At 66.3% G+C, this 55771-nt stretch carries 56 protein-coding genes (1 of these 56 cut by a window edge); 27 read left to right on the plus strand and 29 right to left on the minus strand.

What is annotated here, in order from left to right; genetic code table 11:
* The first annotated feature begins 332 nt into the window (after positions 1-332).
* A complete protein-coding gene (locus ASE69_RS12675; RefSeq protein ID WP_082441708.1) occupies positions 333-1832 on the plus strand; it encodes a lipopolysaccharide biosynthesis protein in 1500 nt (499 codons plus the stop codon).
* Here ASE69_RS12675 and ASE69_RS12680 read toward each other — a convergent pair whose 3' ends face one another.
* Positions 1833-2258 carry a CBS domain-containing protein gene (locus tag ASE69_RS12680; protein ID WP_056487191.1) on the minus strand — a complete coding sequence of 142 codons (426 nt, stop codon included), beginning with the start codon at positions 2256-2258 and terminating at the stop codon, positions 1833-1835.
* Between the two features lie 71 nt (positions 2259-2329).
* Between ASE69_RS12680 and ASE69_RS12685 the strand changes: the two genes are divergently transcribed.
* Complete coding sequence (locus ASE69_RS12685; protein WP_235518713.1) at positions 2330-2620, plus strand: hypothetical protein; 291 nt, start codon at positions 2330-2332, stop codon at positions 2618-2620.
* 106 nt (positions 2621-2726) lie between these two features.
* On the opposite strand, the gene ASE69_RS12690 is transcribed toward ASE69_RS12685, so the two are convergent.
* The 4 genes from ASE69_RS12690 to hisS form a co-directional block, all read right to left on the minus strand.
* Positions 2727-3977, minus strand: coding sequence for a DUF4167 domain-containing protein (locus ASE69_RS12690; RefSeq protein ID WP_056487195.1), 1251 nt, complete (start codon positions 3975-3977; stop codon positions 2727-2729).
* 256 nt (positions 3978-4233) lie between these two features.
* Positions 4234-5097 (minus strand): peptide chain release factor N(5)-glutamine methyltransferase, encoded by an 864-nt coding sequence (gene prmC, locus ASE69_RS12695; RefSeq protein ID WP_056487198.1) that lies wholly within the window; start codon positions 5095-5097, stop codon positions 4234-4236.
* Positions 5098-5178: 81 nt separating this feature from the next.
* Complete coding sequence (prfA, locus tag ASE69_RS12700) at positions 5179-6252, minus strand: peptide chain release factor 1 (protein WP_056053173.1); 1074 nt, start codon at positions 6250-6252, stop codon at positions 5179-5181.
* Positions 6253-6397: 145 nt separating this feature from the next.
* Positions 6398-7633, minus strand: a complete 1236-nt coding sequence (gene hisS, locus ASE69_RS12705) for a histidine--tRNA ligase (protein WP_056487201.1) — start codon at positions 7631-7633, stop codon at positions 6398-6400.
* Positions 7634-7682: 49 nt separating this feature from the next.
* Between hisS and ASE69_RS12710 the strand changes: the two genes are divergently transcribed.
* The 4 genes from ASE69_RS12710 (at position 7683) to ASE69_RS12725 (ending at position 11651) form a co-directional block, all read left to right on the plus strand.
* A complete protein-coding gene (locus ASE69_RS12710; protein ID WP_056487205.1) occupies positions 7683-8333 on the plus strand; it encodes a DUF1345 domain-containing protein in 651 nt (216 codons plus the stop codon).
* 82 nt (positions 8334-8415) lie between these two features.
* Complete coding sequence (locus ASE69_RS12715; RefSeq protein ID WP_056487208.1) at positions 8416-10329, plus strand: M61 family metallopeptidase; 1914 nt, start codon at positions 8416-8418, stop codon at positions 10327-10329.
* A 76-nt stretch (positions 10330-10405) separates the two neighbouring features.
* Positions 10406-10984 carry an inorganic diphosphatase gene (ppa, locus tag ASE69_RS12720; RefSeq protein WP_056487210.1) on the plus strand — a complete coding sequence of 193 codons (579 nt, stop codon included), beginning with the start codon at positions 10406-10408 and terminating at the stop codon, positions 10982-10984.
* A 4-nt stretch (positions 10985-10988) separates the two neighbouring features.
* On the plus strand, positions 10989-11651 hold the full coding sequence (locus tag ASE69_RS12725) for a TIGR02466 family protein (RefSeq protein WP_056487213.1): 663 nt from the start codon (positions 10989-10991) through the stop codon (positions 11649-11651).
* A 152-nt stretch (positions 11652-11803) separates the two neighbouring features.
* On the opposite strand, the gene ASE69_RS12730 is transcribed toward ASE69_RS12725, so the two are convergent.
* The 3 genes from ASE69_RS12730 to ispG all read right to left on the minus strand — a co-directional run bounded on the left by ASE69_RS12730 (position 11804) and on the right by ispG (position 14623).
* Positions 11804-12280: a GNAT family N-acetyltransferase gene (locus ASE69_RS12730; protein ID WP_056487216.1), complete on the minus strand. Its 477-nt coding sequence runs from the start codon at positions 12278-12280 to the stop codon at positions 11804-11806.
* Positions 12277-13176: a DMT family transporter gene (locus tag ASE69_RS12735; protein WP_056487219.1), complete on the minus strand. Its 900-nt coding sequence runs from the start codon at positions 13174-13176 to the stop codon at positions 12277-12279. The genes ASE69_RS12730 and ASE69_RS12735 overlap by 4 nt, the downstream gene beginning before the upstream one ends.
* A 307-nt stretch (positions 13177-13483) precedes the next feature.
* The gene (ispG, locus tag ASE69_RS12740) at positions 13484-14623 is read right to left on the minus strand and encodes a flavodoxin-dependent (E)-4-hydroxy-3-methylbut-2-enyl-diphosphate synthase (RefSeq protein WP_056487222.1); all 1140 of its coding nucleotides are present in this window, start codon (positions 14621-14623) and stop codon (positions 13484-13486) included.
* Between the two features lie 115 nt (positions 14624-14738).
* Here ispG and ASE69_RS12745 point away from each other — a divergent pair, with 115 nt between their 5' ends.
* The 4 genes from ASE69_RS12745 (at position 14739) to ASE69_RS12760 (ending at position 18394) form a co-directional block, all read left to right on the plus strand.
* The gene (locus ASE69_RS12745) at positions 14739-15260 is read left to right on the plus strand and encodes a DUF1993 family protein (RefSeq protein WP_056487224.1); all 522 of its coding nucleotides are present in this window, start codon (positions 14739-14741) and stop codon (positions 15258-15260) included.
* A 229-nt stretch (positions 15261-15489) separates the two neighbouring features.
* The gene (locus ASE69_RS12750; protein WP_056487226.1) at positions 15490-16629 is read left to right on the plus strand and encodes an acyltransferase family protein; all 1140 of its coding nucleotides are present in this window, start codon (positions 15490-15492) and stop codon (positions 16627-16629) included.
* Positions 16626-17546, plus strand: coding sequence for an isoaspartyl peptidase/L-asparaginase family protein (locus tag ASE69_RS12755; protein ID WP_056487228.1), 921 nt, complete (start codon positions 16626-16628; stop codon positions 17544-17546). The genes ASE69_RS12750 and ASE69_RS12755 overlap by 4 nt, the downstream gene beginning before the upstream one ends.
* Positions 17543-18394 (plus strand): S1/P1 nuclease, encoded by an 852-nt coding sequence (locus tag ASE69_RS12760; protein ID WP_056487230.1) that lies wholly within the window; start codon positions 17543-17545, stop codon positions 18392-18394. Before ASE69_RS12755 ends, ASE69_RS12760 begins: the two co-directional genes overlap by 4 nt.
* A gap of 170 nt (positions 18395-18564) precedes the next feature.
* Here ASE69_RS12760 and pal read toward each other — a convergent pair whose 3' ends face one another.
* The 6 genes from pal to ASE69_RS12790 all read right to left on the minus strand — a co-directional run bounded on the left by pal (position 18565) and on the right by ASE69_RS12790 (position 23515).
* Positions 18565-19092 carry a peptidoglycan-associated lipoprotein Pal gene (gene pal, locus ASE69_RS12765; protein WP_056487232.1) on the minus strand — a complete coding sequence of 176 codons (528 nt, stop codon included), beginning with the start codon at positions 19090-19092 and terminating at the stop codon, positions 18565-18567.
* A 52-nt stretch (positions 19093-19144) separates the two neighbouring features.
* On the minus strand, positions 19145-20620 hold the full coding sequence (tolB, locus tag ASE69_RS12770) for a Tol-Pal system beta propeller repeat protein TolB (protein WP_082453111.1): 1476 nt from the start codon (positions 20618-20620) through the stop codon (positions 19145-19147).
* 116 nt (positions 20621-20736) lie between these two features.
* On the minus strand, positions 20737-21792 hold the full coding sequence (locus ASE69_RS12775; RefSeq protein WP_056487234.1) for a hypothetical protein: 1056 nt from the start codon (positions 21790-21792) through the stop codon (positions 20737-20739).
* A 10-nt stretch (positions 21793-21802) separates the two neighbouring features.
* Positions 21803-22240 (minus strand): protein TolR, encoded by a 438-nt coding sequence (gene tolR, locus ASE69_RS12780; RefSeq protein WP_056053220.1) that lies wholly within the window; start codon positions 22238-22240, stop codon positions 21803-21805.
* Between the two features lie 127 nt (positions 22241-22367).
* Positions 22368-23060 (minus strand): protein TolQ, encoded by a 693-nt coding sequence (gene tolQ / locus ASE69_RS12785; protein WP_056053223.1) that lies wholly within the window; start codon positions 23058-23060, stop codon positions 22368-22370.
* Entirely contained in the window at positions 23057-23515 is a 459-nt protein-coding gene (locus ASE69_RS12790) for a YbgC/FadM family acyl-CoA thioesterase (RefSeq protein ID WP_056487236.1), read from the minus strand. Before ASE69_RS12790 ends, tolQ begins: the two co-directional genes overlap by 4 nt.
* Positions 23516-23632: 117 nt before the next feature.
* On the opposite strand from ASE69_RS12790, the gene ASE69_RS12795 reads away from it, so the two are divergent.
* Positions 23633-24037, plus strand: a complete 405-nt coding sequence (locus ASE69_RS12795) for a VOC family protein (RefSeq protein ID WP_056487238.1) — start codon at positions 23633-23635, stop codon at positions 24035-24037.
* A 5-nt stretch (positions 24038-24042) separates the two neighbouring features.
* Here ASE69_RS12795 and ASE69_RS12800 read toward each other — a convergent pair whose 3' ends face one another.
* The 3 genes from ASE69_RS12800 to ASE69_RS12810 form a co-directional block, all read right to left on the minus strand.
* Positions 24043-24801: a hypothetical protein gene (locus tag ASE69_RS12800; RefSeq protein ID WP_056487240.1), complete on the minus strand. Its 759-nt coding sequence runs from the start codon at positions 24799-24801 to the stop codon at positions 24043-24045.
* 451 nt (positions 24802-25252) lie between these two features.
* Positions 25253-26272, minus strand: coding sequence for an NAD(P)H-dependent flavin oxidoreductase (locus ASE69_RS12805; protein ID WP_056487242.1), 1020 nt, complete (start codon positions 26270-26272; stop codon positions 25253-25255).
* A gap of 55 nt (positions 26273-26327) precedes the next feature.
* Positions 26328-27581 carry an aspartate kinase gene (locus ASE69_RS12810; protein WP_056054666.1) on the minus strand — a complete coding sequence of 418 codons (1254 nt, stop codon included), beginning with the start codon at positions 27579-27581 and terminating at the stop codon, positions 26328-26330.
* Positions 27582-27633: 52 nt separating this feature from the next.
* On the opposite strand from ASE69_RS12810, the gene ubiG reads away from it, so the two are divergent.
* Together ubiG and ASE69_RS12820 are read left to right on the plus strand one after the other, a co-directional pair.
* A complete protein-coding gene (ubiG, locus tag ASE69_RS12815) occupies positions 27634-28374 on the plus strand; it encodes a bifunctional 2-polyprenyl-6-hydroxyphenol methylase/3-demethylubiquinol 3-O-methyltransferase UbiG (protein WP_082453112.1) in 741 nt (246 codons plus the stop codon).
* A gap of 224 nt (positions 28375-28598) precedes the next feature.
* On the plus strand, positions 28599-30032 hold the full coding sequence (locus ASE69_RS12820) for a hypothetical protein (RefSeq protein WP_056488248.1): 1434 nt from the start codon (positions 28599-28601) through the stop codon (positions 30030-30032).
* On the opposite strand, the gene ASE69_RS12825 is transcribed toward ASE69_RS12820, so the two are convergent.
* The 3 genes from ASE69_RS12825 to ASE69_RS12835 are packed head-to-tail and all read right to left on the minus strand — an operon-like array spanning position 29974 to position 32599.
* Entirely contained in the window at positions 29974-31158 is a 1185-nt protein-coding gene (locus ASE69_RS12825; RefSeq protein ID WP_056487244.1) for a glycosyltransferase, read from the minus strand. The genes ASE69_RS12820 and ASE69_RS12825 overlap by 59 nt on opposite strands.
* Positions 31155-31670 carry a DUF2141 domain-containing protein gene (locus ASE69_RS12830; protein WP_056487247.1) on the minus strand — a complete coding sequence of 172 codons (516 nt, stop codon included), beginning with the start codon at positions 31668-31670 and terminating at the stop codon, positions 31155-31157. Before ASE69_RS12830 ends, ASE69_RS12825 begins: the two co-directional genes overlap by 4 nt.
* Positions 31667-32599, minus strand: coding sequence for a hypothetical protein (locus tag ASE69_RS12835; RefSeq protein ID WP_056487250.1), 933 nt, complete (start codon positions 32597-32599; stop codon positions 31667-31669). The genes ASE69_RS12830 and ASE69_RS12835 overlap by 4 nt, the downstream gene beginning before the upstream one ends.
* A gap of 158 nt (positions 32600-32757) precedes the next feature.
* Here ASE69_RS12835 and ASE69_RS12840 point away from each other — a divergent pair, with 158 nt between their 5' ends.
* The gene (locus tag ASE69_RS12840; RefSeq protein ID WP_056487253.1) at positions 32758-33822 is read left to right on the plus strand and encodes a glycosyltransferase; all 1065 of its coding nucleotides are present in this window, start codon (positions 32758-32760) and stop codon (positions 33820-33822) included.
* A gap of 172 nt (positions 33823-33994) precedes the next feature.
* Here ASE69_RS12840 and ASE69_RS12845 read toward each other — a convergent pair whose 3' ends face one another.
* The 5 genes from ASE69_RS12845 to pyrE all read right to left on the minus strand — a co-directional run bounded on the left by ASE69_RS12845 (position 33995) and on the right by pyrE (position 37977).
* Positions 33995-35071 carry an AI-2E family transporter gene (locus ASE69_RS12845; protein WP_056487256.1) on the minus strand — a complete coding sequence of 359 codons (1077 nt, stop codon included), beginning with the start codon at positions 35069-35071 and terminating at the stop codon, positions 33995-33997.
* Position 35072: 1 nt separating this feature from the next.
* Positions 35073-36068 carry a signal peptidase I gene (gene lepB, locus ASE69_RS12850; RefSeq protein WP_082453113.1) on the minus strand — a complete coding sequence of 332 codons (996 nt, stop codon included), beginning with the start codon at positions 36066-36068 and terminating at the stop codon, positions 35073-35075.
* Complete coding sequence (gene acpS / locus ASE69_RS12855) at positions 36065-36499, minus strand: holo-ACP synthase (RefSeq protein ID WP_056066237.1); 435 nt, start codon at positions 36497-36499, stop codon at positions 36065-36067. The genes lepB and acpS overlap by 4 nt, the downstream gene beginning before the upstream one ends.
* Before the next feature lie 168 nt (positions 36500-36667).
* Positions 36668-37396: a pyridoxine 5'-phosphate synthase gene (locus tag ASE69_RS12860; RefSeq protein WP_056487259.1), complete on the minus strand. Its 729-nt coding sequence runs from the start codon at positions 37394-37396 to the stop codon at positions 36668-36670.
* Entirely contained in the window at positions 37393-37977 is a 585-nt protein-coding gene (gene pyrE, locus ASE69_RS12865) for an orotate phosphoribosyltransferase (protein WP_056487261.1), read from the minus strand. The genes ASE69_RS12860 and pyrE overlap by 4 nt, the downstream gene beginning before the upstream one ends.
* 251 nt (positions 37978-38228) lie before the next feature.
* Between pyrE and coxB the strand changes: the two genes are divergently transcribed.
* The 11 genes from coxB to ASE69_RS12915 all read left to right on the plus strand — a co-directional run bounded on the left by coxB (position 38229) and on the right by ASE69_RS12915 (position 49199).
* Positions 38229-39383 (plus strand): cytochrome c oxidase subunit II, encoded by a 1155-nt coding sequence (gene coxB / locus ASE69_RS12870; RefSeq protein WP_235518716.1) that lies wholly within the window; start codon positions 38229-38231, stop codon positions 39381-39383.
* A gap of 1 nt (position 39384) precedes the next feature.
* Positions 39385-41049, plus strand: coding sequence for a cytochrome c oxidase subunit I (ctaD, locus tag ASE69_RS12875; RefSeq protein WP_056487266.1), 1665 nt, complete (start codon positions 39385-39387; stop codon positions 41047-41049).
* A 405-nt stretch (positions 41050-41454) separates the two neighbouring features.
* Complete coding sequence (locus ASE69_RS12880) at positions 41455-42927, plus strand: hypothetical protein (protein ID WP_056487268.1); 1473 nt, start codon at positions 41455-41457, stop codon at positions 42925-42927.
* A 54-nt stretch (positions 42928-42981) separates the two neighbouring features.
* Entirely contained in the window at positions 42982-43881 is a 900-nt protein-coding gene (locus ASE69_RS12885; RefSeq protein ID WP_056487269.1) for a heme o synthase, read from the plus strand.
* Positions 43878-44027, plus strand: coding sequence for a hypothetical protein (locus ASE69_RS22605; RefSeq protein WP_167397693.1), 150 nt, complete (start codon positions 43878-43880; stop codon positions 44025-44027). Before ASE69_RS12885 ends, ASE69_RS22605 begins: the two co-directional genes overlap by 4 nt.
* Positions 44027-44578 (plus strand): cytochrome c oxidase assembly protein, encoded by a 552-nt coding sequence (locus tag ASE69_RS12890; protein ID WP_056487272.1) that lies wholly within the window; start codon positions 44027-44029, stop codon positions 44576-44578. The genes ASE69_RS22605 and ASE69_RS12890 overlap by 1 nt, the downstream gene beginning before the upstream one ends.
* Before the next feature lie 30 nt (positions 44579-44608).
* Positions 44609-45535, plus strand: a complete 927-nt coding sequence (locus tag ASE69_RS12895) for a cytochrome c oxidase subunit 3 (protein WP_056487275.1) — start codon at positions 44609-44611, stop codon at positions 45533-45535.
* A 274-nt stretch (positions 45536-45809) separates the two neighbouring features.
* Positions 45810-46193, plus strand: a complete 384-nt coding sequence (locus tag ASE69_RS12900; protein WP_056487280.1) for a DUF983 domain-containing protein — start codon at positions 45810-45812, stop codon at positions 46191-46193.
* Positions 46190-46801 (plus strand): SURF1 family cytochrome oxidase biogenesis protein, encoded by a 612-nt coding sequence (locus tag ASE69_RS12905; RefSeq protein WP_414883066.1) that lies wholly within the window; start codon positions 46190-46192, stop codon positions 46799-46801. Before ASE69_RS12900 ends, ASE69_RS12905 begins: the two co-directional genes overlap by 4 nt.
* 131 nt (positions 46802-46932) lie before the next feature.
* On the plus strand, positions 46933-48333 hold the full coding sequence (gene thrC / locus ASE69_RS12910) for a threonine synthase (RefSeq protein ID WP_056487283.1): 1401 nt from the start codon (positions 46933-46935) through the stop codon (positions 48331-48333).
* The gene (locus ASE69_RS12915; RefSeq protein ID WP_056487286.1) at positions 48330-49199 is read left to right on the plus strand and encodes a class I SAM-dependent methyltransferase; all 870 of its coding nucleotides are present in this window, start codon (positions 48330-48332) and stop codon (positions 49197-49199) included. The genes thrC and ASE69_RS12915 overlap by 4 nt, the downstream gene beginning before the upstream one ends.
* 123 nt (positions 49200-49322) lie before the next feature.
* On the opposite strand, the gene ASE69_RS12920 is transcribed toward ASE69_RS12915, so the two are convergent.
* Complete coding sequence (locus ASE69_RS12920) at positions 49323-50297, minus strand: agmatine deiminase family protein (protein ID WP_056487288.1); 975 nt, start codon at positions 50295-50297, stop codon at positions 49323-49325.
* Position 50298: 1 nt separating this feature from the next.
* Positions 50299-51930, minus strand: a complete 1632-nt coding sequence (locus ASE69_RS12925) for a M28 family peptidase (protein ID WP_056487291.1) — start codon at positions 51928-51930, stop codon at positions 50299-50301.
* Positions 51931-52055: 125 nt separating this feature from the next.
* Between ASE69_RS12925 and ASE69_RS12930 the strand changes: the two genes are divergently transcribed.
* Entirely contained in the window at positions 52056-54053 is a 1998-nt protein-coding gene (locus tag ASE69_RS12930) for an alpha/beta hydrolase family protein (RefSeq protein ID WP_235518718.1), read from the plus strand.
* 62 nt (positions 54054-54115) lie between these two features.
* On the opposite strand, the gene rpsD is transcribed toward ASE69_RS12930, so the two are convergent.
* A complete protein-coding gene (rpsD, locus tag ASE69_RS12935) occupies positions 54116-54730 on the minus strand; it encodes a 30S ribosomal protein S4 (RefSeq protein WP_056487297.1) in 615 nt (204 codons plus the stop codon).
* A gap of 181 nt (positions 54731-54911) precedes the next feature.
* Here rpsD and ASE69_RS12940 point away from each other — a divergent pair, with 181 nt between their 5' ends.
* Complete coding sequence (locus ASE69_RS12940) at positions 54912-55211, plus strand: chorismate mutase (RefSeq protein WP_056487300.1); 300 nt, start codon at positions 54912-54914, stop codon at positions 55209-55211.
* A 164-nt stretch (positions 55212-55375) separates the two neighbouring features.
* Here the strand turns inward: ASE69_RS12940 and ASE69_RS12945 are convergent, their stop codons facing one another.
* Positions 55376-55771 carry the end of a TrmH family RNA methyltransferase gene (locus tag ASE69_RS12945; protein ID WP_082453114.1) on the minus strand. 729 nt of this gene lie beyond the right edge of the window, so only the last 396 of its 1125 coding nucleotides appear in the window; its start codon lies beyond the right edge, outside the window — the gene reads right to left on this strand; its stop codon occupies positions 55376-55378.

Raw genomic sequence — 55771 nt, forward strand, 5'->3', positions numbered from 1 at the left:
GACACTCGCATAACCTCCCTTTCGAGAAGCTTGGAGCATCTGGTTTTCTTGCGACCGCACCAACCAGACCGTGTGGCCGTTCGCTGCGGTGACACCCCTCTAGGCGGGGTTCCGATTCGCGTCAAACACAATCTTTCACATTTGTGGCAATTTTCTCGGATTGGCGCGTTTAGGACGCCCCACACCCCTTCCAAGCCGCTGATCACGACACGTTCAACGACCGCGTCCAGCGCCTTTGCCGCTGCACGTCACGTCCGACGCCTTGGCTCGATCGTCTCTACGTCATCGCCTTAAGCGATTGTGAAGGCCATTACCGCTACATGCCCGATACGATGGACACCGTGAGCCCCGCACCTGTCGCCGCCACTCCCGTTCCCGGCGAACCAAGTTCGCTTGCCGGACAGGTGCGCAGCGCGTTGATCTGGCGATCGGGGAGCCAGATCGTCGCGCAACTCGTGCAATGGAGCGCCACGTTCCTCGTCATTCGTATCCTGGCGCCATCGGATTACGGCCTGTTCGCGATGTGCCAGGTCATCCTGACCTTCATGGGGATGCTCAACGGCTATGGCCTTGCCAGCGGATTGATCCAGCAGAAGACGATTACAGAGCGCGAAGTTCGCCAGCTGTTCGGCATGCTGATCCTGCTCAACGTCACGTTGGCCATCATACAGGTATCGTTAGCGCCGCTCGCGTCGGCCTATTACCGGCAACCGATCGTCGGCGAGATGCTCCGGGTACAGGCGTTGCTATACCTTACGACGCCCTTCATCGCGTTGCCGTACGCGCTGCTTTCCAGGTCGATGGACTTTCGCCATCAGGCGAAGGCCAACATCACCGCGTCGATCGCCTCCGCCAGCGTTGCCTTGGGTGGCGCGCTGTACGGTCTTGGGGTCTGGACGCTCGTGATCGCGCCGATCGTGCTGTTCAGCGTGCGCGGGGCGATGATGACGTGGAGCGCGCGGTCGCTCGTATGGCCGAGTTTCGACTTTCGTGGCGCGGGCACGATCGCGCGCTATGGCGGGGTGATGGCGGCGGGGCAGTTGTTCTGGTTCCTGCAAAGCGAGACCGACGTTTTCATCGCCGGGCGCAGCTTCTCCGCGCACACGTTGGGGATCTACACGACCAGCCTGTTCCTGACACAGATCTTCGTCTCGAAGTTCGTGCCGCCGCTCAACGAGGTCGCCTTCTCCGCCTATGCGCGGATGCAGGCTGATCCCGATGCGATCGGACGCGCGTTCGTGAAAGGCGTTCGGATGGTGATGATCGTCGCGATGCCGTTCTACATGGGGCTGGCCGCGACCGCCGAGCCTTTGGTGCTGACCGTGCTGGGCGACAAGTGGCGCGAAACGGCGCCGATCGTCCACCTGCTCGCGCTGGCGATGCCGTTCATGACGTTGCAGGTGCTGTTCACGCCCGCGTCCGATGCGCGCGGCCGTCCGGGGATCGGCGTCCAGAACGGCGCGGTCGGTGCGCTGATCCTGACCACGGCCTTTCTGGTCGGCGTCCAGTGGGGCCCGACCGGCATGGGTGTCGCATGGATCACGGCCTATCCGCTCTATCTGGCGATCAGCGCCTGGCGGACGCTGCCGGTGATCGGCGTTCGGGCGCGGGACGTGGCGCGCGCGGTCGCATCGCCGGCACTGGCGGCGATCGCGATGGCGCTGATCGTCGGGCTGGTGGATCGAGCGTTGCCACCGCTCGACGCGCATTGGCGGCTGGTTGTGCTCGTGGCGATAGGCGCCGCGGTCTATGCTGCGTGGATGCTGATCTTTGCGCGGGCGACCGTGCGCGAACTGATCGCGGTCGCGCGGAAGCAGCCGGTCGCCGCTTAGTTACGCGGACTGGATATATTCGCGCATCGCCGCGGCATCGGCCTCGATCCGGTCGATGCGGTATTTGACGAGATCGCCGATCGACACGAACCCGACCAGCGTGTCGCCATCGATCACCGGCAGGTGGCGGATGCGCCGCTGCGTAATCAGCGACAGCGCACCGATCGCCGACTCGTTGGGTCCGATCGACTTTACCGCGGTGGTCATCACGTCGCCGATCCGCCGTTCGAGCGCCGCTGCGCCATCCGACTGCAGGCAGTGGATGACGTCGCGTTCGGAGAATATCCCGACGACCTTGCCGCCATCGAGCACCGGCGCCGCGCCGATCCGCTTCTCCGCGAGCAGCGCCACCGCCTGGGCCACGGTAGAGTCCGGGGCCAACGACTGTATGTCGCCCTTGTCCTTCAGGATCGCCGCGATCGTCATCTTCGCCTCTCCTCAATTGCGTCTGTTGCGCCTGGGTTGAGGAAACCATGTTTGCGCGGCAATGTGAAGCGATGACCGATCGACTGCCTGAACCACCGGCCGGGTTGGACGACCCGCATTACGCTGCATTCGCATGGGCGCGGTTCCGGGCGATCATGGCGTGGATGGTGCTGGCGGCGGCGATATGCGTCGCGGCGATCATTGCGGCGATGGCGCATGTGCAAGGGCCGCTGCATTTGGTGACGATGCTCGCGGTGATGGGCGGGGTTGGCGGATCGGTGATGATGGCCGGACTGTTGATGGGTCTCGCATTCCTCAGTTCGGGAAGCGGGCATGACGAGGACGTGACGCGGCTCGATTGAGCGCGCGGCGCTGATATGGTCGGGCATGAAAAAGGCCGGCGTCGCGTGAAGCGGCACCGGCCTTTTCAGGTCTTGGCGTGATCCCGGAATGCCCGGGATGACGGCTTCAGCCTGCGACCTCGTCCGGTACCGCACGAACGCGGCGACGGCGGGGTTTTTCTTCGGGCGCAGCATCGGCGGCGGGCGAGTCCTTCGCAGGTGCTGGCGCCGGCGTTATTGCCGAGATCCCGAGCGATGGCGGCAGGCGGTCCGCGTCGAATGCGGTCGGTGCCGCATCTTCGGTCGCGCCCTGGTCCTGTGCGACAGGTGCGTCGAGGCTGCGATCGCGGCGCGGGCGACCGCGACGGCGGGGCTGTTCCTCGGTCGCAGCGACCGGCATCGCCGTCTCGACGGTTTCGGTTGGCTGAGCCACCTGCTCGGGGGCTTCGGTTACCGAACGGACCGCATCGGCTTCCGAATCCTGGTTGGCGTTGGCGACCGGTGCGCTCACGCGGGGCGTGCGGCGGATCGTCTCGCGCTGCGGCGCATCGCGGTAATCGCTGCGGGGTTCGCGGACCTGCTCGTCACGGGGCTGGGTCTCGCGCGACTGAGTCTCGCGTGCCTGGGCCTCACGGGCCTGATCCTGCTCTTCGCCGTTGCGGTCGTCGCGGGGCTGAGCATCACGCGACTGGGCGTTGCGCTGGTTGCGCGGATTGTCGCCACGGACGCGATCTTCGCGCTGACCCTCGTTGCGCGGCTGAGACTCGTTACGCTGACCCTCATTACGCTGGCCCTCGTAGCGGTTGTTCTCGTACCGCAGGCGCTCTTCGCGCTGCGGACGATCTTCACGCTGAGGGCGGTCCTCGCGGTTCTGGGTGTCGCGAGGCTGGTTCTCACGATTCTGACGGGGCGCGTTCTGGTACTGGCCATTCTGCTGGCCGCCATTCTGCTCGCCACGAGCCTGCTCAGGCGTACCCTGCTGCTCGCCGGAGCGGATCGGTTCACCCTCGTCGCCGTAATCGTCGTCGCCGTCGAGATCGAACGGCTGCTGGCGGCGCGGCTGCTGCTGCGCCTGCGGCTGGCTCTCTTCGAAGCGGGCGCGGGTTTCGCTCAGGACGCGGAAATAATGATCCGCGAACTGGAGGTAATATTCGATGTTGACGCGGTCGCCCTGCTGCTGCGCGTCGCGCGCGAGGTTCTTGTACTTCTCGTACAGCTGGCTCGCGTTGCCGCGCGCGCGGCTGTCGATGCGGTTGCCGGTATCGCGACCACCCTGGCCGCCACCGCCACCCTGGCGTTGACCGCCACCACTACCGCCGCCGCCATTATTATTGTTGCCACGACCGCGACGGCGGCCGGCTTGCCGGTTGTTGATCAAGCTTGTGTCCTCAGTCGTCGAACCAAAATCTGGTCGTGCTCCGAAATGCGGTGCAAACCCCCGTCGCGCACCGACGATCTAAACGAGATCGGTGCGTCGAACTTGCCAGGGCCACCGGACTGCAGCGACCTCAAAGCGAAGGATGCGGGTCATCGCTCTAAACCGACCAATCGTCGAGAGTGCGTGCCCCTGCCCGCGTGATAGCGTCCGCAAGGGACCTACTACAAGCGAAATGTGAGGTTTAGCGCCATATTGTTCAAGTCGCGGGGGCGTGGGTTGCCACTAACGCGCGCGCGTTGCCGCCATAGTCGTGATGGAGCGCGACGTGCAGACCTTGCGCTTCGAGCAGCGCCGTGACGGGGGGAGCCTGCGTCGAGCCGATCTCGATCACCGCCGCGCCGCCGGGGGCGATCAGTGCAGGGAGCTGTTCGGCGAGGATCCGGTAGTCGTCTAGCCCGTCCGCGCCGGCGAACAGCGCGGCGTGGGGTTCGTGGTCGTGGACTTCGGGCGAGAGGCGTTCGTCGGTAGCGATGTAGGGCGGGTTGGCGAGGATCAGGTCGAACTGGCCGACGATCGCGCTGGCCCAGCTGCCGTGGATGAAGTGCGCGCGGTCGGCCATGCCCAGGGTTGCGGCGTTGGCGCGGGCGTAGGCGAGCGCTTGGGGAGAATAGTCTACGCCAAGGCCTACTGCAGGCCATTCGTCGAGCGCGGCGAGGAGCAATGTGCCGGGGCCGGTGCCGAGGTCGAGTATCGTTGCGGGAGCGCGGCCGGCGAAGTGCGCCTGGGCTGCGATCAGGAGCGTTTCGCTGTCGGCGCGGGGGACGAGTGCGCCGGGGCCGACGGCGAGATCGATCGACCAGAAGCCGCGGGTACCGGTTATGTAGGCGATCGGCTCGTGGTTGACGCGGCGGTCGACGAGCGCGGCGAATGTCTCAGGGACGGCGTAGCGATCCGGGTCGAGGAGGATCGCGTTGCGCTCGACGCCGAGTGCGTGCGCCATCAGGAGTTCCGCGTCGAGGCGCGGGGTGGCGGAGAAGCCGAACTGCGCAGCGGCGGTGGCGAGCGCTGCACGTACTGCTCCCCTCCCGCTAGCGGGAGGGGTCGGGGGAGGGGCTGTCACCGAGCGATGCCCTTAGCGGGAAGCCCCTCCCCTAACCCCTCCCGCAAGCGGAAGGGGAATGCCGTTGCGGCTGGGGAACGCTCAGCCATCCAGCTGCGCCAGGCGGTCCGCTTCGTCCTGCGCGACCAGCGCGCCGATCAGTTCGTCCATCTCGCCCGCGACGATCTCCGGCAGGCGGTGGAGCGTCAGGTTGATGCGGTGATCGGTCACACGGCCTTGCGGGAAATTATACGTCCGGATCCGCTCCGAGCGATCACCCGAGCCGACCATCGACTTACGCGCCCCCGCCCGCTCGGCATGCAGCCGGTCGCGTTCCGCCTCGTACAGGCGGGTTCTGAGCACGCGGAGGGCCTTGGCCTTGTTCTTGTGCTGCGACTTCTCGTCCTGCTGGATCACCGTCAGCCCGGTCGGGATGTGGACGATCCGCACCGCGCTGTCGGTGGTGTTGACCGACTGGCCGCCCGGCCCGGACGAGCGATAGACGTCGATGCGCAGGTCCTTGTCGTCGATCTTGACGTCGACTTCCTCCGCCTCGGGCAACACCGCGACGGTCGCCGCCGAGGTGTGGATCCGGCCGCCGGCCTCCGTCGTCGGCACGCGCTGGACGCGGTGGACGCCACTCTCAAACTTGAGCTTCGCGAACACGCCCTGGCCGGTGACGCTGGCGACGACTTCCTTGAAGCCGCCCGCGTCGGACGACGAGCCGGAGATCATCTCGACCCGCCAGCCCTGCGATTCGGCATAGCGCTGGTACATCCGGAACAGGTCGCCCGCGAACAGCGCCGCCTCGTCGCCGCCGGTGCCGGCGCGGACCTCGAGCATCGCCGAGCGCTCGTCGGCGGAGTCGCGCGGCAGCAGCGCGAGCGCGAGCTTGCGGTCCGCGGTCTCGAGCAGCGTGCGGTTCTCGTGCAGCTCGTCGGACGCCATCGCGCGGAGTTCGTCGTCGGCATCCTCGGCCATGAACGCGAGGCTTTCGGCCTCTTGCCGCAACCGGCGCACTTCGGTGGCGGCCTGGGCTACGGGTTCGAGCTCGGCATATTCCTTCGACACCGCGACGAAGCGGTCGGAGGGAAGGTCGCCGGTCGACATCAGCGCTTGCAGCTCGTCACGCCGCGCCTCGATCGCGCGAATGCGGTCGGGGGAGATCTGGGTCATGAAATCCTCCCCGGCACGGGGAGGGGGACCGCCCGAAGGGGGGTGGAGGGGGCGGGCCGCAGGCGTTGCGCGACGGGGAGCCCCCCCTCCGTCAGTGCCGCGCACTGCCACCTCCCCGTGCCGGGGAGGATTTGCGAATGATCCGTCACGACAGCAGCGTCTTCAATTGGGCCTCAAGCCCTTCGGTTTCCGACCCGAGCATCTTCAACTTTCGAATGACTTCGCCGTCGATACGACGAACGCTCGCGATCGCCTGCGGGGCTGCCTTGACGGCCTTGTCGAAGCGTTTTTTCGGCGAACCGGAAGCAACCAGATCGGCAGAGACTCCATTTCGCCGGAGGTCGGAAATCAGGGCGATCGCGTCGAGACTCGAGTCGTCGTCCTCTGCAACGACGATGACTTGGGCACGCTGCTCAGTCGGTTCTTCCAGCAGCATAGCCAGCCGCTCGACACCCGCGGCCCAGCCAACGCCTGCCGTCTCGGTCCCACCAAGCGACCCGATTAGCCCGTCATAGCGTCCGCCCGCCAGCACCGTCCCCTGCGCGCCCAGCCGATCGGTCACGAACTCGAACGCGGTGTGGCGGTAGTAATCAAGGCCGCGGACCAGCCGTGCGTTGCGCTCCCACGCGACGCCCGCCGCATCGAGTCCGGCGGTCACCGCCTCGAAGAACGCGCGCGCCTCGGGGGTCAGATACGCGTCGATATCGGGCGCGCTGTCGGCGATCGGGCGGTCGCGCGGGTCCTTCGAGTCGAGGATCCGCATCGGGTTCTTTTCGAGCCGCGTCAGGCTGTCCTCGGACAGTTCGCCGCGGTGCGCCTCGAAATGTGCGACCAGCGCCTCCCGCCAAGCGTCGCGCGTCGCGGCATCGCCCAGCGTGTTGAGCTGCAACGTCACGCCCTCGGAAATCCCGAGTTCGCGTAGCAACTGGTCCGCCAACACGAGCAGCTCGACGTCTGCCGCCGGTTCGGCCGCACCGATCACCTCGGCATCGATCTGGTGGAACTGACGGAAGCGGCCCTTTTGCGGGCGCTCGTAGCGGAACACCGGGCCGCTGGTGGTGAGCTTCATCGGCGCGAACTGCTGCCAGCCTTCGGTCAGATACGCGCGGGCGATGCCGGCGGTGAACTCGGGGCGGAGCGTCAGCGAGTCCCCGCCGCGATCCTCGAACGTGTACATCTCCTTCGATACGACGTCGGTCGTCTCGCCGAGCGATCGCGCGAATACCGCGGTGGATTCGAACACCGGGATGTCGACGCGCTGGAAGCAATACAGCGCCCGCACCCGCTCGAACGTGGCGAGGACGTGCGCGAACCGGCGCTGCTCGTCGCCGAAAATGTCCTGGGTGCCACGAATGCGGCGCGGGGTTTCTGTCTTAGCCATGATGCGCGCGTATCTAGGCGACGTCCCCGCTAAGCGCTAGCGCTGTGGCATGAACGACAAACCCAGATATTGGGGCCTCGGCCAACGCGTTGCTCCGCCGCGCTTCATCCTGTTCGTGCTGGTCTTCGCGATAGGCCTCGCCGCGCTGATCCCGCGGTTCGGGCTCGGGCGCGGTACGATGGCCGCGTTCGACGTTGCCGCGGTCGTGTTCCTGATCGCGGTCTCGACCTTGTTCCGCAACGCCACCGCCGCCCGGATGCGCCGCGCGGCGGAAGAGAACGACGCCAACCGCGCAGTGCTGCTCGGATTCAGCGGAACGATCATGCTGGTCATCCTGGTCGCGGTCGCCAAGGAATTGCAGGGCAAGAACGACGCGGTCGGGATCGCGTTGACGATCTCGACGCTGGCGCTCGCGTGGCTGTTCTCGAACATGATCTACACGCTGCATTATGCGCATCTTTATTATGTCGACGATCCGGACGGCAAAGACGCCAAGGGCCTCGACTTTCCCAAGTGCGACGAACCCGATTACTGGGACTTCGCCTATTTCGCGTTCACGCTGGGGATGACGTTCCAGACCTCCGACGTCGAGATCACCTCGCGCCGGGTGCGCAAAGCCGCGCTCGGCCAGTGCATGGCGGCGTTCGTGTTCAACATCGGTGTGCTCGCGTTCACGATCAACGTGCTCGGGAGTGGTTGAGCAGTCCCGGTAAAGGACTGGACGGCTGCCCTTTATCGCGATTACACCTCGGGTCATCGTCTCTCAGCCGGAAGGCCATTCCTTGATCCGCAAGCTTCTCGTCGCGTCCCTGCTCGCATCCGCCGTACCCGCCGTCGCGCAGGTTCCCGCCGGCAACACCGCGCCACAGCCGGTGCCGTTCATCGACACCATTCCCGATGCAGTCGACACGCCCTATCCCGGCACGCTCCTCCTCGACGTCGACGCGACCGATACCGAGCGCGGCATCTTCCGCGTGAAGCAGACCATCCCGGTCGCCAAATCCGGTCCGATGGCGCTGCTCTATCCGAAGTGGCTGCCCGGCGCGCATTCCCCACGCGGCGAGATCGAGAAGCTCGCCGGTCTCGTGATCCGCGCGAACGGCAAGATCGTGCCCTGGACGCGCGATCCGGTCGACGTCTTCGCGTTCCACATCGACGTGCCGACCGGCGCGAAATCGGTGGTGGCCGAATTCCAGTTCATCTCAGCGACCAAGGGCGACCAGGGCCGCATTGTCATGACGCCGACGATGGTCAGCCTCGAGCCCAATCTCGTCAGCCTGTATCCGGCGGGCTATTTCACGCGCCAGATCCCGATCAAGATGACCGTCACCTACCCGACCGGCTGGACTGCGGCGGGTGCGGTGCCGGCCAAGGTCTCGGGCTCGACCTACAGCTATGACACCACCAACTACGAGATCCTGGTCGATTCGCCGACGCTCGCGGGCAAGTACGGCAAGGTCTGGCCGCTCTCCCCGCGCGTCGACCTGAACGTGTTCGCCGACAGCCCTGACCAGCTGGCTGCCAAGCCCGAGCAGATCGACGCGCACAAGCGCCTCGTCGACCAGGCGGTGAAGACCTTCGGCGCACAGCACTACGATCACTATGAATTCCTGCTGTCGATCACCGACCAGCTTGGCGGAATCGGCCTCGAGCATCATCGCAGCTCCGAGAACGGCGTCCGTCCCGGCTATTTCACCGAATGGGAAACCGGCGCCGCCGCGCGGAACCTGTTGCCACACGAATACACGCATAGCTGGGACGGCAAGTTCCGGCGCGGCGCCGACCTGTGGACGCCCGACTTCCGCACGCCGATGCGCGACTCGCTGCTGTGGGTGTATGAAGGCCAGACGCAGTTCTGGGGCTATGTGCTCCAGGCGCGCTCGGGCCTGGTCAGCAAGCAGGACACGCTCGACGGTTACGCCTCGATCCTCGGCAATTACGACACCGCGCCCGGCCGCCAGTGGCGTCCGCTGATCGATACGACCAACGATCCGGTGATCTCGGCACGCAAGCCGAAGGGCTGGACCAGCTGGCAGCGCTCGGAGGATTACTACAATGAGGGCCTGATGGTCTGGATGGAAGTCGACGCGATGCTTCGCCAGAAGTCGAACGGGACCAAGTCGATCGACGATTTCGCCAAGGCCTTTTTCGGCGTCCGCGATGGCGATTACGGCGAGCTGACGTACACCTTCGCCGACGTCGCGAAGACGCTGAACGGCATCGTCCCCTATGACTGGGCGACGTTCCTCAACACGCGCCTGACCGAGACGGGCAAGCCCGCCCCGATCAACGGCTTCGCGATGAACGGCTACAAGCTGGTCTACGGCCCCCAGCAGAGCCCGTATCTGAAGCAGGCGGAGAAGAGCCGCGGCACCGACGTCAGCTATTCGCTCGGCATGGTGATCAACAAGGAGGGCGTGGTCACCTCGTCGATCTGGGACAGCCCGGCGTTCAAGGCGGGCCTCGACGTCGGTACCGAGATCGAGGCGGTCAACAGCGAGGCCTATTCGTCCGACCGGATCAAGGCGGCGATCCTGGCCGCTAAGGGTACGAAAGTGCCGATCCGCCTGACTGTAAAGAACAATGACCGTTTCCGCGACATCTTGCTCGATTACCATGACGGCCCGCGCTATCCGCGGCTACAGAAGGTGGGTACAGGTGACGGCGGACTGGACAAGCTGCTGACGCCGCGCTGACCAGAGACTAATCCAACGTGGTGCCGGCCGCTCCCCAGACGAGGAGCGCCGGCATCGTCATATCGAAAGGACCGCCATGCGTATCGACCTCATCCCGACCGGCAAGAACCCGCCCGAGGATCTGAACGTCATCATCGAAGTGCCGACCGGCGGCGAGCCCGTGAAGTACGAGTTCGACAAGGCATCGGGCGCTCTGTTCGTCGATCGCATCCTGCACACGCCGATGCGCTATCCGGCGAACTATGGCTTCGTGCCGCACACGCTGAGCCCCGATGGCGATCCCTTGGATGCACTGGTGATCGCGCGCTCGCCGTTCATCCCCGGTTGCGTCGTCCGTGCGCGGCCGATCGCGGTGCTGAACCTTGAGGACGAAGCCGGCGGCGACGAGAAGCTCATCTGCGTGCCCGTCGACGCCGTGTTCCCGTATTACGCCAATATCGGCGAGCGCGGCGACATGCCCGAGATCGTGTTCGAGCAGATCGAGCACTTCTTCACCCACTACAAGGACCTGGAGAAGACGAAGTGGGTCCGGGTCGGCAAGTGGGGCGACGCCGAAGAAGCCAAGCGCGTCACGATCGAGGCGATCGAGCGCTACAACGCCGAGAAGGCCAAGGGCGAAGAGCCGATGAACGCGGACGACACCGCAGGACGCTGATAGCATGACCACGGCGTCTCGTCCGTTCGACGGCATCCGCGTCCGCGCGGCGCAGATCGGACTGTACGAGACGCCGATCCTGCACGGACGGCTGGCCGATGCCGCCGCCCTGACCGCGGCATTGCGCACCGCGATCCTCGATCGCTACGCCGCCGCGCCCAGCTTGGCTCGATCGAATGTCGGTGGCTGGCATTCCGCTACCGACATGCTCGACTGGGGCGGGCCGGCAGCGGTCGCGCTCGCCGATACCGCGGTAAAGATGGCGAAGCGCGCCTCGCATTTCGATGGGCGAGATGCGGCGACGGTCGAGTGGACCGTCAAGATGTGGGCGAACGTGTCGCCGCCCGGCGCGCTCAATATGAGCCATGCGCATCCCGGCGTGCTGTGGGCCGCGGTCTATTACGTCGACATGGGCACCCCGCCTGCGGAGGGCGAAGCGGGCGGCGAGCTGTTCTTCGAGGACCCGCGCTTTCCGGTGCCGTTCATGCGGCTGCCGGGATTTCGCCTGATCGGGATCGACGGCCAGCCGCAGCCGGTCGAGCGCCGCCTGCCAACCGAGGCGGGCGACCTGATCCTGTTCCCCGCCTGGCTCCGCCACGGCGTCCGCCCGCACTTGGGAACAGGCGACCGCATCTCGATCGCAATGAATATCGACGTAAAGGGGTAGGCGGGCGCAACGGACAATCCTCCCCCGCCAGGGGGAGGTGGCTGGCACTTGCCAGACGGAGGGGGAGGTAAGCGCCAACCGACGTTCCGCGTCCTCCCCCTCCGTCACCTGCGGTGACACCTCCCCCTGGCGGGGGAGGATTGTTTGCTGCCCTACCGCCCGGCGAGCTTCACCAAAGCATCCCCCGACATTCGCTGGATCGTCCAGTCCTCCATCCCGACCGCGCCGACCTTCCGGTAGAAAGCGATCGCGTCGGCATTCCAGTCGAGCACCGACCATTCGAACCGCGCGCAGCCGCGATCGAGCGCCATGCCCGCCAGATGCGCCAGCAACGCGCCGCCGACCCCCTGCCCGCGCGCTTCCGGCGTCACGTACAGATCCTCGAGATACAGCCCGCGCTTGCCCGTCCACGTCGAGAAATTGTGGAAGAACAGCGCGAACCCGAGAGGCCCCTCTGCGTTCTCGGCGATCAGAGCCTCCGCGGCAGGCCGCTCCCCGAACAGCGCCTCTGCCAGCATCGGCTCGGTCGCCTCGACCGCATCCGGCTCACGCTCGAACGCGGCGAGTTCGCGGACGAAGCGCAGGATGGTGCCGACATCGGCAGCGGTGGCGGAACGGATGACGGTCATGCACTAGCCTCGATCGATGTCTGCGCGATGTCACGCCGCCGCGCCGCGTACAGGCACGCGACGACGATGATCGCCGCGCCCGCCAGCGTGAACGCCGATACCCGCTCGCCGAACACCAGGAAACCCAGCACGGCCGCATAGACGAACGACGTGTATTCGGTGGTCGCGAGGAACCCGGTATCGCCGTGCGCATACGCCCAGCCGAGCAGCCAGAGCGACGCGGTTGCCAGCCCCGCGGCGAGCAACAGCTTGGGCCACTGCGCCGCTTCGGGCACTACGGCCAGCCAAGGCGCGGCGAGCGCCAACGTCGCGGTGATGACGAGCGCCTGGAAGAACGCGATCTCCCCCGGCCGCGCCGCCTGGCTCTGCAGCCGTGCGATCACGAGGTTCACCGCATACAGGACCGCGGACCCGAGCACCGCGAGCGCGCCATGAAACGTCTCCGGTCCCGCGACGCCGCGCCCATGCCCGATCATCACCACGAGCACGCCGAGCAACGCGGCGATCGACCCGACCACCGCTTTGCGCCCGACCCGCTCGCCGAGCGTCACCGCGCCAAGCAGCAATGCGAGGATCGGCGCGATGTAGGTCAGCGAAATCGCCTGCGCCATCGGCACGCGCGCGAGCCCCCAGAAGAACAGCACCGCCATCGCGGTGGTCACCAGCCCGCGTGCCAGATGCAGCTTCAACGCGCGCCCGCTCGGCCGCCCGCTGTTCCCGAGCTTCCACGCGACTGCACCGAGACCGACGCTGATCATCTGCCGCCAGAGCAGCGCGTTATAGACGCCGATCGCGAGGACGAGCGACTTCATGACCGCGTCCATCATGGAGAACAGTCCGATGCCCAGCGCGGCGACCGCGAAGGCTAAAGCGGGCGAAACGGTGCGGGATGTCATCGGACTAGACCGCATCATCAACGATCGATGTTCGGATCATCCTCATGCGGTCCGCTTAACCCGCATCCTATCGGGACGCCATCGCCGGTGCTGGAATTGCCGTTGCGGACGTCGACGGGTTGATAAAGCGGTGTCCAAGATGCTGTTCCCCCGCGAACGCGGGGGTCCAGGACCACGAACGCTATCGCCGGTAACCCTGGACTCCCGCTTTCGCGGGAGAACGGCAGGAGGATGCGCGCGTCACGCCGTCCTCCTCACATAAGTCAGAGTTAGTGAAAGGCGCGCGTAAGCAGCTAACCGCTGAAACCTATTCCGCCGCCATCTCCGGTACCAAGGCCGCGATAGCCGCATCCGCCGCGTCGATTTCCGCGGCTTTCGCCTCGACCAGCCGGACGATGTGGTCGACCATGTCGGCGTCCTGGACGTGGTGATCGGTGACGCCCGAGAGGTACACCATGTGCTTGCCGTTGCCGCCGCCGGTGATGCCGATATCGGTCTCGCGCGCTTCACCGGGCCCGTTCACCACGCAACCGAGCACCGACAAGGACATCGGCGTGCGGATATGCTGCAACCGCTCCTCGAGCGCCTGAACCGTCCGGATCACGTCGAAGCCCTGGCGCGCGCACGACGGGCACGACACGACACGGACGCCGCGGTTGCGGATTCCGAGCGCTTTGAGGATCTCGAACCCGACGCGCACTTCCTCCTCGGGCTTGGCGGAGAGCGAGACGCGGATCGTGTCGCCGATGCCGTACCAGAGCAGGCTGCCCATCCCGATCGCCGACTTGACCGTGCCGCCGACGAACCCGCCCGCCTCGGTGATGCCGAGATGCAGCGGGCAATCGACCTGTTCGGCAAGCTGCTGATACGCCGCCACCGCGAGGAACAGGTCGGACGCCTTCACCGCGACCTTGAACTCGTGAAAGTCGTGATCCTGCAACAGCTTGATGTGATCGAGCGCCGACTCGACCAGCGCATCGGGGCAAGGCTCGCCGTATTTCTCGAGCAAATGCCGCTCGAGCGAGCCGCCGTTGACGCCGATACGGATCGCGCAGCCGTTGGACTTGGCCGCGTCGACGACCTCCTTCACGCGCGCCGCGGAGCCGATATTGCCCGGATTGATCCGCAGACAAGCCGCCCCGGCGTCCGCCGCTTCGAGCGCACGCTTGTAGTGGAAATGGATGTCCGCGACGATCGGCACGCGGCTGGCGCGGACGATCTGCTTGAGCGCGGCGGTCGATTCCACGTCGGGGCAGCTGACGCGGATGATGTCGACGCCCGCGTCTTCGCAGCGCCGGATCTGGTCGACCGTCGCGCGGACGTCGTCGGTCGGCGTGTTGGTCATCGTCTGCACGGTGACCGGCGCATCGCCGCCGACGGGGACGTTGCCGACCATGATCTGGCGGCTCTTGCGGCGGGTGATATCGCGCCAGGGACGAAGGGACATGGGGATTCCTCGGGAGTTCGAGGCCTATATAGCGACTTGCGCGCTGGAACGGAACATCGCTGGCCCGAGTAGCGATCGTCGGCCATAGCGGCGCACGGCTTTAGGAGCGAACGCGATGACCCTGTCCCTGTACGATGCGACGATTCCCTCGAATCTCCAGATTCTCCGCGCGGTCGACGCGCTGCTCGACAAGGCGGAAGCGTTCGCCGTCGAGAAGAGTATAGAACCCGCGACGCTGATCGATGCGAAGCTCGCCGACGACATGCTGCCGTTCGGCTATCAGGTGAAGTCGTGCGCCGCGCATTCGGTCGGCGGGATCGAAGGCGTCCGCTGCGGCACCTTCTCGCCCGATCGATCGGCCTGGCCGACCGACTTCGCGGGTCTCCACAGCGTGATACGCGATGCGATCGCCACGCTGGAGGGGATCGACCGGGAGACGTTCGACGCGCTCGCCGACAACGACACGACCTTCGAGTTCGGCACGTTCGTCATGCCGTTCACCGGCGCGAACTTCCTGCTCTCGTTCTCGCAGCCGAACTTCTACTTTCACGCCAGCACGGCCTACGCGATCCTCCGCGCGCAGGGCGTCCCGATCGGCAAGCGCGACTTCATGGGCACGCCGCGCATGAAGGGTTGAACGCCCGACCTAAGCTCGAACGATCCTCCCCGCCAGGGGGAGGTGGCACCGAAGATGACGGAGGGGGCGGTAAGGGCAACCGCTGTTCCGTGTCCGCCCCCTCCGTCTGGCAAGTGCCAGACACCTCCCCCTTGCGAGGGAGGATTTCAGTGGGACACCGGTCGGTGCCGAATACCGCCTCAGCCGGCCCACGCTTGCGGCACCGCTTCCCGCCCCGTAGGGCCGCGCGATGACGCGGCATTATGGCATGGACTGGCTGCGGATCGGGGCGTTCGCGCTGTTGATCCTCTACCATATCGGCATGGTCTTCGTGCCGTGGAACTTCCATGTGAAGTCGCTCCATGTCGAGGACTGGGTGCGGCTGCCGATGCTGGCGAGCAATGCGTGGCGGCTGACGCTGCTGTTCGTCGTCTCGGGCTATGCCAGCCGCGCGCTGCTCGCCCGGTCGAGCGGCACAGGCGGATTCTTCGCCAATCGCTGCTACCGCCTGCTCGTGCCGCTGTTGTTCGGCATGGCAGTGATCGTGCCGCCGCAACCCTGGGTCGAACTGGTCACCAAGCACGCCTATGCCGGCAGCTATCTGACGTTCTGGACGCATGATTATTTCCGGTTCGGCAAGCTCGCCGGACTGTCGTTGCCGACCTGGAACCACCTCTGGTTCGTCGTTTATCTCTGGGTCTACACGACTGCGCTGACGCTCGGGCTGGTCGTCGTCCGCGGCGATTGGCTGCAACGCGCGTTCGACTGGGTCTTCGGCAGTTGGGCGGTGCTCGTCCTCCCCGTCGCATGGCTCGTGTTCGTTCACGCCTGGTGGTTCCAGATGGCCGCGGAATCGCAAGCCCTGTTCGGCGACTGGGTCGCGCACGTCACCTATTTCCCCGCCTTCCTGTTCGGCTTCGGCCTTGCCCGCTCCGAGCCCGCAATGGCGGCGATCGCGCGCTGGTGGAAGGTCGGCTCGGTCGCCGCAATGGTCGGTTATATCGCGATCATCGGCGTCGAGCTGGAATGGCCCGGCGACATCGTCGCACCGCGCTGGATTTACCCCGGCTACGGCGTCGCGCACGCGCTCGAGCAATGGGGGGCGATCGTCGCGCTGATCGGGATCGCCGAGCGCCACTGGAACCGCGACCATCGCTGGCGCCGCACGCTGACCGAGGCGGTGTTCCCGTTCTACCTCATCCACCAGACGATCATCGTCCTCGTGATGTACGCGCTGCTCCCCGCCGGCCTGCCGGGCTGGGCGGAGTTCGCGTGCCTGCTCGCCGCGACGACGATCGGCTGCATCGCCTTCTACTGGATCGGCCGCAGCATCGCGCCGCTCCGCCCCGTTATCGGCCTCCGCGCCCTACCCTCGAAAGACTCAACATGACCTGGACCCTCGTCATCCACGGCGGCGCCGGCAAACTCGACAGCGAGATGGTCTCGCCCGAGCAGGATGCGGGCGCGAGAGCCGGCCTGTCTCGTGCGCTCGACGTCGGGTCGAAGGTGCTGGCGGACGGCGGCGGCGCACTCGATGCGGTCGAGGCGGCGGTGCGCGTGCTGGAGGACGATCCGCACTTCAACTCTGGGCGCGGCGCGGTTTTCACGCATGACGGCACGCTGGAGCTCGACGCCGCGATCATGGACGGCCGCACCCGCGCAGCCGGTGCCGTTGCCGCAGCAACCGCGACGCGCAACCCGGTAGGTCTTGCTCGCGCGATCCTCGACGACGGCCGCCACGTCTTCCTCGCCGGCAAGGGCGCGGATGCGTTCTCGCTCGAACGCGACCTTCCCCAGGCGGATGCCGCGTGGTTCGCGACCGACGAACGCCGCCGCCAATTCACGGAGTTCCAAGCCGATGGCGGCGGGTTCGACGTCGACATGAAATACGGCACCGTCGGCGCAGTCGCCTGCGACACGCACGGCCATGTCGCCGCCGCCACCTCGACCGGCGGCGTGACCGGCAAACGCTGGGGCCGGATCGGCGATACGCCCGTGATCGGCGCGGGCACCTTCGCCGACGATCGCGCCTGTGCTGTATCGTGCACCGGCTCGGGCGAGTTCTTCCTCCGCGTCGGCGTCGGCCATGAGATCGCCGCGCGCGTCCGCCTGTCCGGCGAGTCGCTGCAGGTCGCGGCCGACGCGGTGCTGGCCGAAGTGAAGGCACTCGGTGGCACCGGCGGCGTCATCGTCGCGGGACCGGACGGCGACATGGCCTGGGGTTTCAACACCGTCGGCATGTACCGCGGACGCGCGTCATCCGAGGGTAGCCGGACCGTCGCGATCTACGCTAACGAGCCGGCATGAAGCGCTTTCTCCTCGCTGCGATCGCCTCGCTCGGCCTCGCCTCCCCCGCCACCGCGTTCTGGGAGTACGGCCACCAGACCGTCGCGCAGATCGCCTATTCCAACGTCACGCCTAAGACCAAGGCCGCGATCCGCAAGCTGCTCGCGCAACAGGCATTGCTCGACACGCCCGAGTGTCCGGCCGGCACGATCGAGCAGGCGAGCGTCTGGGCGGATTGCATCAAGCCGCTGAAGACCACCGACGGCAAGTCGCGCTTCGGCTTTGCGTATACCTGGCATTTCCAGGATGCCGACGTCTGCGCGCCGTTCGACCTGACGCCCGCGTGCAAGGACGGCAATTGTGTCTCGGCGCAGATCGAGCGCGACGTGAAACTGCTCCGTGACCGCGCCACCTCGCCGAAGGACCGCGTCCAGGCGCTAGCCTTGCTGATTCACTTCGTCGGCGATCTCCACCAGCCGCTCCACGCCGGCGACCGCAACGACAAGGGCGGCAACGACGTGAAGGCGGATTACGGGATCTACGGCCCGGCGCGGTTCAACCTGCATTCGATCTGGGACGGCCCGCTGGCCGAGCGCGCGATCTCGACGCCGCCGTCTTTGGTAAGGCGGTATCCGGCGGCCGAGCGGGCTAAGATCGGCGCGGGGACGGTTACCGACTGGAGCCGTGAGTCCTGGGAAGCCGCGCATACGGCGTATGCGGCGGCGCTCGGCGGGGATGCGTGCGGCGCGGTGCCGGCGCGGGTGAAGATGGACGACGCAACGATCGCGAAGATGGTCCCGGTATCGCGCGAGGAAGTGCGCCGTGGGGGTATCCGCCTGGCGAAGCTGCTCGACAAGGCGCTGGGCTGACCCACTTACCCTCTCCCCTCCGGGGAGAGGGAGGGGCCCGCGTGCGCTTGCACGTGGGAGGGTGAGGGGCTTGAGGCTCGGACGGTCCGTCCCAAAGCTCCTCACCCTTCCGTCGCCAAACGGCTCCTCCCTCCCTCTCCCCTGAGGGGAGAGGGACTGCCGCGACAAACTTAGTTCAGCACCACCGTTACCGCGCGACGGTTCGCCGCCCAGCTCTGGTCGTCCGAGCCCATCGCCACCGGGCGCTCCTTGCCGTAGCTGATCGTCGTCATGCGCGACGACGACACGCCCTTGGCCGCCAGATAGTTCTTGGTCGCGTTCGCACGCCGATCGCCCAGCGCGAGGTTGTACTCACGCGTGCCACGCTCGTCGGCATGGCCTTCGATCGTGATGCGCTGGTTCGGGAACTTGGCCAGCCACTGCGCCTGGCTATCTAGGATCGCGCGCGCGGTCGGATCGATGTCGTACATGTCGAGCCCGAAGTTCACCGTGTTCGAGCTCACCGAGCGCTGGAAGTCGGCATCCGACCCCGGCACGATCGCCCCGCCGACATTGCCGTTGTTCATCCCCGCATTGGGATCGACCGCAGCATTGTTGTCGACCGGTGCGGGCGGCAGCACCTCGGGACGCTTCTTCGCACAGCCGGCGACGGCGATCAGCGCGGTACACGCAAGCAAGATGTTGGAAAGCTTCGACATAGATAGTCTCCCGTAGAAAATCACGTTTCCCCGTTATGCCCCCATAGCAGGTTTAGGGCCGCAAGGGGCCCCATGCCGGATCCGAGCCGTCGAGCGGCGTCGGGATTTTCCGCTCGTTCACGCCGGTCAAGTCGACCGACCAGAGTTCCGCCTTGCCGCCGCTGCCGCGTCCCGAGCGATAGAAGTTGATCACGCGACCGTTCGGCGACCAGCTCGGACCCTCGTCCTGCCAGTCGTTGGTCAGCAATTTCTCGCCGCCGCCGCTCGGGCTCATGATGCCGATCCGGAAGCCGCCGCCGAGCTTGGTGAACGCGATCAGGTCGCCACGCGGGCTCCACACCGGCGTCGCATAACGCCCGCCGCCGAAGCTGATCCGCTGCTGGTTCGATCCGTCGGCGTTCATCACATAGATCTGCTGGCCGCCCGACCTATCGCTCTCGAACACGATCTTCGAGCCGTCGGGCGAATATGACCCGCCGGTATCGATCCCCGGCGAGTTAGTCAGCCGCTGCGGCGTGCCACCCTGCGCCGACACGCGGTACACGTCGGTGTTCCCGCCCTGCGCCATCGAGAACAGGATGTTGCGCCCGTCCGGCGAGAAGCGCGGCGCAAACGTCAGGTTCGCGTTCGCGACCACCAGCCGCTGCTTACCCGAGCCGATGTCGTAGACATAGATCGCCGGGCGATTGTTGAGATAGCTCATATAGACGATCGACTGCTGGTTCGGCGCGAACCGCGGCGTCAGCACGATCGACTGGCCGTTGGTCAGGAAGCGGTGATTGGCGCCGTCCTGATCCATGATCGCAAGCCGCTTGATGCGGCGCCCCTTGGGTCCGGTCTCCGACACGTAGACGACGCGGCTGTCGAAATAGGCACCCTCGCCGGTCAGTCGGGTATAGACCATGTCGGCGCACTTGTGCCCTGCGCGACGCCAGTCCGATGGCGGTACGACGAACCCGGTTCGGGTCAGTTCGGCCTTCGACGATACGTCGTACAGGTAGCAGCCGACGGTCAGGTTGCCGTCGCCGTTGGCGCGGATGAAGCCCTGCACCAGCGCCTGCGCGCCGGTACTGCCCCAGTAATCGAACCCGGGCGCGGTGACTTCGGGAAAGGTGATGGGGCGGAGCTGACCCGGCGACAGCGGCGTGAACAGCCCCGAGTTGCGCAGATCGTTGGTGACGATGTCGGCGAGCTGGCGACCGAGCACGTCGGTGGAGCCTGCCGGGGTGGAGACGACGGCGGACGTCGGCATGACGGGGATCGCGATCGGCATCGGCGCGGAGATACCGCCGGTGACGTCGACCACGAGTCCGCCGGATTGATCGCCTGCGGGGGCTGGAGCTGCAGGGTCGGCGGGGGCTTGTTGTGGTGCTGGAGCGGGTGCGTCCTGTCCATACGCTGCACTGCCGAAGACGAACGCGAGCAGGCCAACCGAAGCCAGAATCGATCGAGCCGTACGCCCACCCAACACCACCCCGGCGAAGGCCGGGGCCCAGTTGGGGGACGTCGCAGAAGAAACGCTGCGCATCGTTACATCGACCTTCCCAACTGGGCCTCGGCCTCCGCCGGGGTGGCGGTCAGGCTGGGCGAGGGAGAACGGTGAAGGGAAAAACCCCAGGATCGATCGAGTCATAACGGACATCCTCAGCCGGGAAGTTTGTAGCGCAGGCTGAAATTGCTCCAGCCGTTCTGCACGTCATACAGGTCGTCGGGCAAACCGCGTAGCGGCGAACATCCGACGAAGGTCGCGATCGCCAGATCGTCGACGCGGTCGACATAGCGCCGGTTGTCGTCGTCGACGCCGGCATGACCGCTGATCGTCGGCCGCGACTTCAGCGTCCCGTCGCGGTTGAGCTTCAGGTTGATCGTCACGCGGATCCGCTCGGCGCCCGGCCCCGGCGTGACCTGGCGGTTGGCGCAAGGCTGCACCTGCCGCAAGATCGCCGAGCCGATATTCGCCGCCGCCTGTGCGCCAAGCTTGGCGGCCTTGGGCGCTTCCGACTTGCTCGGCGACGGATCGGCCGACAGCCCCTTGAGGAAATTGTCGCCGAGCCGCGACCCGCGAGGCCGCGACACCTTCGCCTCGGCGGTCGAGCCGCTGCCCTTGGTCGAGGACGGTTTCGCAGGCTTGGCCGACGACGCGGAGGACGTCTTGCCCGACGTGGACGAGGTCTTGGCCGGCGCGGCGCTAGGTTTGGCCGCAGCCTTGGTCGGTGCGGCCTTCGCGGGCGCGGCCTTGGCGGGTGGCGCCTTCTCGGGCTTGGGTTGTGGCTTCACGACGGGCTTAGGGACCGGCGCGGGCTTGGCGACGGGTTTTGGCGGCGCGGGCTTGGGTTTGGGCTGAGGCTTCGGCTCGGGTGCCGGCTGCGGTTTGGGCGCAGGTTTCGGTGGTGCGGGCTTGGGCTGCGGCGCAGGCGGCACGGGATCGGGCTTCGGCTCGGGCTCGGCCTCTTCCGGAGCAGGCGGCGCGGCATCCTCGGGCGCACCTTCGTCCGGCGCGACCGACTCGGCCGGCGTCTCCACCGATTGCGGCGCGGTCGCTTCCAGCGCGACGTCGGGCACGAGGCTCACGTCGATCGGCTGCTGCTCGATCTTCTTCGGCAGTTCGGGCGCACCGAGAAAGCCGAGCGACAGCGCGCCGAACAGCAGGACGTGCCCGACGACCGCGACGCCAAGGCCGATCTTCTCCGAACGGTCCATCAGCCAGCCATCAGTTCTGGTTACCCTCGACGGTCACCAGCGCGACGCGGTTCAGCCCGGCGCGGTTGAGTTCGCCCATCACGCGCATCACGCGGCCATAATCGAGCTTCCGGTCCGCGCGCAGCAGCACCTGCGGTTCGTCGCCGACCGCTCGGCTGGCGGCGATCGCGGCCAACCGAACCGGCAGCGCATCGTCGGTCACCTGATCCTTGTCGATGAACAGTGCGCCTGTCCCGTCCATCGAGATCTCGACCGGCTTCTGCTCCTGGTCGAGCGCTTTCGCGCGCGCGTCGGGGAGGTTCACCGGTACGCCCGCGGTCATCAGCGGCGCGGTCACCATGAAGATGATCAGCAGCACCAGCATCACGTCGACCAGCGGCGTGACGTTGATATCCGCCATCGGCGCGCGGCGGCCGCGGCCACGGGAAGAAGGGAGATTCATCGCCACTCTACTCCCCTCCCGCTCGCGGGAGGGGTCGGGGGAGGGCAGCGCCGCGAATGCTGCTGTCGGAGGAGAAGGTAGAAGCCCCTCCCCTGACCCCTCCCGCAAGCGGAAGGGGGAATAAGAAGGACCATCATCGCGACCCGTCCAGCTGGCGGCTCAAGGTCGTGTGGAAACCGTCGGCGAAGCGGTTGAGGCTCGCCTCGATCCGGTTGATGCCGTGCGAGAACCGGTTGTACGCGATCACCGCGGGGATCGCCGCAAACAACCCGATCGCGGTTGCGAACAGTGCCTCCGCGATTCCCGGCGCCACCACCGCGAGCGACGTGTTCTGCGCTGCCGCAATGCTCGTGAAGCTCCGCATGATGCCCCAGACCGTCCCGAACAGCCCGACGAACGGCGCGACCGATCCTACCGTCGCCAGCACGTTCAGCCGGTCCGACAGCTTATCGATCTCGCCCGCGACTGCTGCGCCCATCGTCGTCGCCAGCCGCTCGCGCGTGCCGCTCTTGTCGATCGTGCCGCCCGCGGTCGAGCGCCGCCACTCGGTCACGCCGGCCGCGAACACGCGCGCCGACGGTAGGTCGTTCTCGCCCTCCGCCTTGTAGAAGACGTCGATATCCTCGGCCTTCCAGAAATCGCGCTCGAACCGCGTCATGCCCTTGCGCGTCTTGCCGATACGGCGCCAGAACGCGACGATCAGCGCCCAGGTCCAGATGCTGGCGAGCAGCAGCCCGATCATCACGCCCTTCACCACCCAGTCGGCCTGAAGGAACAAGTGGATTGGCGACAGCGTCGCGCTATCCATAGTCAACACCGGATTCATGCTTCCCCCTGCCAGACAAGGCGTTCGTAGATATCGATCCAGGCGCGCGGCTGGCGGCGTGGGCGGCCATTGGGAGCGACCAATGCCGCCACCACGTCCGCCTCGGCCAAGACAAGCCCGTCGCGCATGACCCTTTGATGAATGGTGACCCCGGCCGAGCGGACACGGCGTATCCGCGAGACGACCAGCAAGGCGTCGTCGAGCTTCGCCGGCGCGGCGTAGCGGATGGCGACGCTGGCGATTGCGTAGGAGCCCTCGCCCGCCTCGAACGTCGCGCGCTGGTCGATCCCGCCGACCCTCAGCATGTCCGACCGCGCGCGTTCCATGTAGCGCAGATAATTGGCGTGATAGACCGCACCCGACAGATCGGTGTCCTCGAAATAGACGCGCACCGGAAACCGGTGCTCGCGCCCTTCGAAGCGGCCTTCCGCCGGACGATCTGAAACCTCAGCCATTCCGGCGGCTGTTAACCCAGTCTTTGCAGGTAAGCCAAGCTTTGCCTTCACCATGTCGGCACTGGCCGGGGGCTGGCGAGCGGCGTACGCTGGCAGGGTTCAACGCAGGAGACTCGCATGGCCGATCGTCCCACCGGCGGAATCACACCGTTCCTCGTCATCCGCGACCAGCGAGGACGCGAGGCGCTCGCGTTCTACGAGGCTGCGTTTGCCGCGACCCTCGTCGAGACGAACTTCGCAGACGACGGCGTTCGGCTGATGCAGGCCAGCTTGCGAATCAACGACGCCTGGCTGATGCTGTCCGACGAGTTTCCCGAATGGCGTGGTCATGCCGAGCCCGAACCCGCCGGCATAACCTTGCATCTCAGGGTCGACGACACCGACGCCTGGGTAGATCGTGCGGTGACGGCGGGAGCGGTCGTGACGATGCCCATCGCCGACCAGTTCTGGGGTGATCGCTACGGCCAGGTGCGCGATCCGTTCGGCCATAGCTGGTCGGTCGGATCGCCCATCAAGGCCTGATCAGCTTATTGGAAGACGCTGGGATCCAGCTTCAGGCGCGGCTGAGCGGGCGGAACCGGCTGCGAGATCGGCTGGAGCCGCGCCTGCGTGACCGTCTGCGCAGGCATGTTCGACGCATATTGGCGCGAGACGATCAGCTGCGGCTGGACCGGACGCACGGTGCGACCGCGCCACGCGTCGACCGCACGGTAGAAATCGGTGAACGGCCGCTCTAGCACGGGGAGATTCTGTGCAGCGAAAGCAGGCAATGCCTCGGCCGTCAGCCCGGCGCTCTGCGCGAGAACCGTCTGCGCCGCGGCGCAGAAGTCATCGCGTGCGGGCGATTGCGAGAAGAAGTTGTACAGCCGCGTCATCGAATCGTCGTAGCGATCCTGCCAGTCGCCGCCGCCCGACTTGTACTCGCTGGCGTAGGTCGCCTCGGCCTTGGCGAGCACCGGCTTCTGCGCCGAAAGCAGCGCGTTGTAGCCCGCGACGATAACGACTTCCTGCGGCCCGCGACATGCCAGTGCGGCGACGTTCAGCGCGGCGCGGAGATGCCAGACCTTGGCGGACGTCGTCAGGTTGCGATTCGGTGTGGGATAGGTGCCGTCGGCCAGCGCGACCGGGATGACGATCGTGGGCGACGCGCCCTTCGGCATCACCGGGGCAGGCACCGGCACCATGATGACGGGCGGCGCGACGGCAGCCACGGTCCGTGGTTTCTGTGCGCAGCCGGCCAGCAGGCCCAGCGCGGTAACGGACAGCAAAGCAAACCGACGACTCATCGCAACCACCTCATGACGTCCCCCGACGGGACACTCTATGCATGGGTTAGGTTAACGAGACGTAAGCCGTACGCGCTTTGCGGCGAATGGAGAGGGGATGAGGTTGGGGGTTCTGGCTGCCTGCGGCTGGGACGTGATGTGGCTTCAACCTCACCCCCCACTCCACCACCCCGGCGGAGGCCGGGGCCCAATTGGAAAGGTCGAGGTAACGGAGCGCGACCTTAGTGAACGACGTCCCCCAATTGGGCCCCGGCCTCCGCCGGGGTGGTACTAGGAAGACGCCCGTGCATCACCACCTGAGCAGAAGACGCCGCCCTCTCAATCCTCCCCCGCCAGGGGGAGGTGGCGCCGCAGGTGACGGAGGGGGAGGACACGGAACAGACGTTTCGCCACCCTCCCCCACCGTCAGGCAAGAGCCTGCCACCTCCCCCTTGCGGGGGAGGATCGAGCGCTAAACCGCACGCGCCTCGAGCGCAGCCGCCGCCTGCGTCATCAATCCGCCGATGATGTCCGCGACCGGTTCCTCGCGCTTGACCATGCCGACCGACTGGCCCGCCATCACCGAGCCATGCTCTACATCGCCGTCGATCACCGCGCGACGCAGCGCACCCGCCCAGTAATGCTCGATCTGCAACTGCGCCTCGGCCATTTCCACGCGGCCACCGTCGAGATGCCCGGCAACCTCGCGCTGCTTCGCCGTGAACAGCTCGCTCGACGCGTTCTTCAGCGCGCGGACCGGGATCACCGGAAGCCGCGCATCGATCTGCACGCTGGCGATCGCATCGCGCGCCGACGCCCGGATGAACGCCTTCTTGAAATTGGCATGCGCGATCGATTCGGTCGCGCACACGAACAGCGTGCCGAGCTGGACGCCCGCCGCACCCATGTCGAGATACCCGGCGATCGCCTCGCCGCGACCGATCCCGCCCGCGACGAACACCGGCACCTGCTCGGCGATCTCGGGCAGCATCTCCTGCGCGAGCACGCTGGTCGAAACCGGGCCGATATGGCCGCCGGCCTCCATCCCCTCGATCACCAGCGCATCGACGCCGCTGCGGATCAGCTTCTTCGCCAGCGCCAGCGCCGGCGAGAACGCGATCAGCTTTGCGCCTGTCTCCTTGATCGCCTCGATGCTGCCCTTGGGCGGCAGGCCACCGGCAAGCACGACGTGGCCGACCTTATGCTTGGCGCAGACCGCGATCAGCTCGAACAGGTCGGGGTGCATCGTGATAAGGTTCACGCCGAACGGCTTGGTCGTGAGAGCCCTGGTCGCGGCGATCTCGGTATCGAGCAGCGCGGGCGTCATCGCGCCGCACGCGATCACGCCGAACCCGCCCGCGTTGGAGATCGCCGACACGAGGTGACGCTCGCTCACCCAGGACATCGCGCCGCCGAGAATGGCGACCTCCGACCCGAGGAACGCGGCGCCGCGCGCCATCCGGCGTTGCAGCCGCTCAGTACCGATCGTCATGCATCCATCCCCGTCGTCCCGGCGCCTGCCGGGATCATGTCGTTATCTATCAAGCTCAAGCCGCATCCTCGGCATCGAGCCCATACGCCGTATGCAGCACGCGCACGGCCAGCTCGGTATAATCCTCTTCGATCAGCACGCTGACCTTGATCTCCGACGTCGCGATCGCCTGAATGTTGATGCCGCGCTCGCCGAGCGTCGTGAACATCGTCGAGGCGACGCCCGCATGGCTGCGCATGCCGACGCCAACGACGGACACCTTGGCGACGCGCGTGTCATGGACGATCGTCGCATAGCCGATCGCATCCTTCGCCTTGTCGAGCACGTCAAGCGAGCGCGCCAGATCCGCCGCCGGCACCGTGAAGGTCACGTCCGTGGATCCGGTCGAATGAGCGACGTTCTGCACGATCATGTCGACGTTGATCCCCGCATCCGCGAGCGGCGCGAAGATCGCCGCGACCGAGCCCGGCCGATCGCTGACCTGCGTCAGGGTAATCTTCGCCTCGTTCTTGTCGTGCGCGATGCCGGTGATGAGCTGGCGTTCCATATCGTCGATTTCCTCTTCGCCCACGATCAACGTGCCGCGGTGACCATCATTGGTGTCGCCATCCTCGAACGAGGACAATACGCGCACACGCACATTCTCTTTCATCGCCAGGCCGACAGACCGCGTCTGCAACACCTTGGCACCGACGCTGGCGAGTTCCAGCATCTCTTCATACGTGACCTTGCTCAGCTTCCGCGCGCGGGGCACGATCCTGGGGTCGGTCGTGTAGACGCCGTCGACGTCGGTATAGATGTCGCAGCGGTCGGCCTTCATCGCCGCCGCCATCGCCACTGCCGACGTATCCGAGCCGCCGCGACCGAGCGTCGTCACGCGCTGGCCGTCCGCGACGCCCTGGAAACCGGGGATCACGGCGACGACGCCGTCCGCGAGGCTGGCGTCGAGCGCGGCCGTGTCGATCTCGCCGATGCGGGCCGATCCATGCGCGTCCGACGTGTTGATCGGCAACTGCCAACCAAGCCAGGACCGCGCCTTGCAGCCGGCCGCCTGCAAAGCGATCGCGAGCAGACCGCTCGTGATCTGCTCGCCCGCCGAGACGACGACGTCATATTCCTTCGCATCGTACAGCGACGACGCCTCGCGGCAGAAGCCGACCAGCCGATCGGTCTCGCCGGCCATCGCGGAAACGACGACGGCGACCTGGTTGCCGGCGTCGACTTCACGCTTCACGCGCGCGGCGACGTTGCGGATACGCTCGATCCCAGCCATCGACGTCCCGCCGAATTTCATCACGATACGGGCCATTGGCAGCGCAAATCCCTTTGGGTCGAAGCGGCGGCCCTGATAGGTAGCGCGCATGATACTGGCAAGCGACACCGTAACGAACGCAACAATCGATCCGCGCGAGGCCGCGCATTTCGGCACCATGGCAAAGGACTGGTGGGATCCGAAGGGCTCGTCCGCCCCGCTCCACAAGCTCAACCCGCCGCGGCTGCGCTATATCCGCGAACAGGTGGATGCGCATTGGGGCGGCGACGGCTCGACCTTCACGCCGCTGGCGGGAAAGACCGCGCTCGACGTCGGTTGCGGCGCGGGGTTGCTGTGTGAGCCGTTGGCGCGGCTCGGCGCAGAGGTTACGGGGATCGACGCGGCGCCGGAGAATATCGCGGTGGCGGAGATCCATGCGGCGCAGAGTAGTCTTGCGATCGACTACCGCGCGGGGGGAGTCGAGGGGCTGGTCGGGCAGTTCGATCTGGTCACCAGCCTCGAGGTAATCGAGCATGTCAGCGACCCTGCCGGCTTCGTGCGCGGTCTCGCGCGGACGTTGGCGGAGGGCGGATTGCTGATTCTTTCGACGCCCAACCGGACGCCGTTGTCGCGGTTGGCGATGATCACCGTGGCGGAGGGCGCTGGCGTCATTCCAAAGGGTACGCATGACTGGAACAAGTTCCTGACGCCCGAGGAACTGACCGCGTTGCTGAAGGACGCGGGGCTGCGGGTGACGGACACGCGGGGGTTGAGCTTCTCGCCCGCAACCGGGTTTGCGCTGAGCGATTCGACAAGCCTCGATTACTTCCTGACCGCGGTAAAAGCCTGACTCGTGCGCGCAGCTACACCACCCCGGCGAAGGCCGGGGCCCAATTGGGAAGGCCGTGGTAACGAACCGCCGCCCTCAGTCATAACCGTCCCCCAATTGGGCCCCGGCCTCCGCCGGGGTGGTAGCAAGCGGGGTGGGGCTGAGTGATGGACCACACCACTCCCCAAAATTGTTCACCCGCGAAGGCGGGTGCCCAGACTGGGCACCCGCCTTCGCGGGTGAACATGCTTTTGGCGTTTGCGGCGCTGGCGATACTCCTCATCGCCCTCACGCTCCTCCGCCCCGTCGACCACGACGAGAGCCAGTACGTCGCCGCCGCCCTCCTCACCGCGCACGGCCTGCTCCCCTACAAAGACTTCGCTTACCTCCAGACCCCGCTCCAACCCTATCTCTTCGCCCCGATCGCTTTGATCGCAGGCGCCTGGACATGGCCAACCCTCCGCATAGCCAACGCCCTCCTCGGCGCAGCCACCATCGCCGCGGTCCACCGCGCCGCCCGCATCGGCGGCGCCAGCACGCGCGCCGCCACCATCGCAACCGCGCTGTTCGCCACCTGCGACATCCTCCTCTTCAGCATCGGCACAGCCCGCAACGACGCGCTCCCCGCGGCCTGCCTCGCGCTGGCCCTCCCCGCGATCGTCCGCACCGCCCGCGACCAGGCAAGCCGCCGCGACGCGATCCTGATCGGTGCGTTGCTCGCCGCCGCCGCGACAGCAAAAATCTCCTATGCCCTCCCCGCACTCACCTACGGCGTCTGGACGCTGTTCAGCCGCAACCGACGCCCGTGGTGGACATTGCTAGGCGCAATGCCGTTCGCGCTCTTCACCCTGGCGCTGTTCGCCGCATCGCCGGAAGGCTTCCTGTTCGGCGTGCTCACCTTTCCCGGCCAGGCACCAACCGAATGGTACCAGTCCCGCCCCTGGAAGCTGTCGAACGCGGCCAAGATCATCGACACGCTCAAGTTCCTGGCACTGGGCTCAGCCCTGCTCGCGATCGTCGCCACCGCGGGCAGACGCCATCGCTGGCACCTTATCCTCGACCTGCTGATCCTCGCCGGCCTGATCGCCGCGCTCGCACCGGTGCCGACGTGGCGGCAATATCTGCTGCCAATGCTGCCGGCGCTATTCGTGCGTCTCGCGCTAGTCTGGCACGCGCACCCGCCCGGCAAGGCCATGCGGATCGCTGCGGTCGTCTTCGCCTGCGCCGGACTCGCCCCAACCGTCGAGGCCGTCGCGAGCGGCGGCATCCCGATGCTCGATGCGATGCGAGACGCCGCCGTGGTACGCGAGATCCTGGACCGCGAACACGTCGCCGGCCCGGTTGCGACGCTCTCCCCGCAATTCCTCCCCGGCCGAGCGATCGACCCGCGCTTCGCCACCGGCCCCTTCTATTTCCGCAGCACCGCGTTGCTCGACGCGCGTCAGGAGTACGCCCTCCACCTCGTATCGCAGGCCCGGACGCATCTCCTCGACTATCCGTCCGCCATCCTCACCGACGGTGAAGGCGCCTGGAGTAGCGGTGATGATCAGATTGATGCAGTCCTGGCTGCCTACGCCCGAAGCCACGGCTATCGCCCAGTCCCCGTCCCCGGGACCCGCTTCACCCTGTACGTCGCACGCCGTGCTTCGCCGCGACCAGCCCCGCATAATAGTCCATGAGCTCCACCGCATGCTCGCGGTCGCTGCGCACATGCCGCGCCGCCACCGCCGCCGCCCGCCGCAACAACGCCGGATCGCGCGCGAACAACCGCCCGATCGCCGCCGCCGCACTCTCCGCGTCGCGCGCCGCGTAAAGCTCGCTCGCGTGGCGGTCGGCGACCTCCGCGCACCCACCCGTATCCGGCACGATCAGCGGCAGGCCCGACGCCATCGCCTCCGACGCGACCAGCCCGAACGGCTCCGCCTCCGACCCGTGGATCAGCGCATCGCAACTCGCCATGATCCGCGCGAGTCGCTCGCGGTCATACACCGGCGCGAACATCCGAATATGCGGCGAGCCGCCAATCCGGCGCTGGATCGCCTTCGTCTGCGCACCCGCACCGATCAGGACCAGCCCGACCGGCAAAGTCGCCCCCGCCCGGGCCACCGCATCGACCACCAGCGGCCAGCGCTTCTCGCCGTGGTGCCGCCCGAGCCCGAGCAGCAGCATGCCGTCCTCGGGCAACCCGCACTGCCGCAGCAACGCCGCGCGCAACCGGGTATCGCGCAGGTCCGGCGAGAAATGCCCGCGCTCGATCCCCAGCGGCATCGCCGCATCGATCCGTAGCCCGCGCGCGCGCAACCTTTTCTCCAGCGCCGGGCCGTTGGTGACGACGACATCGTATTTCTCGAGGAAGCGCCGCATGTACCGGCTGTACCAGGCGAACCCGCGCTCGATCTGGTCATGGCTCGCGACGCCCGCGAACCAACGCTGCGCATACGCCGCGATATTGTCGTTGTGCATGAAGAAGGACTTCACCGCGCGCCCCTGCCAGTCGCCGACGAACCACGCCGGGCGCCACGGCGAGCAGCATTCGACCACGTCCGGATCGAGATCGTCGAGCACGCGGTGGATCGCGCCCTCGTCCCAGAACAACCCGTAGTTGCGATCGAACGGCATCCCCGGCGATTTGAGATAGAGGATCCGCCCGCCGCCCAGCCGCTCCTCGACGCGGTCTTCCTTGCCCGGCGCGACGACGATGAGTTCATGACCCATGTCCGCCATGATGCCCATCTTCCGGTCGACATAGGTCCGCACGCCGCCGCCGGTCGGCGAGTAGAACTCGTTGACGTCGACCACTCTCATGGCGTCACGGGCCCGAACCCACCAAGCCCGCGCAGATACTGTACGGTGATCCGCACCGTCGTCACGCCCGCGCCGACCTCGACCAGCGCCTGCTCGACCTTGGGCCGCGACCGCCCGAGCCTCGCGTTGCTCGCGAACCCGGCGCCATCTGTCCAGAAGCTGAACTTGTTCTTTCCGTCGCGATTATGCGTCAGCAACAGCGCATAGCGGCCCGGCCGCGGCCCCCGGATGCACAGCATCGGCGCCCCGTTCGGCGGCGTCGGCACCACCACCCGCCGAAACGTCTTTCCCGCCGCGATCAGCACGTGGTCATCCTTGAGAAAGCCCGCCTCGTCATCAGGATAGAGTTCGAGCTTCAACTCGCCCGTACGATCCTTCAACCCGGTGACCTCCACCGCGATCGCCGGCCCCTCGCCCGGTCGACACGCCGCTGCATCGCTACCGAGCACCTGCGCCCCGGCCGGCCCTGCAAACGCAGCAATCGCGACCAGCGCGACACAGGCGCGGATCACGCGCGCAACCGGGTGAGCCCGGCGTGAATGCCGAACAGGAGGATCAGCGCGACATGCACCAGCAGCGTCAGCGCGGCGGTAAACGCGATCAACTCCGACAGCGCCTGGTCCTGCCCGATCAACAGGATCGCGGCGTTGGCGAACAGCAGGTCCTTGTTCGGCACCAGTGGCAGGCGCGATACCAACAGGCGCCCGGCGGCAAGGAACAGCCACATCCCCACGGGCACGCCCGGCAACGCGAAATGCCACGCGAATGCGATCAGCACCGATCCGCACAGCAACCGGATGCAGTGGATCCCGAACACCCACCAAAGCTTCGCGCGCGGCAACGAGAATACCCGGCGCGAGAAGATCAGGAACGGCAGCGAGATCGCCAGCGTCACGCCCGCCGACGCGAGCACGGTGCGGAACTGGTCGTGCGTCAGCAGATGCCGGCCAAGCGGCAACGCGATCGCCACCAGCAGCAGCGTCACCGCATTGCCCGCGATCGCCGACAGGATCGACACGTCCTTCACCGCACCGAACGGCGACGCCACCATCCGCGCCTTGGCCCGCGCCCAGGCATAGAAATACGCGTCGCCGGAGTATCCGAACACCACTTCGTTCGCGATCCGCTTCTTGATCAGCGCAACGAGGCCACCGAGCGGAATGCCCCAGAGCCGGCGGAAGATGACGTAATCCCCGGTTGGCGGCGACATGTAGAGCAGGCCGAAGCACAGATAGAAGCGCGGGTCCTGCGGCACCGAGCGCGACAGTCCTGAAAGACCGTGGCCGAGCAACTCGCGTCCCAAGCCGACGATCATCGCCAGCGTCAGCACCGCACCGATGATCGCGGGCCAGCGGCTGCCGAGCGCCTTCAGCGGCTCGAGCCCGGCGCGCGCGATATCCGCATAGCCGTCGCGATCGGCAGTTTTGGTACGGAAGTTCACTCGCCGGTCCTCAAACCATTGTCCTCAAGCCGTTCCGCCGCCCTTGCCCGCCTCCGTCGCGCGGCCTGATAGCCACCCGCCGCCGTGCATGCACGCAAAGTCGGTATCATTCGGTCGCGATCTCCGCTCTACCCATCGCGCAGTATGATGACCCCCATATGTCACTCGTGAGCAAGCCACCGATCGCCCAGCACATTCTGACCTATGCCGAGGATCTGCGCGGCGGCGGGGTCGAGCGCGCGCAACTGCGCCTCGCACGCGGCTGGCTCGCGGCGGGCCGGCGCGTGACGCTGGCGATCGAGGATATTTCCGGGCCGCTGGCGGCGGAACTGCCGGACGGGTTAGAGGTCGTCGCGCCGTCGCGGCTGCTCGCGTTGCCGAATGTCGTGCGACGTCTCGGGCCGGACATCATATTTTGCCCCGGTAATTTCTATACCGGCATCGCGGCATGGACGAGGCTGCGGCTCGGCAGGACGTGCCCGCCGATCGTCGCCAAGATGTCCAACGCCCCCGCGCGCGCCGATCACGGCCGCGTGATGCACGCCGCGCACCAGGTCTGGCTCGCGCGGCACGGCGGGTTCCTCGATCACCTCGTCGCGATGACGCCGGCGACGGCGGACGAGGCGGCGTTGGCGACCCGGATGATCGGGCGGACCAGCGTCATCCCGAACCCACCAGCGGTGCCGATCCCCAGTGCGCTGCCCGACCTGCCACCGCGCTTCATTCTCGGCGTGGGTCGACTCGAACCGCAGAAACGCTGGGACCGTCTGATCGCCGCACTGCCGCTGCTGGCGGACCAGACGATACCGCTCGTCATTCTCGGCGAGGGGAGCGAGCGGGGGGCGATCGAGGCGCAAATCCACGCGCTCAGCTTGGGGAAGCGCGTTTTCCTGCTCGGCCACAGCAGCGATCCGCTCCCGGTCATGACCCGCGCCGCGGTACTGGTGCTGACGTCGGATTACGAAGGCGTACCGGGAGTTTTGCGAGAGGCAGTGTCGGTCGGAACGCCGGTGATATCGACCGACTCGAGCGCGGCGGTCGCGGAGATTATCGATCGGCCAAAGAGTGGGACGATGATTGCTAGGGACGACGCTGCTGCATTGGTTGGAGCGCTGGATGCGTGGCTAGAGCCAACTCGGCAGCGACCCGAACCAGTCCCCCAACCGGGTGCGGACTCAGCCAACCGCTACCTCGCACTCTTCGACCAACTGGTGAGGCGGTAACTCCCCACTCGATTACCCGCCCCATTGACGTCCCCGGCCCTCACCCCCCGTCATCCCCGCGGACGCGGGGACCCATACTGGCAAACCTCGGAGGATATGGGTCCCCGCGTCCGCGGGGATGACGGAATGGGAGCTTGAACCCAGATTAACTGGGACGGGCACCCATAGCTGATCAAGCCGTAGCCTCACCCTCACCCGCCTCGGCCTTTTCCTCTTCCCGCTCCGACCGCCGCTCCAGCGCAGTCTTCATCATCGCGGTCATCGGATCGGCCAGCGCCAGCCCCAGGATCCCGAACAGCGCGCTCGCCAGAATCTGCGCACCCAAGGTCAACGCCGGTGGCAGATCCACAGTCCGCTTGGCCACCATCGGCACGATCACATAGCCATCGATCGTCTGCACCACGAGGTACGTCCCGATCGCCCAATACCCCGTATCGACACCCGCGCTGAACCCGACCGCGACCATTAGCACGCCGGTCACGATCGCGCCGACGTTCGGGATGAACGCCAGGATGCCCGCGATGATGCCCAGCAGCATTGCCATCGGCACGCCGCCGACCGCCAGCGCGATGCCGCTCGCTACACCCTCGACCGCCATCCCCAGCAGGCGCCCGGCGAGCAACCGCCGCAACGTCGCGCCCATCTTGACCAAAGTTCTGGCGAACTCGGGGCGCAGGTCGAGCGGCACCATCCACTGGAGCCCGCGCGAGTACGTTCCCGGGTCCATCGCGATGAACAGTCCGAGGATCAGGATCATGAACATGCTGGTGATCGCGCCGATCGCGCTGCCCACCCACGACGTCACGCGCCCGACCGACCCGAGCGCCTGCTTGACGATCCCGTTGACGTCCGACGCGCCCGGCATCAGCCCCTGCGAGGTCAGATAGCCCGTGAAACGATTGGCCTGTGATTCCAGCGTCGAGCGCAGTTGCGTCACCTGCTCCGTGACCTGCACGCCAGTCAGCACGAACGTGCCGACCAGGAACGCGAACGTCAGCAGCACGACGATCAGCAGCCGCCAGCCACGTCCGATCGGCAGCACCCGCCCGAGAAGCCGCACGCCGCCATCTAGCAAGGCCGCGAACACGACGCCGGCAAAGATGATCAGCAACGGCTGGACCAGCACGATCAGCAGCGCGATCACGCAGGCGAGCCCGAGCCAGATCGCCGCGCGCTTCAGTTCCTTGCGCAGGAACGGATCGCGCATCTCGACCGGGCTCAGTTCGTCGACCGTCTTCGTTTCGGCCATCTTAGTTCACCTTGGCGGGATGAAGCGAGGTGCCCGCGCGATCCGAGCGCAATGACCCCCACCACGTCAGCGGATTGAACGTCGCATCGCCGTCGAGGCTGAAGGTGATGAACTCCGCACGACCGCCGAGATTCTCGTACGGCACCGGTCCCCCAAGACCGAGCTGGCTCAACGCGAACCGGCTGTCGGCCGAGCGATCGCGATTGTCGCCCATCAGGAAGACGTGGTTCGCGGGGATCGTGATCTCTGAGAAATTATCGCCTTGGCTGTCCGATTCCAGATCGATCGTCTCGTAGCGGCGACCGTTCGGCAGCGTCTCGGTATAGGTCGGCAGGCGGCACATCGCGCGCCCGTCGGGCAGCGTCTCGCGTGCGCCGGGATAGTCGATCTCGCTGCACGGGCTGTTGGTGTCGACCGGGATCAGCGTGTCGTGGAGAGCACCCCGCTTCACCGCGACGCCGTTGAGGAACACGATCCCGCCGCGCACGGCGAGCTTGTCGCCCGGCAGGCCGATGACGCGCTTGATATAGTCGTTATGCGTGCCCGGCGGCGTCACGATCACCACGTCGCCGCGCGTCGGCAGCGAGCCGAACAGGCGGCCGTGGATGAACGGCAGCGACACGCTCCAGCTGTCTTCCTGCTGGCGCAGCACCACGCCCTTGAAGATCGCGACCGGGTTCGGGATCGTCGGCGACACGAACGACCAGCCGTAGGCGAACTTGGTCACCACCAGCCGGTCGCCGATGCGCAGGCCGGGAAGCATTGATTCGCTGGGGATATAGAAGGGCTTGGCGATAAAGCTGTGGAAGCCGAGCACGACCAAGATCAGCCAGAAGATCCCCTTCACCTCGCCCCACCAGTCGGTGCCGCGGCGGCGTGTCGTTTCCGGTGTGGTGCCGGCCAGTGGCGCGGTATCGGCCGCGCCGGTCTGCGCAAGGGGGGTCTGCGCGAGGGGCTTTTCGGGGAACTCGTTGCCGTCCAACGCCGCGTCCTTCATCGGTTCGTATCCTGGCGCATGTCCGGGGATATCAGAGGTATGGCTTCGATGATCACGAAGGCCTGCGCCCACGGATGATCATCGGTCATTGTCAAATGCACGCGCGCGGCGTGGCCTTCGGGGGTCAACGCGTCAAGCCTCGCTTTGGCGCCCCCGGTCAACGCCAGCGTCGGCGCGCCGCTGGGGGCGTTGACCACGCCGATGTCGCGCATGAACACGCCCGCCCGAAACCCCGTCCCGACCGCCTTAGAGAACGCCTCCTTGGCCGCGAACCGCTTCGCCAGCGTGCCGGCCTTGGTAAAAGGCCGCCGCGCCGCCTTAGCCCGCTCGACATCGGTAAACACCCGCTGCTCGAACCGCTCCCCGAACCGCTCGACCGACGCCGCGATCCGCTCGATATTACACAGGTCGGACCCGAGCCCGATAATCACGACACGGCCTGGAGTCGGAAGACAAAAGGTTTTGTTCGCGCGGAGACGCGGAGGCGCGGAGAGTATGAGAGCCGCAAGCGCGGCGAAGGTGAGAAGCAAGCAGGACAGCTCCCGGCAACCCCCTTCTGCTCCGCGTCTCCGCGTCTCCGCGTGAACAAACCTTCTGACTTACCGCGCCGCATCCATAGCCTCACGCATCAGCCGAACCGCCTCGCCAAGCCCGACGAACAGCGCCTCGCCAACCAGGAAGTGCCCGATATTCAGCTCGCGAACCTGCCGGATAGCCGCAATCGGTGCGACGTTGTCGTAGGTCAGCCCGTGGCCGGCGTGCACCTCGATGCCGTTCTTCGCCGCCAGCGCCGCTGCGTCGCTCAGCCGTCGAAGCTCGACCGTCCGCGCCTCGCCCCACAGCTCGGCATAAAGCCCGGTATGCAGTTCGATCACCGGCACCTTGAGCCGCACCGCCGCCTCGATCTGGCGTGCGTCGGGTTCGATGAACAGCGAAACGCGGATGCCCGCCCCCGCCAGCGCATGGACCAGCCGCGCCATCCGGTCGTAATGCCCGGCAACGTCGAGCCCGCCCTCGGTGGTGAGTTCCTCGCGCTTTTCCGGCACGATGCACGCGGCGTGCGGCTTGTGGCGCAACGCGATGCCGAGCATCTCGTCGGTCGCCGCCATCTCCAGGTTGAGCGGGATCGTAAGTTCGGCCGACAACCGCGCGATGTCGTCGTCGGTGATGTGCCGCCGATCTTCCCGCAGATGCGCGGTAATCCCGTCCGCTCCAGCCGCCGCCGCGACCAGCGCCGCACGCACCGGATCGGGATACCCTGCCCCCCGCGCATTCCGCACGGTCGCGACGTGATCGATGTTCACCCCAAGGCGCAGGTCCCGGCTCATGCCGCAGCCCTGCTGCCGGGCTTGATCGCCGGGATCGCCGCCAGTTCGGGCGGCAGCGCATCCGCCGGGTAAGTCGGCACATCGAGCCGGATCAGGGGGAAGAACGACACGCCCAGATCCGCCGTCCCGTTCGATCGATCGACCAAGGCCGCCGCCGCGACGGTCACGCCGCCAGCCCGCCCGATCGCCGCGATCGCCTCGCGCGACGACAGCCCGGTGGTGACGACGTCCTCCATCATCAGTACGCGCTGCCCCGGCGCCAAGCGGAACCCGCGGCGCAGTTCGAACACGCCGTCGGGCCGCTCGAGGAACATCGCCTCGACGCCGAGCGCCCGCGCCATCTCATGCCCCGCGATCACGCCGCCCATCGCCGGCGAGACGATCGCACCGATCTGCGCACAGATCTCGTCCGGGATCATCGAGACCAGCGCCTTGGCCAGACGCGCGCCTCTTGCGGGGTCCATCAACACCCGCGCGCATTGCAGGTAGCGCGAACTGCGCAAACCGGAGGACAGGATGAAATGCCCTTCGAGCAACGCTTCTGCAGCGCGGAATTCGGCGAGCACGTCGTCTTCGGTCATCGCGGGTCATCGCTCCAAATGGTCTGTCCGCGCTGATACGAGCGCGCGAAACCGCGTGCAACGAGAACCGGCACGTTGCTACTCCTCCCGAAGTTTGGAGGTGGCGGTGAGAGACAAGACTTGAGGCAAGCCCCCCCGCTGGGTATAGCTCTTCCCAAATCATAAGCAGACATCCGCGCGTCCGGAATCGGGTTCGCTATAAACCGGGGTCAAGAAAAACGATGCGCAAGATGGGGATGAGAGGATTTGCGATGGCAGCGGGGCTCGCACTGGCGAGTCTCGGTGGTGTCGCCGGGCATGCGGCCCAGCCTGCTGCCACGCCGACGTCAGCAGCACCCGCACCGCAAGCAGCTGCAGCTCCGGGGGGCGTGTCGAACACTGCGCCGACGACCGCCGCGGCAACGCCCACCGCCAACCCGTCCAGCCCCGAACTCGCGATGGACGGTGCGCCCGCGATGACGGTCAAGCCGATGATCGGCCAGCCCACGGACGGCCTGTTCGGGCTCCAGCCGCAGGTCACCAAGAACGGCCAGTTCGCGCACTGGATGCACAATTCGATCCTGGTGCCGACGATCACGATCATCTCGCTGTTCGTCCTCGCGCTGCTGTTCTGGGTGTCGTTTCGCTACCGCAAGGCACGCAACCCGGTCGCGTCGAAGACCAGCCACAACACCTTCATCGAGATCATCTGGACGCTCGCGCCGGTCGTGATCCTCGTCCTGATCGCGGTCCCCTCGATCGGCCTGCTGCAAGCGCAGTTCAAGCCGGCCCCGTCGGGCGCGGTGACGCTGAAGGCGATCGGCAACCAATGGTATTGGACCTATCAGTACCCAGACAATGGCGGGTTCGAGATCACCGCCAACATGCTGAAGGAAAAGGCTGACGTCGCCGCAGGCGAGCGTGGCCGTACCGATGCCGACGGCCCCAAGCTGCTCGCCACCGACAACCGCATCGTCCTTCCCGTCGGCGTGCCGATCCGCCTGATCACCACCTCGAACGACGTAATCCACAGCTGGGCGGTCCCCGCCTTCTGGATCAAGCTCGACGCGATCCCCGGCCGTTTGAACGAGACCAGCTTCACGATCGAAAAGCCCGGCCTGTATTTCGGCCAATGCTCGGAGCTCTGCGGCGCGCGCCACGGTTATATGCCGATCGCGGTCGAGGCGGTTCCGCCCGCCGAATACGCGGCGTGGGTCCGCGCCAAGGGCGGCACGATGCCGACCCCCGGCAAGGCGTCCGACAAGATCATCCCGCAGCCCGGCGCCGACGGCTCCGCGGCGAAGGTCGAGGAGGCCGCGGAAACCGCCAACGCCACCGGCCCGGTCGAGAACGTGACAACAGCAGCCCCCGCGACGACGCAGGGCGCGACCTCAAACCCGGCCGGCGCCGGCAACGCGGGACAGTAAGATGACCGACACCGCTCTCACCCCGTCGGCCTTCATGTCTCACGAAGCGCACGACCATCACCACGATACCGATCACAAGCCGGGCTTCTTCGCGCGTTGGTTCATGTCGACCAATCACAAGGACATCGGCACGCTGTACCTGATCTTCGCGATCGTCGCGGGGATCATCGGCGGCTCGGTCTCGGGCCTTATGCGCGCCGAGCTCGCGCATCCCGGTATCCAGTATCTGCAGGGCTGGGCGAGCATGCTCCACGGCGGCCCCGCCAGCCTCGACGAGTCGCTCCATCTCTGGAACGTGTTGATCACCGCGCACGGCCTGATCATGGTGTTCTTCATGGTCATGCCGGCGATGGTCGGCGGGTTCGGCAACTGGTTCGTGCCGATCATGATCGGTGCGCCGGACATGGCGTTCCCGCGCATGAACAACGTGTCGTTCTGGCTGCTGATCCCGGCCTTCACGCTACTGCTGGCCTCGCCGTTCTTCGGTGGTGCGGGTAACGGCTGGACGCTGTACGCCCCGCTCTCGACGTACGGCGAGCCCGGGCCGTCGACCGACATGGCGATCCTCGCGCTGCATCTCGCCGGCGCGTCGTCGATCCTCGGCGCGATCAACTTCATCACGACGATCTTCAACATGCGCGCACCCGGCATGACGCTGCACAAGATGCCGCTGTTCGTGTGGTCGATGCTCGTCACCGCGTTCCTGCTGCTGCTCGCGCTGCCGGTGCTCGCCGCGGCGATCACGATGCTGCTGACCGATCGCAATTTCGGCACGACGTTCTTCGATCCGGCCGGTGGCGGCGATCCCGTCCTGTACCAGCATCTGTTCTGGTTCTTCGGCCATCCCGAAGTCTACATCATGATCCTGCCGGGCTTCGGCATCGTCAGCCAGATCATCTCGACGTTCAGCCGCAAGCCGGTGTTCGGTTATCTCGGCATGGCGTATGCGATGGTCGCGATCGGCGTGGTCGGGTTCGTCGTGTGGGCGCACCACATGTTCACCACCGGCCTCAGCGTGAACACCAAGATGTACTTCACCGCGGCGACGATGGTCATCGCGGTGCCGACCGGCATCAAGATCTTCTCCTGGATCGCGACGATGTGGGGCGGCTCGCTGACCTTCAAGACGCCGATGGTGTGGTCGATCGGCTTCATCTTCATGTTCACGGTCGGCGGCGTGACCGGCGTGGTGCTCGCGAATGGCGGCATCGACGATTACATGCAGGACACCTACTACGTGGTGGCGCATTTCCACTACGTGCTGTCGCTGGGTGCGGTCTTCTCGCTGTTCGCCGGGTTCTACTACTGGTTCCCGAAGATGACGGGGAAAATGTACAACGAGTTCCTCGGCCAGTTGCACTTCTGGGTGTTCTTCGTCGGTGTGAACGTGATGTTCTTCCCAATGCACTTCCTTGGCCTGCAGGGCATGCCGCGCCGCATCCCGGACTACACGCCGGAATACGAGCATTGGAACACGGTCGCCTCGGTCGGCTACATGATCATGGCCGCAGGCATGGTGGTATTCTTCGTCAACCTGATCTGGTCGCTGGTCGCGGGCAAGCCGGCAGGCGACAACCCCTGGGGCGACGGCGCGACGACGCTGGAGTGGACGATCTCCTCGCCCCCGCCGTATCACCAGTTCGAGACGCTGCCGCGGATAGATTAGGATGCGAGGCCGCGTAGCCCCAGCTACGCGCCGGTGCGGCCCAGCGGCACGCATCCGACCGACCGGCCGGCGCGGCAACGCCGCGTCCGACGACACGGGATTTACTCCCGTGTCGGGGCCAGCCAAAAAGAAAGACGCCTCGGGGAAACCCGGGGCGTTTTCGTGGATAGCCGTCCCAGTGCCACGATGTTTCCGCGCAAAGGAGGGGACCCACGTTAGGAATGAAGGAAGCGAGCGCCCGCGGCCGTCATCCCCGCATACGTCCTCCCAGCGGGGTTGGGATCGCACCCTGTGCCTCCATTCGCGTGTCACCAGCGAGACCCCAGCTTTTCTAGGGCTGGCCAGATCCTAGCCCGAGCGCCTCACATTCATCATTCCACAGGACAATCGCGCTAACCCCGCGTCATGCCCAGCGCGCCACCCCCAGTACGCCCCGACGCGCCAACCGGCATCGCTTATTCGACCTTCGCTCTGCTCTCCGCGTTCGCCGCATTCGCGTTCACGATCATCGTCCCCACCATGCTGCGCGACGGGGATACCGGCTGGCATCTCGTCGCCGGTGCCTGGATCGTCGCGCATGCAGCCGTGCCGACCACCGATCCGTTCTCGTTCAGCGTCGTCGGCCGTCCCTGGGTCGCACACGAATGGCTATCCGAAGTAGCGATGTACGCGAGTTACCGCGCGGGCGGTTGGAGCGGCGTGATCGTCCTGGTCGGCGTGGCAATGGCGGCGCTGTTCGCGCTGGTAGCGGCTGAACTCAGCCGCTGGATGAGCGCGCGGGCAAGCATCATCGCGCTGCTGCTGCTCGCCACCGGGCTACTTCCGTCGCTGATCGCAAGGCCGCACATGCTGGTGCTGCCGATCCTTGCCGGCTGGACGATCGCGCTGTTGCGCGCGCGCGAACACGACCGAGCTCCACCACTGCCGATGGCGGCGGCAATGTTGATCTGGGCGAATGCGCATGGCAGCTACGTCTTCGGACTGGCGCTGGTCGGCGTGTTCGCGCTAGAGGGGCTGCTGGCCGCCAAGCCCTCCGACCGCCGCATCGTGATTCAGCGCTGGGGCCTATTCGGAATTAGCGCGACGATAGCCGCAGCCGTCACACCGTGGGGCGTGCACGGCCTGACGTTTCCATTTTATCTGAACGACCTGAAAGCGCTCGGTCAGATCAACGAATGGCAGCCGTCCGACTTCAGAACCTTTTCCGGCTTCGAGGCGATCTTGCTCGCGAGCCTCGCGTTCCTGCTGGCACGGCCGATCCGTATCCCACCGATCCGCCTACTGCTGGTACTCGGCATGCTCCACATGACGCTACAACACACTCGACATGAAATCATCCTGGTGACCGTCGGCATTCTCGTGTTGGCCAAGCCACTTGGCCGCGCGTGGCGCTACCGCGATACCAGCTTTTCGAAACCCCTTACCCGTGGCTCAGAGCAACCGATCGTTGCCATTCTGGTATTCGCGCTTGCAGTCGGTCTCACAGCCTATCGCGTGGCAGTGCCGGTCGTTCGCACGGAAACCAAGGGCATTCCCGTCCGCGCGCTCGCGCATCTGCCGCCCGCGCTACGCCACCAGCGCGTCTTCAACGAATACGGCTTCGGCGGGTCACTGATCCTCGCGGGCATCCGTCCATATATCGACGGGCGAACCGACATGTACGGCGACGCCTTCACGCTCGACTATTTTGCGATTGCCCGCGGCGACGCGGATCGCTGGCATGCGGCGAATGCGACATGGCATTTCGGCTGGACCATCCTGCCGCCACGCTCGCCGCTGGTCCGCTTGCTCGACCATGACCCCAATTGGCGGCGGATCTACGCGGACGATACCGCGGTCATTCACCAAGCCATACCCACGCACCGGGCAAACCGCTGAGCCATCACGAAGGCTTTCCGACCTCCGCCGCAACGCGTATAGCGTACCCGAACCATGACTCCTGCCACCCCCCTCCTGCCACCGGCGCATTGGCGCGATTTCCTTGCGCTGACCAAGCCGCGCGTGATGACGCTCGTCGTCTTCACCGGGCTATGCGGCATGCTTGCCGCGCCAACCTCGGTGCATCCGGTGATCGGCTTCACCGCGATCCTCTGCATCGCGCTCGGTGCAGGCGCGGCGGGCGCGCTCAACCAATGGTACGAGTCGGACATCGACGCGGTCATGCGCCGCACACAGAAACGCCCGCTGCCCGACGGCCGGATGGACCGTCAGGCCGCGCTCCATTTCGGCGTAGGGCTCGGCGCGTTCTCAGTGCTGTTCATGGGCGTCGCGGTCAACCTCGTCGCAGCCGCGATCCTGACCGTCTCGATCCTGTTCTACGTGCTCGTCTACACCGTCTGGCTGAAGCGCCGGACGCCGCAGAACATCGTCATAGGCGGTGCCGCGGGCGCGTTCCCGCCATTGATCGGCTGGGCCGCGGCGACCGGCGATATCGCGCTGCTCCCCGTCCTGCTGTTCCTGTTCGTGTTCCTCTGGACGCCGCCGCATTTCTGGGCGCTCGCGCTGTTCATGAAGAGCGATTACGCCGCCGCAGGGGTGCCGATGCTTCCCGTCGTGTCGGGCGAGCGGACCACGCGGACGCAGATCGGGCTCTACACGATCCCGATGGCGGCGGTCGCGATCCTGCCCTGGCCGCTTGGGCTCACCGGTCCGATCTACGGCATCGCGGCCGTCCTGCTGACCGGCTGGTTCGCACTGCTCGCCGTCCGCGTCACGAAGCGCACCACGCATGCCGACGATGCGATGAAACCGGAGAAGGCCTTGTTCAAATACTCGATCCTGTATCTGTTCGTGATGTTCGGCGCGCTGGTCGTCGATCGGTGGTTCGCATGAGCATGCCCGATCCCATCCGCGACGAAGACCTGATCCGCAGCCGCCAGCGCGGTCGCGCGCGCGTCATGGCCATACTGCTTGGGGCGTTCGTCATCCTCGTCTTCGCGATCTCGATCGCCAAGATCCGCGCAGGCATGCCGCACTGATGGCCGGCTGGAAGGCCATGTCGCGCACCAACCGTACCGCGGCGCTCGCGGTGCTCTTCATCTGCTTCATGACCGGGCTCGCCTGGGCCAGCGTGCCGCTCTACCGCCTGTTCTGCGCCGCGACCGGGCTCAACGGTACCACCAACCGCGGGCTGGCCGCCCCCGGCGCGGTTGATCACAAGCTCACGATAGACTTCGACACCAACGTCAGCCCCAAGCTGCCGTGGAGGTTCACGCCCGAGAATCGCTCGGACACGGTCGATATCGGCGCGCGGGACATGGCATTCTTCACCGCCACGAACACCTCGAACAAGCCGCTGACGGGCACCGCGACGTTCAACGTCCAGCCCGCGCAGGCCGGCAAGTATTTCACCAAGATCCAGTGCTTCTGCTTCACGCAGCAGACGCTGAAACCCGGCGAGACCGCGCGGATGCCGGTGATCTTCTTCGTCGATCCGAAGATTCTGACGGACCCCGACGCTGCCGACATCCAGACGATCACGCTCAGCTATACGTTTTACCCGGTGGATTCTGCGAAAACAGCCAGCTAGAACGTCGCCAAAGAAAATAGGGGAGTACCGATGGCCGGCGCCAAGAACCATGATTACCACATCCTGCCGCCGAGCATCTGGCCGCTGGTCGGATCGTTCTCGGCGCTGATCATGGCGGTCGGCGGCATCATGTGGATGCACGGCGGCCATATCGACAAGCCCAACGGCGGCGGCTGGGTGTTCTTCATCGGCCTCGCAGGCGTGCTCTTCACGATGTATTCCTGGTGGACGCAGGTCGTGCACGAGGCCCGCGCGGGCGATCACACTCCCGTCGTCCAGCTCCATTTCCGCTACGGCATGATCCTGTTCATCGCCTCCGAAGTGATGTTCTTCGTCGGCTGGTTCTGGGCATTCTTCGACTTCTCGCTGTTCCCGACCGCGATGACGTTCGCCGACGGCACCGTCACGCGCGCCGTCGAAGGCGGCGCGGCGATCGTGGCGCAGTGGCCGCCAAAGGGCCTGACGGTCATCAACCCGTTCGAACTGCCCCTGCTTAACACGCTGATCCTGCTGACCTCGGGCACGACGGTGACCTGGGCGCACCACGCGCTGATCCACAACCAGCGCGGCGGCGAGAAGACCGGGCTCTGGGGCATGATCGGCGTCGGCAACCGAGACGGCGTGCTCAAGGGCCTGTGGCTGACGGTAATCCTCGGCGTGCTGTTCAGCTCGATCCAGGCGTACGAGTATGCCCACGCGCCGTTCCCGTTCAAGGGGATCAACTACGGCGCATCGTTCTTCATGGCGACCGGCTTCCACGGGTTCCACGTGCTGATCGGCACGATCTTCCTGATCGTCTGCCTGGTCCGCGCCTATCGCGGCGACTTTACCCCACGCCAGCATTTCGGCTTCGAAGCGGCGGCGTGGTACTGGCATTTCGTCGACGTCGTGTGGCTGTTCCTGTTCGTCACCGTCTACGTCTGGGGCGGCTGGGGCGCCCCCGTCCACGGCGGTTGAGCGACTACCAGCTCATCTCTGGCCGCCACCTCGGCGGCTACCACCCCGGCGAAGGCCGGGGCCCAGTTGGGAAGGCTGCAGTAACGAAGCGCTGTCCGCAGTTAGCGGCGTCCCCCGATTGGGCCCTGGCCTTCGACGGGGCGGCGGCGGTTTTGGATGCAGCACGAACGCGAACCAACCGTCGCTCCCTTACCGTGTTCTACTGCGAAGGCGGGAGCCCAGTCTGGGTCCCCGCCTTCGCGGGGATACAAATGAGGCGGGGCTCAATAAAGCGATGACCGAAGATCCATACCCACTCGCCAACGCCCCCACGATCGCGCAGGTCGCGCTGAAAGGCCTATGCCCCCGCTGCGGTAAGCCCACGCTCTTCGCCAAATGGTCCAACTTCGCCGATCGCTGCTCGAACTGCGGTCTCGACTTCAGCAAGTTCAACGTTGGCGATGGCCCCGCGGCCTTCCTGACCCTGATCCTAGGCGCGCTGGTCGTGGCCCTCGCGATCACGCTCGAACTTAAGGCCCACCCGCCACTCTGGCTGCACATGCTGATCTGGATCCCCTTCACCGCAGGCGGCGTCGTGCTCTCACTAAGAGCAGCCAAGGGCGCGCTCATCTCCGCCGAATACCGCAATGCAGCCCGCGAAGGCCAAATCGACCCGTGACCCGACCCGCACGACGCATCCCAATAATACCGACCATCCTCGTCACGCTCGCGATCGCGGCGATGATCGCGCTCGGCCTGTGGCAACTGCTCGACCGCCTCCCGAAAAAGGAAGCGTTCCTCGCGCAGCTGGCCGCCAACCCCGCCAAGCCGCCAATGGCCTTCCCGCGCTTCCCCGACGAGACGCTCCTGTTCCGCCACGCGTCGGGCCTCTGCCTCCAGCCGACTGAGATCAAACTCGCTGGCGCCGGCAAATCCGGTTTCCGCGCGATCGCCGAATGCAAGACGGGCGCCGAAGGTCCCGGCATGGTCGTCCAGCTCGGCACCACACGCGATCCGATGGCCAAGGTCGCCTGGGCCGGCGGCGAAGTCTCCGGCTACATCAGCCATGCCCCCGACGGCCGCTCGCTGATCGGATCGCTGTTCGATCACACCCCGCAGCGCCTGATGCTGGTCGCTGATACCCCACAAGCGGGTCTCAACCCCAACGGCAAGCCCGACATCGCCTCGGTCCCGAACAACCACCTCGCCTATGCCGGCCAGTGGTTCTTCTTCGCCGCCATCGCCGCGATCATCTACACGCTCGCGCTCCGCCGCCGCCCGCGCTAGCCGTTCTCCTGCGAACGCAGGAGCCCAGGGTACCGCGCGCATTCCTCCGTAACCCTGGATTCCTGCGTTCGCAGGAAAACGAGCGGTGCGGGCAGCTTGTCGCCTCCCCCCCCATTCGCTAACCGCTTGCCATGCGTTACATCAGCACCCGCGGCTCGGCGCCGATCCTCGATTTCGAAGCGGCGACGCTCGCCGGCCTCGCCTCCGATGGCGGCCTCTACCTCCCCGACGCGTGGCCGACGATGACGCGCGACGAGATCGCCGCGCTCGCCGGGCTATCCTACGTCGACACCGCCGTCGCGGTGATGGCCCCGTTCGTCGGGGACGCGATGACGCGCGAGGAACTGAAGGCGCTCTGCGAACAGGCCTATGGCCGGTTCTCGCACGCCGCAGTCGTCCCACTCGTACAGCTCGACCACGACCAGTGGCTGCTTGAGCTCTTCCACGGCCCCACGCTCGCGTTCAAGGACGTCGCGCTTCAGCTGCTCGGCCTGTTCTTCGAGCGCTTCCTCGCCGGCACGGACAAGCGCCTGACGATCGTCGGCGCGACCAGCGGCGACACCGGCTCGGCGGCGATCGACGCGGTCGCGGGGCGCGCGGGGATCGACATCTTCATGCTCCACCCGGTCGGCCGCATCTCCGACGTGCAGCGCCGCCAGATGACCACGGTGCTCAGCCCCAACGTCTACAACATCGCGATCGAGGGCAGCTTCGACGATGCGCAGGCGCTCGTGAAGGCGATGTTCAACGACCGCGCCTTCTCGACCAAGTTCGCGCTGTCCGCGGTCAATTCGATCAACTGGGCCCGCCTGATGGCGCAGGTGGTGTACTTCTTCTACGCGGCCGTCCGCCTCGGCGCGCCCGATCGCGAAGTCGCGTTCGCGGTACCGACCGGCAATTTCGGTGACGTGTTCGCGGGCTATGTCGCGGCGAAGATGGGGCTGCCGGTGGCCAAGCTGGTGGTCGCGACCAACGTCAACGACATCCTCCACCGCGCGCTCAGCACCGGCGATTACTCGAAAGGCGGCGTCCAGCAGACCCCGACCCCGTCGATGGACATCCAGGTCAGCTCGAACTTCGAACGCCTGTTGTTCGATCTCGACGACCGTGACGGCGCAGCGCTCGCTGCACAGATGGCCGACTTCGAGTCTTCGGGAGCCATGCGCCTCACCAATGCACAGTCGCAGGGTGCCTCGGCCCTCTTCCAGAGTGAGCGCATCGACCTCGACGACATGACCTTGGCGATGCGCTGGGCACATGAGCACGCCGGCCAGGTGATCGACCCGCACACCGCGATCGGCCTCGCTGCAGCCCTGCGCACCGAAGTCCCCGCCGGCGTTCCCATCGTGACGCTCGCCACCGCGCACCCCGCCAAGTTCGGCGATGCGGTCGAGCGCGCGACTGGCGTGCGTCCCTCTCTGCCCGCGCGAGTCGGCGACCTGTTCGACCGCGAGGAGCGCTACGCCACGCTGCCAGCGACGTTCGACGCGATTACCGCCTACATCACCGAGCGCGCGAAGCCGTCGGCATGAAGCTACATACCCTCATCGGCGAACCCTGGGCGGATTACGGCCTCGTCGACTCCGGCCACGGCAAGAAGCTCGAACGCTACGGCCGCTTCCGCTTCATCCGCCCCGAGCCGCAGGCGATGTGGGCGCCCGCCTCAACCGACTGGCAGGCGCAGGGCGAATTCGTCCCCGGTTCCGACGAAGACGGCGGCGGCCGCTGGGAGTTTTCGGAGCCCGTCCCCCGCGAAGGCTGGACGCTCAAGTGGAACGAGGTGTCGTACACCGCGCAGACCACCCCGTTCCGCCACCTCGGTTTCTTCCCCGACATGGCGCCGGTCTGGAGCTGGATGCGCGAGCGCGTGGCGGGGCTCGACTCGCCCGAATGCATGAACCTGTTCGGCTATACCGGCGTCGGCACGCTGGCGATGGCGACCAAGGGCGTCCGCATGGTCCACGTCGATGCGTCGAAAAAGTCGGTCGAGGCGGCCAAGGCCAACGCGAAACTGTCGGGCATGGCCGACGCACCGATCCGCTGGATGACGGATGATGCGGCGAAGTTCGTCGCGCGCGAGGTTCGGCGGGGGCGGCGGTATGACGGGATTTTGCTCGATCCGCCGAAATATGGGCGTGGACCTGAGGGTGAGGTGTGGCGGCTGGAGGAAGACCTGCCGAAGCTCATCGCCGATTGCCGGAAGCTACTCGACGAGAACTCGCGGTTCCTGTTCCTGACGGTCTACGCCGTCCGCATGTCAGCGCTCGCGATTGGCGAACTGTTGAACCAAGTGTTCGCGGACCTGCCCGGCAAGGTCGAAGTCGGCGAACTCGGCGTCCGCGAAGAAGCGCGGGGGCTAGTCCTCCCCACCGCGATCTGGGCCCGCTGGAGCCGCTGAGTCAGGCATCCCCCTCCCTGGAAGGGAGGGGTTAGGGGTGGGTCGGCCGGTTGGGGGAGCACCGGTACCCGCCCCAGGCCGACCCACCCCCGGCCCCTCCCTTCCAGGGAGGGGAGCAGAAGATTACCCCGGAATCTGCTGCGAGATGCAGTGGAAGCTCCCGCCGCCCGTCAAAATATGATCCGCGCGCTGTCCCACAACCTCACGGTCCGGGAACAGCGCCTGGATCGCCACCACCGCCGCCGCATCGTTTTCGGCCCCATACAACGGCACCACCACCGCGGCGTTACCAATGTAGAAGTTCATATAGCTCGCCGGCACGACCTCCTCGTCGCGCAGCACTCGGCCCGGCGACGGGATCGTCACCACCTCCAGCCCAGCCGCTTCGGCGTCCCGCGCGGCGTTCTGGTACACCTGCCAGTTCGGATCGTTGTCGGTCGCCTTGGGGATCGCCACGCGACCCTCACCGACGAACCGCGCAAGGTTGTCGACATGGCCATCGGTATGATCGTTAACCAGCCCGTCGCCCAGCCACACCACGCGAGTGTAGCCAAGATCCGACGCCAGCCGCGCCTCGATCTCAGCCTTGGTCAGCGAAGGATTACGGTTGCGGTTGAGCAGGCACTGCTGCGTCGTGACGACCGTCCCGGTACCGTCGCCGTCGATCGCGCCGCCCTCGAGAACCCAGTCGCACGCCTCGACTTGCGTGTTCCGGCTCTCCGCCAGCCGCTGCCCGATCGTATCATCGCCGGGCAGGTCGTACTTCCCGCCCCAGCCGTTGAACCGGAAGTCGCGCGCGCTGCCGTCGCCGACGATGATCGGCGCGGTATCGCGCAGCCAGATATCGCCGAACGGCTCGACCACCACGTCCGCGAACGGCGCCAGCTTCTTGGCGGTGGTCGCCGACCCGACATCGGCCGCGACCAGAATCACCGTCTCGCCCTTGCCGCCGGCATGTACTGCCTTGGCAAACGCGACGACCTCGTCCCGCGCGGGCTCCAGATCCTCCAGCCACAGGTCCGCATGGCTCGGAAAGCCGATCCAGACGGCCTTGTGGTGCGCCCATTCGGCTGGGGTCGAGACGGCGGATGTGGTCACGTTACTTGGCTCCTGCGCGATCGCGGTCACGGATGCCGCGGAATTCGGCGGTCTTATACCAGTTCGGCCACAGACTGGTATCGTCCGCGAGCTTGCGCCCGAGCCCGTAATAGATCGTCAAATCCTCGACCGCGCCCGACCAGTCCCACTTGGCGTCATATTCGTCCGCCGGCTTGTGATAGCGATGCGCGACATAATCCTCGCGCGCCGCATGTCCCGCAGCCGTTCCACCGACGACAAGGTCCTCGCCGCTGCCGCCATCGAGCATCGGCACGCCCAGCTTGGCGAAACTGAAGTGATCCGACCGGTAGTAGCCGCCGCGCTCCGGGTTCGCCTCGACGCCGATCACGCGGCCCTCGGCAGCGACGAACGGCTGCACCAGATCCTCGATCTCGGATTTCCCCGCGCCGGTCAGCACAAAGTCCTTCGCCCGCCCGTCGACGTTCAACACATCCATGTTCACCCCGCCGACGGTATGCGCGAGCGGATAGATCGGATGCTCGGCATAATAGCGCGACCCGAGCAGCCCGGACTCTTCCGCCGTCACCGCCAGGAACGCGATCGAGCGCTTGGCCGGCCCCGCCTTCACCTGAGCCTCGGCCAACGCAACAAGCCCGGCGACCCCACTCGCATTGTCCGCCGCGCCATTGCAGATGTCGTCGCCATCGACCGCGTCGCAGCGCCCGAGGTGATCCCAATGCGCCGAATACATCACGTAGTCGTTGGGAGCTGCCGTCCCCGGCAGAACACCGATCACGTTCTTAGACGCCTGCCGCTTGATCGTGTTGTCGAACCCGCCCGCGAACTTCAGCCCGAGCGGGACCGCCTTGAACCCCTTCACCTTCGCCGCAGCTGCCAGCGCCGCGTAATCCTTGCCCGCGCTCGCGAACACGCGCTCCGCCGCGGGCTTCTGCATCCAGCCTACGATCTGCGACTGGTCGAGATGATCGCCCTTCTCGTCCAGCTCGAGCTGCGGCCCGGTCCACGACGACTGCACGACAGCCCACGGATACGCCGCCGGCTCGGTATCGTGGACGATGATCGCCGCCGCCGCGCCATGCTTCGCCGCATTCTCGAACTTGTACGGCCAGCGCCCGTACCACGTCATCGCCCGGCCTTCGAACGGCCCCTCGCGCGACATCGTCTGCCAGTCCGCGTCGTTGATGAGGATGACCACCGTCTTCCCCTTCACGTCGGTGCCGGCATAATCGTCCCAGCCCTTCTCGGGCGCGGTGATGCCGTAGCCGACGAATACCACGTCGCTGTTAGCTACCGCGGACTTCGGCGCCACGCGGTACGTGCCCGCGACCATGTCGGTGCGATAGGCGAGACTGACCGGTGCCTTGCCGCCGGTGAAGCTGAACGGCGCGACGTTGCCCGCGGTGATTTCCACCATCGGCACATCCTGCGTCCACGATCCCTTATTACCGGGCTTCAACCCCGCCGCCTTCATCCGCTCGACGATATACGCGACCGTCTTCGCCTCCGCAGGCGTAGTCGGCGCGCGGCCCTCGTAGGCGTCCGACGACAGCACCTGCGTGACGGTCTTCAACGTCTCGACCGAGATCGCAGGGGTGATCTGCGCGGACGCGGCGGTCCCGAGCAGCAGCAAAGGCAAAATGGCAGCGCGCATCTACATATCCCCGTTAAGTCATACGCGTTTTGGCAGTGCGCCCGATACCGCGCAAGCGCCGCTGCTCTTGCCGTGCTGCCCGGCGTCGATAGGATACCCCATGGGGACATTGGGGGGAAACGGCGATGCGGTTACGATTTGCAATTCGTACGAGTGCTGCCGTCTGCGTGGCATTGGGAATGCCGCCAGCGCAGGCAGCCCCCAACCCCGTCGGACCGACCGCCGCCGCGTTCGGCGCTCGTGAAGCCATCCGGCAGATCAGCCTGTCGCCGGACGGCACGCACGTCGCGCTGGTCGTGCCCACGAACGGCCGCGGCGAAGCGCTTCAGATTGCCGATCTCGTCGCGGGCGGCAATCCGAGGACGATCCTGACTGCATCGGGAAACCCCGATCATCTCGTCGATTGCCATTGGTCGACCACGACCCGGCTGGTCTGTCAGATGGTCACCGTCGCCGACAATGGCTACAATATACTGGGTTTCAGCCGCGCGATCGCGCTCGATAGCGACGGCGGCAAGATGAAGATATTGACCGCATCCGACAACGCCCGCGCGCTGGACGTGATGCAGGACGGCGGCACCGTGATCGACTGGACCGCCGCCGGCGCGGCCGGATCGGTGCTGATGACGCGCAAGTTCGTACCCGAAGTCACGACCGGAACCCATCTAGCGAACGAGACAGACGGCCTGGGTGTGGAACGAATCGATACCGTCACGCTCGCCCGTCGAACGATCGAACAGCCGCGTGGCGGTGCGGTCGAATATATCAGCGATGGCCAAGGTGTCGTGCGGATCGTCGGAACGCGTGCCAAGACCGGTATCGGATACGATGCCGCCACCATCAGCTATTCGTATCGCAAACCCGGCGACCGTGGTTGGCAACCACTCGGCCGCCTGACGATCGGCGGGGGTGGGGATACGGGCTTCAATCCCTATGCCGTCGATTCTGGTCTTAACGTCGCCTATGGTTTCGACGACAAGGACGGCCGGACCGCGCTCTATAAAATCGCGCTGGACGGCAGCTTGAAGCGCGAGGTCGTCCTTGCTCGAGCCGATGTCGACGTCGACCAGTTGATCAGGATCGGGCGACAGAAGCGCGTGGTCGGCGCGTCCTATGCTACCGATCGCCGCGAGACGGAGTTCTTCGACCCAGCGTTGCGGGCCCTCGCCGCGTCACTGCGAAAGGCACTGCCCGGCCAACCTCTGATCACGTTCGTTGACGCGAGCAGCGACGAAAGCAAGCTGTTGCTGTTCGCCGGCAGCGACGTCGATCCCGGTCGCTACTATCTGCTCGATCGGGCGACGCGAAAGATGGAGGAAGTGCTGCCCGCACGGCCGCAACTTGCAAAGACCACGCTCGCCAGCGTCAAGCCGATCACCTTCCGTGCCGCCGACGGGACCATGATCCCCGGTTATTTGACCTTACCCGCCGGCAGCACGGGGAAAGGGTTGCCGGCGATCGTGATGCCCCACGGCGGCCCCGGTGACCGGGACGAGTGGGGCTTCGACTGGCTCTCGCAATTCTTCGCGGCGCGCGGGTTCGCGGTGCTGCAACCGAACTTCCGCGGATCGACAGGCTATGGATCGGCCTGGTTCAAGAAGAATGGCTTCCAGTCCTGGCGCACCGCGATCGGCGATGTCGACGACGCAGGCCGCTGGCTGGTATCACAGGGCATCACGGTACCGGACAAACTCGCGATCGTCGGCTGGTCGTATGGCGGCTATGCGGCACTGCAATCGTCGGTGGTGGATCCGGGTCTGTTCAAGGCGATCGTCGCGATCGCGCCGGTCACCGATCTCGATAGCCTCCGCGAAGAGTCGCGGAACTATAGCAACTTCAAGATGGTCGACGCCTTTATCGGGCAGGGCCCACACATTCGCGAAGGCTCGCCTGCGCGCAATGCCGACAAGATCAAGGTGCCGGTCCTGCTGTTCCACGGCGACAAGGACCGCAACGTCGGGATCGGTGAATCCCGGCTGATGGCGAGCCGGCTAAAATCGGTCGGGGGCAAGGTCGAGCTGGTCGAGTTCGCCGGGCTGGATCACCAACTTGACGACGCAAGTGCGCGGACGACCATGCTGACGAAAGCGGATGCATTCCTTCGGGCGTCACTCGGCATGTAACGCAACGAAAAAGGGCGGCCCCACAGGACCGCCCTTTTCCTCGTATCGATCGTACCGAAAGATCAGCGCGAGTAGAACTCGACGACCAGATTCGGCTCCATCTTCACCGGGTAAGGCACTTCGTCGAGCGTCGGGACGCGCGTGAAGGTGACCTTGGCCGCGCCGTCGGTGGCGACGTAATCGGGGATCTCACGCTCGGCAAGGCTCTGCGCTTCCATGACCAGCGCCATTTCCTGCGCCTTGGTGCCCAGCGTGATCTCGTCGCCGACGAAGCAGCGACGCGAGGCGATGTTGCACTTCACGCCGTTGACGCGGATGTGGCCGTGCGAGACGATCTGGCGTGCCGCGAAGATCGTCGGCGCGAACTTGGCGCGGTAGACGATCATGTCGAGGCGCTGCTCGAGCAGGCCGATCAGGTTCTGCGAGGTATCGCCCTTCAGACGCGCAGCCTCGTGGTAGCACGCACGGAATTGCTTCTCGGTCACGTCGCCATAATAGCCCTTGAGCTTCTGCTTGGCGCGCAGCTGAATACCGAAATCGCTGACCTTGCCCTTGCGGCGCTGGCCGTGCTGGCCCGGGCCGTATTCACGCTTGTTGACCGGCGACTTGGGACGACCCCAGATGTTCTCGCCCATACGGCGATCGAGTTTGTACTTCGCGCTTTGACGCTTCGACATAGTATAGCCTTTGCAAATGCAAACAACGTTGGTCCCGGTATCGCTCTGCTGGTCGTCGTTAAGACAAGGCAGGGCCACCGCTTCACCGGGGTGCAGGGCCATTGCGAAGGCGGGCGCCTAGACGGGGGGCGGTCCAGAGTCAAGCTGGACAGGCCGGATGGGGCTCGGCAAGAGACGGCGCATGACCATTCTCCCCGGCCCCGATTGCACCACCATGACCGAGGTCCGCGCGGGCGTCGACACGCTCGACCGCGACTTGGTCGCGCTGCTCGCGAGACGCTTCGCGTACATGGACGCCGCCGCACGCATCAAGCCCGAGCGCGGACATGTGCGCGATGAGGCGCGGAAGACGCAGGTGATCCAGAACGCGCGGGCTGAGGCGATGAGGCTCGGGGTGCCGGACGCGGTGGTCGTGGATTTGTGGGAGACGCTGGTAGAAGCCTCGATCGCCTATGAACTGGCCGCGTTCGACCGCCGCTAGGATAACGCACGCCCCCTCGAGATAAGGCACTCCCCTCCCTGGAAGGGAGGGGATGGGGGTGGGGCGGCCTCGCAACTGCCGCTACGCCTGCCAAGCAGCCGACCCACCCCCGGCCCCTCCCTTCCAGGGAGGGGGGAAGAGGTGCGCCTATTTGGGGAGGGAACTCAGCCCCGCGGCCTCTTCCCCGCCAGCGACGACAACACCCCGCGGAGAGTCCGGATCTCCTGGCTCGACCAGCCCGGCTTGGTCAGCAGAGTCCGCAGGGTCCGCCGCGTCGACTGCATCTTGTCGGGCAGGTGGAAGAACCCCGCCCCCATCAGCATCGCATCGAGCTGCCCGATCATCCCATCGAGTTCCTCCTGCGGTGCGGGCGGCATGATCGGGTTGATCGACGGCTGCGACAGCTCACGCTCGGCGGTGAGGCCCTTCGACCATTCATACGCGACCAGGATCACCGCCTGGGCGAGGTTGAGCGAGCCGAACTCAGGATTGATCGGCACCGTGATGATCGTCCGCGCGACCGCAACGTCGTCGGTTTCGAGGCCGGAGCGCTCGGGCCC

The organism is Sphingomonas sp. Leaf208 (assembly GCF_001421415.1).
Lineage (GTDB): Bacteria > Pseudomonadota > Alphaproteobacteria > Sphingomonadales > Sphingomonadaceae > Sphingomonas.

What these genes read in the sequence shown, in the direction of transcription:
- ASE69_RS12800 (WP_056487240.1), bottom strand. Translation starts at nt 24,801, where the DNA reads ATGAGTCGTCGGTTTGCTTTGCTGTCCGTTACCGCGCTGGGCCTGCTG.
- ASE69_RS12915 (WP_056487286.1), top strand. Translation starts at nt 48,330, where the DNA reads ATGAAGCTACATACCCTCATCGGCGAACCCTGGGCGGATTACGGCCTC.
- ASE69_RS12900 (WP_056487280.1), top strand. Translation starts at nt 45,810, where the DNA reads ATGACCGAAGATCCATACCCACTCGCCAACGCCCCCACGATCGCGCAG.
- ASE69_RS12880 (WP_056487268.1), top strand. Translation starts at nt 41,455, where the DNA reads ATGCCCAGCGCGCCACCCCCAGTACGCCCCGACGCGCCAACCGGCATC.
- ASE69_RS12840 (WP_056487253.1), top strand. Translation starts at nt 32,758, where the DNA reads ATGTCACTCGTGAGCAAGCCACCGATCGCCCAGCACATTCTGACCTAT.
- ASE69_RS12710 (WP_056487205.1), top strand. Translation starts at nt 7,683, where the DNA reads ATGAACGACAAACCCAGATATTGGGGCCTCGGCCAACGCGTTGCTCCG.
- ASE69_RS12820 (WP_056488248.1), top strand. Translation starts at nt 28,599, where the DNA reads ATGCTTTTGGCGTTTGCGGCGCTGGCGATACTCCTCATCGCCCTCACG.
- ASE69_RS12760 (WP_056487230.1), top strand. Translation starts at nt 17,543, where the DNA reads ATGAAGCGCTTTCTCCTCGCTGCGATCGCCTCGCTCGGCCTCGCCTCC.
- ASE69_RS12750 (WP_056487226.1), top strand. Translation starts at nt 15,490, where the DNA reads ATGACGCGGCATTATGGCATGGACTGGCTGCGGATCGGGGCGTTCGCG.
- ASE69_RS12825 (WP_056487244.1), bottom strand. Translation starts at nt 31,158, where the DNA reads ATGAGAGTGGTCGACGTCAACGAGTTCTACTCGCCGACCGGCGGCGGC.
- tolQ (WP_056053223.1), bottom strand. Translation starts at nt 23,060, where the DNA reads ATGAATCCGGTGTTGACTATGGATAGCGCGACGCTGTCGCCAATCCAC.
- ppa (WP_056487210.1), top strand. Translation starts at nt 10,406, where the DNA reads ATGCGTATCGACCTCATCCCGACCGGCAAGAACCCGCCCGAGGATCTG.
- ctaD (WP_056487266.1), top strand. Translation starts at nt 39,385, where the DNA reads ATGACCGACACCGCTCTCACCCCGTCGGCCTTCATGTCTCACGAAGCG.
- ASE69_RS12805 (WP_056487242.1), bottom strand. Translation starts at nt 26,272, where the DNA reads ATGACGATCGGTACTGAGCGGCTGCAACGCCGGATGGCGCGCGGCGCC.
- rpsD (WP_056487297.1), bottom strand. Translation starts at nt 54,730, where the DNA reads ATGTCGAAGCGTCAAAGCGCGAAGTACAAACTCGATCGCCGTATGGGC.
- ASE69_RS12730 (WP_056487216.1), bottom strand. Translation starts at nt 12,280, where the DNA reads ATGACCGTCATCCGTTCCGCCACCGCTGCCGATGTCGGCACCATCCTG.
- ASE69_RS12725 (WP_056487213.1), top strand. Translation starts at nt 10,989, where the DNA reads ATGACCACGGCGTCTCGTCCGTTCGACGGCATCCGCGTCCGCGCGGCG.
- ASE69_RS12790 (WP_056487236.1), bottom strand. Translation starts at nt 23,515, where the DNA reads ATGGCTGAGGTTTCAGATCGTCCGGCGGAAGGCCGCTTCGAAGGGCGC.
- ASE69_RS12680 (WP_056487191.1), bottom strand. Translation starts at nt 2,258, where the DNA reads ATGACGATCGCGGCGATCCTGAAGGACAAGGGCGACATACAGTCGTTG.
- ASE69_RS12895 (WP_056487275.1), top strand. Translation starts at nt 44,609, where the DNA reads ATGGCCGGCGCCAAGAACCATGATTACCACATCCTGCCGCCGAGCATC.
- thrC (WP_056487283.1), top strand. Translation starts at nt 46,933, where the DNA reads ATGCGTTACATCAGCACCCGCGGCTCGGCGCCGATCCTCGATTTCGAA.
- ASE69_RS12925 (WP_056487291.1), bottom strand. Translation starts at nt 51,930, where the DNA reads ATGCGCGCTGCCATTTTGCCTTTGCTGCTGCTCGGGACCGCCGCGTCC.
- ASE69_RS12675 (WP_082441708.1), top strand. Translation starts at nt 333, where the DNA reads ATGGACACCGTGAGCCCCGCACCTGTCGCCGCCACTCCCGTTCCCGGC.
- hisS (WP_056487201.1), bottom strand. Translation starts at nt 7,633, where the DNA reads ATGGCTAAGACAGAAACCCCGCGCCGCATTCGTGGCACCCAGGACATT.
- ASE69_RS12755 (WP_056487228.1), top strand. Translation starts at nt 16,626, where the DNA reads ATGACCTGGACCCTCGTCATCCACGGCGGCGCCGGCAAACTCGACAGC.
- prfA (WP_056053173.1), bottom strand. Translation starts at nt 6,252, where the DNA reads ATGACCCAGATCTCCCCCGACCGCATTCGCGCGATCGAGGCGCGGCGT.
- ASE69_RS12930 (WP_235518718.1), top strand. Translation starts at nt 52,056, where the DNA reads ATGCGGTTACGATTTGCAATTCGTACGAGTGCTGCCGTCTGCGTGGCA.
- tolB (WP_082453111.1), bottom strand. Translation starts at nt 20,620, where the DNA reads ATGCGCAGCGTTTCTTCTGCGACGTCCCCCAACTGGGCCCCGGCCTTC.
- ASE69_RS12745 (WP_056487224.1), top strand. Translation starts at nt 14,739, where the DNA reads ATGACCCTGTCCCTGTACGATGCGACGATTCCCTCGAATCTCCAGATT.
- ASE69_RS12860 (WP_056487259.1), bottom strand. Translation starts at nt 37,396, where the DNA reads ATGAGCCGGGACCTGCGCCTTGGGGTGAACATCGATCACGTCGCGACC.
- ASE69_RS12775 (WP_056487234.1), bottom strand. Translation starts at nt 21,792, where the DNA reads ATGGACCGTTCGGAGAAGATCGGCCTTGGCGTCGCGGTCGTCGGGCAC.
- pyrE (WP_056487261.1), bottom strand. Translation starts at nt 37,977, where the DNA reads ATGACCGAAGACGACGTGCTCGCCGAATTCCGCGCTGCAGAAGCGTTG.
- ASE69_RS12735 (WP_056487219.1), bottom strand. Translation starts at nt 13,176, where the DNA reads ATGACATCCCGCACCGTTTCGCCCGCTTTAGCCTTCGCGGTCGCCGCG.
- ASE69_RS12795 (WP_056487238.1), top strand. Translation starts at nt 23,633, where the DNA reads ATGGCCGATCGTCCCACCGGCGGAATCACACCGTTCCTCGTCATCCGC.
- ASE69_RS12885 (WP_056487269.1), top strand. Translation starts at nt 42,982, where the DNA reads ATGACTCCTGCCACCCCCCTCCTGCCACCGGCGCATTGGCGCGATTTC.
- ASE69_RS12890 (WP_056487272.1), top strand. Translation starts at nt 44,027, where the DNA reads ATGGCCGGCTGGAAGGCCATGTCGCGCACCAACCGTACCGCGGCGCTC.
- ASE69_RS12685 (WP_235518713.1), top strand. Translation starts at nt 2,330, where the DNA reads ATGACCGATCGACTGCCTGAACCACCGGCCGGGTTGGACGACCCGCAT.
- lepB (WP_082453113.1), bottom strand. Translation starts at nt 36,068, where the DNA reads ATGAAGGACGCGGCGTTGGACGGCAACGAGTTCCCCGAAAAGCCCCTC.
- ubiG (WP_082453112.1), top strand. Translation starts at nt 27,634, where the DNA reads ATGATACTGGCAAGCGACACCGTAACGAACGCAACAATCGATCCGCGC.
- ASE69_RS12940 (WP_056487300.1), top strand. Translation starts at nt 54,912, where the DNA reads ATGACCATTCTCCCCGGCCCCGATTGCACCACCATGACCGAGGTCCGC.
- ASE69_RS22605 (WP_167397693.1), top strand. Translation starts at nt 43,878, where the DNA reads ATGAGCATGCCCGATCCCATCCGCGACGAAGACCTGATCCGCAGCCGC.
- ispG (WP_056487222.1), bottom strand. Translation starts at nt 14,623, where the DNA reads ATGTCCCTTCGTCCCTGGCGCGATATCACCCGCCGCAAGAGCCGCCAG.
- pal (WP_056487232.1), bottom strand. Translation starts at nt 19,092, where the DNA reads ATGTCGAAGCTTTCCAACATCTTGCTTGCGTGTACCGCGCTGATCGCC.
- ASE69_RS12810 (WP_056054666.1), bottom strand. Translation starts at nt 27,581, where the DNA reads ATGGCCCGTATCGTGATGAAATTCGGCGGGACGTCGATGGCTGGGATC.
- coxB (WP_235518716.1), top strand. Translation starts at nt 38,229, where the DNA reads ATGGCAGCGGGGCTCGCACTGGCGAGTCTCGGTGGTGTCGCCGGGCAT.
- ASE69_RS12845 (WP_056487256.1), bottom strand. Translation starts at nt 35,071, where the DNA reads ATGGCCGAAACGAAGACGGTCGACGAACTGAGCCCGGTCGAGATGCGC.